At 65.1% G+C, this 57,671-nt stretch carries 45 protein-coding genes, 3 pseudogenes and 1 riboswitch (2 of these 49 only partly in view); of the genes and pseudogenes, 33 read left to right on the top strand and 15 right to left on the bottom strand.

What is annotated here, in order from left to right; genetic code table 11:
* Both BM315_RS04235 and BM315_RS04230 read left to right on the top strand, forming a co-directional pair.
* Nucleotides 1–789 carry the 3' portion of a BaiN/RdsA family NAD(P)/FAD-dependent oxidoreductase gene (locus tag BM315_RS04235; protein ID WP_090498155.1) on the top strand. 396 nt of this gene lie to the left of the window's left edge, so 789 of the gene's 1,185 nt are visible here — the last part of the coding sequence; its start codon lies beyond the left edge, outside the window; its stop codon occupies nucleotides 787–789.
* A 433-nt stretch (nucleotides 790–1,222) separates the two neighbouring features.
* Entirely contained in the window at nucleotides 1,223–3,067 is a 1,845-nt protein-coding gene (locus BM315_RS04230; protein WP_090498153.1) for an SLC13 family permease, read from the top strand.
* A gap of 4 nt (nucleotides 3,068–3,071) precedes the next feature.
* Here the strand turns inward: BM315_RS04230 and BM315_RS04225 are convergent, their stop codons facing one another.
* Complete coding sequence (locus tag BM315_RS04225) at nucleotides 3,072–3,725, bottom strand: dioxygenase family protein (RefSeq protein WP_090498151.1); 654 nt, start codon at nucleotides 3,723–3,725, stop codon at nucleotides 3,072–3,074.
* A gap of 278 nt (nucleotides 3,726–4,003) precedes the next feature.
* Nucleotides 4,004–4,411 (bottom strand): RNA-binding S4 domain-containing protein, encoded by a 408-nt coding sequence (locus BM315_RS04220; protein WP_090498149.1) that lies wholly within the window; start codon nucleotides 4,409–4,411, stop codon nucleotides 4,004–4,006.
* A 156-nt stretch (nucleotides 4,412–4,567) separates the two neighbouring features.
* On the opposite strand from BM315_RS04220, the gene rimB reads away from it, so the two are divergent.
* Nucleotides 4,568–5,035, top strand: coding sequence for a retropepsin-like aspartic endopeptidase RimB (gene rimB / locus BM315_RS04215; protein ID WP_090498147.1), 468 nt, complete (start codon nucleotides 4,568–4,570; stop codon nucleotides 5,033–5,035).
* Complete coding sequence (rimK, locus tag BM315_RS04210) at nucleotides 5,032–5,937, top strand: 30S ribosomal protein S6--L-glutamate ligase (RefSeq protein ID WP_090498145.1); 906 nt, start codon at nucleotides 5,032–5,034, stop codon at nucleotides 5,935–5,937. The genes rimB and rimK overlap by 4 nt, the downstream gene beginning before the upstream one ends.
* 93 nt (nucleotides 5,938–6,030) lie before the next feature.
* Here rimK and BM315_RS04205 read toward each other — a convergent pair whose 3' ends face one another.
* Both BM315_RS04205 and ompR read right to left on the bottom strand, forming a co-directional pair.
* Nucleotides 6,031–7,344 carry an ATP-binding protein gene (locus BM315_RS04205; protein ID WP_090498143.1) on the bottom strand — a complete coding sequence of 438 codons (1,314 nt, stop codon included), beginning with the start codon at nucleotides 7,342–7,344 and terminating at the stop codon, nucleotides 6,031–6,033.
* A 111-nt stretch (nucleotides 7,345–7,455) separates the two neighbouring features.
* Complete coding sequence (ompR, locus tag BM315_RS04200; RefSeq protein WP_090498140.1) at nucleotides 7,456–8,190, bottom strand: osmolarity response regulator transcription factor OmpR; 735 nt, start codon at nucleotides 8,188–8,190, stop codon at nucleotides 7,456–7,458.
* A 281-nt stretch (nucleotides 8,191–8,471) separates the two neighbouring features.
* On the opposite strand from ompR, the gene BM315_RS04195 reads away from it, so the two are divergent.
* From BM315_RS04195 to rmf, 4 genes are all read left to right on the top strand, one after another.
* The gene (locus BM315_RS04195) at nucleotides 8,472–10,802 is read left to right on the top strand and encodes a Tex family protein (protein ID WP_090498137.1); all 2,331 of its coding nucleotides are present in this window, start codon (nucleotides 8,472–8,474) and stop codon (nucleotides 10,800–10,802) included.
* Nucleotides 10,803–10,805: 3 nt separating this feature from the next.
* Entirely contained in the window at nucleotides 10,806–11,192 is a 387-nt protein-coding gene (locus BM315_RS04190; protein ID WP_090498134.1) for a PaaI family thioesterase, read from the top strand.
* A 263-nt stretch (nucleotides 11,193–11,455) separates the two neighbouring features.
* Entirely contained in the window at nucleotides 11,456–13,036 is a 1,581-nt protein-coding gene (gene gshA / locus BM315_RS04185) for a glutamate--cysteine ligase (RefSeq protein ID WP_090498132.1), read from the top strand.
* Nucleotides 13,037–13,147: 111 nt separating this feature from the next.
* Nucleotides 13,148–13,351 carry a ribosome modulation factor gene (gene rmf / locus BM315_RS04180; protein WP_090498130.1) on the top strand — a complete coding sequence of 68 codons (204 nt, stop codon included), beginning with the start codon at nucleotides 13,148–13,150 and terminating at the stop codon, nucleotides 13,349–13,351.
* A 100-nt stretch (nucleotides 13,352–13,451) separates the two neighbouring features.
* Here the strand turns inward: rmf and argA are convergent, their stop codons facing one another.
* The 4 genes from argA to BM315_RS04160 form a co-directional block, all read right to left on the bottom strand.
* A complete protein-coding gene (gene argA / locus BM315_RS04175) occupies nucleotides 13,452–14,750 on the bottom strand; it encodes an amino-acid N-acetyltransferase (protein WP_090498128.1) in 1,299 nt (432 codons plus the stop codon).
* Between the two features lie 101 nt (nucleotides 14,751–14,851).
* A complete protein-coding gene (argE, locus tag BM315_RS04170; RefSeq protein WP_090498126.1) occupies nucleotides 14,852–16,006 on the bottom strand; it encodes an acetylornithine deacetylase in 1,155 nt (384 codons plus the stop codon).
* A 74-nt stretch (nucleotides 16,007–16,080) separates the two neighbouring features.
* On the bottom strand, nucleotides 16,081–17,343 hold the full coding sequence (locus tag BM315_RS04165; RefSeq protein WP_090498124.1) for an inorganic phosphate transporter: 1,263 nt from the start codon (nucleotides 17,341–17,343) through the stop codon (nucleotides 16,081–16,083).
* Nucleotides 17,344–17,382: 39 nt separating this feature from the next.
* Entirely contained in the window at nucleotides 17,383–18,060 is a 678-nt protein-coding gene (locus tag BM315_RS04160) for a TIGR00153 family protein (protein WP_090498121.1), read from the bottom strand.
* A gap of 112 nt (nucleotides 18,061–18,172) precedes the next feature.
* Between BM315_RS04160 and BM315_RS04155 the strand changes: the two genes are divergently transcribed.
* From BM315_RS04155 to tfpB, 8 genes and pseudogenes are all read left to right on the top strand, one after another.
* On the top strand, nucleotides 18,173–19,537 hold the full coding sequence (locus BM315_RS04155; RefSeq protein WP_090498118.1) for a CYTH domain-containing protein: 1,365 nt from the start codon (nucleotides 18,173–18,175) through the stop codon (nucleotides 19,535–19,537).
* Between the two features lie 216 nt (nucleotides 19,538–19,753).
* Nucleotides 19,754–22,045, top strand: a complete 2,292-nt coding sequence (locus tag BM315_RS04150; RefSeq protein WP_090498115.1) for a putative bifunctional diguanylate cyclase/phosphodiesterase — start codon at nucleotides 19,754–19,756, stop codon at nucleotides 22,043–22,045.
* A 60-nt stretch (nucleotides 22,046–22,105) separates the two neighbouring features.
* Nucleotides 22,106–23,119, top strand: a complete 1,014-nt coding sequence (locus tag BM315_RS04145) for a cytochrome-c peroxidase (RefSeq protein ID WP_090498113.1) — start codon at nucleotides 22,106–22,108, stop codon at nucleotides 23,117–23,119.
* Nucleotides 23,116–24,927 carry a DAHL domain-containing protein gene (locus BM315_RS04140; protein WP_090498110.1) on the top strand — a complete coding sequence of 604 codons (1,812 nt, stop codon included), beginning with the start codon at nucleotides 23,116–23,118 and terminating at the stop codon, nucleotides 24,925–24,927. Before BM315_RS04145 ends, BM315_RS04140 begins: the two co-directional genes overlap by 4 nt.
* Before the next feature lie 219 nt (nucleotides 24,928–25,146).
* On the top strand, nucleotides 25,147–26,226 hold the full coding sequence (locus BM315_RS04135) for an FIST N-terminal domain-containing protein (RefSeq protein WP_212632931.1): 1,080 nt from the start codon (nucleotides 25,147–25,149) through the stop codon (nucleotides 26,224–26,226).
* 187 nt (nucleotides 26,227–26,413) lie between these two features.
* Nucleotides 26,414–27,346, top strand: a pseudogene (locus tag BM315_RS04130) (sensor histidine kinase); the annotation flags it as partial.
* A gap of 85 nt (nucleotides 27,347–27,431) precedes the next feature.
* Nucleotides 27,432–28,838 (top strand): ATP-binding protein, encoded by a 1,407-nt coding sequence (locus tag BM315_RS04125; protein ID WP_090498104.1) that lies wholly within the window; start codon nucleotides 27,432–27,434, stop codon nucleotides 28,836–28,838.
* Between the two features lie 149 nt (nucleotides 28,839–28,987).
* A complete protein-coding gene (gene tfpB, locus BM315_RS04120; protein ID WP_090498102.1) occupies nucleotides 28,988–30,772 on the top strand; it encodes a type IV pilus assembly ATPase TfpB in 1,785 nt (594 codons plus the stop codon).
* A 154-nt stretch (nucleotides 30,773–30,926) separates the two neighbouring features.
* On the opposite strand, the gene BM315_RS04115 is transcribed toward tfpB, so the two are convergent.
* Entirely contained in the window at nucleotides 30,927–31,631 is a 705-nt protein-coding gene (locus tag BM315_RS04115) for a murein L,D-transpeptidase catalytic domain family protein (protein ID WP_090498100.1), read from the bottom strand.
* Between the two features lie 92 nt (nucleotides 31,632–31,723).
* Here BM315_RS04115 and BM315_RS04110 point away from each other — a divergent pair, with 92 nt between their 5' ends.
* From BM315_RS04110 to BM315_RS04085, 5 genes are all read left to right on the top strand, one after another.
* The gene (locus tag BM315_RS04110; RefSeq protein ID WP_090498098.1) at nucleotides 31,724–33,307 is read left to right on the top strand and encodes a L,D-transpeptidase family protein; all 1,584 of its coding nucleotides are present in this window, start codon (nucleotides 31,724–31,726) and stop codon (nucleotides 33,305–33,307) included.
* Between the two features lie 92 nt (nucleotides 33,308–33,399).
* On the top strand, nucleotides 33,400–34,323 hold the full coding sequence (locus BM315_RS04105) for an SPFH domain-containing protein (RefSeq protein WP_090498095.1): 924 nt from the start codon (nucleotides 33,400–33,402) through the stop codon (nucleotides 34,321–34,323).
* A gap of 3 nt (nucleotides 34,324–34,326) precedes the next feature.
* Nucleotides 34,327–34,776 (top strand): NfeD family protein, encoded by a 450-nt coding sequence (locus BM315_RS04100; protein WP_090498093.1) that lies wholly within the window; start codon nucleotides 34,327–34,329, stop codon nucleotides 34,774–34,776.
* On the top strand, nucleotides 34,773–35,378 hold the full coding sequence (locus BM315_RS04095) for a GNAT family N-acetyltransferase (RefSeq protein WP_170862159.1): 606 nt from the start codon (nucleotides 34,773–34,775) through the stop codon (nucleotides 35,376–35,378). The genes BM315_RS04100 and BM315_RS04095 overlap by 4 nt, the downstream gene beginning before the upstream one ends.
* Nucleotides 35,379–35,820: 442 nt before the next feature.
* Nucleotides 35,821–36,126: a DUF2388 domain-containing protein gene (locus tag BM315_RS04085; RefSeq protein ID WP_090498087.1), complete on the top strand. Its 306-nt coding sequence runs from the start codon at nucleotides 35,821–35,823 to the stop codon at nucleotides 36,124–36,126.
* Between the two features lie 40 nt (nucleotides 36,127–36,166).
* Here BM315_RS04085 and BM315_RS24215 read toward each other — a convergent pair.
* Nucleotides 36,167–36,277 (bottom strand): annotated as a pseudogene (locus tag BM315_RS24215) (HDOD domain-containing protein); the annotation flags it as partial.
* Nucleotides 36,278–36,377: 100 nt separating this feature from the next.
* On the opposite strand from BM315_RS24215, the gene BM315_RS04080 reads away from it, so the two are divergent.
* From BM315_RS04080 to ilvD, 6 genes are all read left to right on the top strand, one after another.
* The gene (locus BM315_RS04080) at nucleotides 36,378–37,574 is read left to right on the top strand and encodes a class I SAM-dependent rRNA methyltransferase (protein WP_090498085.1); all 1,197 of its coding nucleotides are present in this window, start codon (nucleotides 36,378–36,380) and stop codon (nucleotides 37,572–37,574) included.
* 725 nt (nucleotides 37,575–38,299) lie between these two features.
* Nucleotides 38,300–39,418, top strand: a complete 1,119-nt coding sequence (locus tag BM315_RS04075) for an ABC transporter ATP-binding protein (protein ID WP_090498083.1) — start codon at nucleotides 38,300–38,302, stop codon at nucleotides 39,416–39,418.
* A gap of 30 nt (nucleotides 39,419–39,448) precedes the next feature.
* Nucleotides 39,449–40,522, top strand: coding sequence for an ABC transporter substrate-binding protein (locus BM315_RS04070; protein ID WP_090498081.1), 1,074 nt, complete (start codon nucleotides 39,449–39,451; stop codon nucleotides 40,520–40,522).
* A gap of 112 nt (nucleotides 40,523–40,634) precedes the next feature.
* Entirely contained in the window at nucleotides 40,635–41,867 is a 1,233-nt protein-coding gene (locus tag BM315_RS04065; protein WP_090498078.1) for an ABC transporter permease, read from the top strand.
* 8 nt (nucleotides 41,868–41,875) lie between these two features.
* Nucleotides 41,876–42,730, top strand: coding sequence for an ABC transporter permease (locus tag BM315_RS04060; protein WP_090498076.1), 855 nt, complete (start codon nucleotides 41,876–41,878; stop codon nucleotides 42,728–42,730).
* Between the two features lie 285 nt (nucleotides 42,731–43,015).
* Nucleotides 43,016–44,863, top strand: coding sequence for a dihydroxy-acid dehydratase (gene ilvD, locus BM315_RS04055; protein ID WP_090498074.1), 1,848 nt, complete (start codon nucleotides 43,016–43,018; stop codon nucleotides 44,861–44,863).
* A gap of 138 nt (nucleotides 44,864–45,001) precedes the next feature.
* On the opposite strand, the gene BM315_RS04050 is transcribed toward ilvD, so the two are convergent.
* The 4 genes and pseudogenes from BM315_RS04050 to BM315_RS04040 all read right to left on the bottom strand — a co-directional run bounded on the left by BM315_RS04050 (nucleotide 45,002) and on the right by BM315_RS04040 (nucleotide 48,595).
* A complete protein-coding gene (locus tag BM315_RS04050) occupies nucleotides 45,002–45,451 on the bottom strand; it encodes a c-type cytochrome (protein ID WP_090498072.1) in 450 nt (149 codons plus the stop codon).
* A 102-nt stretch (nucleotides 45,452–45,553) separates the two neighbouring features.
* Nucleotides 45,554–45,668, bottom strand: a pseudogene (locus BM315_RS25380) (MAPEG family protein); the annotation flags it as partial.
* 33 nt (nucleotides 45,669–45,701) lie between these two features.
* Entirely contained in the window at nucleotides 45,702–46,985 is a 1,284-nt protein-coding gene (locus BM315_RS04045) for a Zn-dependent hydrolase (protein WP_090498070.1), read from the bottom strand.
* Nucleotides 46,986–47,107: 122 nt separating this feature from the next.
* Nucleotides 47,108–48,595: an NCS1 family nucleobase:cation symporter-1 gene (locus BM315_RS04040; protein ID WP_090498068.1), complete on the bottom strand. Its 1,488-nt coding sequence runs from the start codon at nucleotides 48,593–48,595 to the stop codon at nucleotides 47,108–47,110.
* Nucleotides 48,596–49,182: 587 nt separating this feature from the next.
* Between BM315_RS04040 and hydA the strand changes: the two genes are divergently transcribed.
* The 3 genes from hydA to preA all read left to right on the top strand — a co-directional run bounded on the left by hydA (nucleotide 49,183) and on the right by preA (nucleotide 53,462).
* Nucleotides 49,183–50,622, top strand: coding sequence for a dihydropyrimidinase (hydA, locus tag BM315_RS04035; RefSeq protein ID WP_090498066.1), 1,440 nt, complete (start codon nucleotides 49,183–49,185; stop codon nucleotides 50,620–50,622).
* 197 nt (nucleotides 50,623–50,819) lie between these two features.
* The gene (locus tag BM315_RS04030; RefSeq protein ID WP_090498064.1) at nucleotides 50,820–52,187 is read left to right on the top strand and encodes an NAD(P)-dependent oxidoreductase; all 1,368 of its coding nucleotides are present in this window, start codon (nucleotides 50,820–50,822) and stop codon (nucleotides 52,185–52,187) included.
* Nucleotides 52,188–53,462, top strand: a complete 1,275-nt coding sequence (preA, locus tag BM315_RS04025; protein WP_090498062.1) for an NAD-dependent dihydropyrimidine dehydrogenase subunit PreA — start codon at nucleotides 52,188–52,190, stop codon at nucleotides 53,460–53,462.
* A 123-nt stretch (nucleotides 53,463–53,585) separates the two neighbouring features.
* Here the strand turns inward: preA and BM315_RS04020 are convergent, their stop codons facing one another.
* On the bottom strand, nucleotides 53,586–54,206 hold the full coding sequence (locus BM315_RS04020; protein WP_090498059.1) for a TetR/AcrR family transcriptional regulator: 621 nt from the start codon (nucleotides 54,204–54,206) through the stop codon (nucleotides 53,586–53,588).
* 139 nt (nucleotides 54,207–54,345) lie between these two features.
* A riboswitch (S-adenosyl-L-homocysteine riboswitch) is annotated at nucleotides 54,346–54,438 on the top strand.
* 22 nt (nucleotides 54,439–54,460) lie between these two features.
* Between BM315_RS04020 and ahcY the strand changes: the two genes are divergently transcribed.
* The 3 genes from ahcY to ppnN form a co-directional block, all read left to right on the top strand.
* A complete protein-coding gene (ahcY, locus tag BM315_RS04015) occupies nucleotides 54,461–55,867 on the top strand; it encodes an adenosylhomocysteinase (RefSeq protein ID WP_090498057.1) in 1,407 nt (468 codons plus the stop codon).
* Between the two features lie 97 nt (nucleotides 55,868–55,964).
* Nucleotides 55,965–56,810 carry a methylenetetrahydrofolate reductase [NAD(P)H] gene (metF, locus tag BM315_RS04010; protein WP_090498055.1) on the top strand — a complete coding sequence of 282 codons (846 nt, stop codon included), beginning with the start codon at nucleotides 55,965–55,967 and terminating at the stop codon, nucleotides 56,808–56,810.
* A 176-nt stretch (nucleotides 56,811–56,986) separates the two neighbouring features.
* Nucleotides 56,987–57,671, top strand: the 5' portion of a protein-coding gene (gene ppnN / locus BM315_RS04005) for a nucleotide 5'-monophosphate nucleosidase PpnN (RefSeq protein WP_090498054.1). 689 nt of this gene lie beyond the right edge of the window; only the first 685 of its 1,374 coding nucleotides appear in the window; it begins with the start codon at nucleotides 56,987–56,989; its stop codon lies off the right edge, out of view.

Genomic DNA, 57,671 nt, shown 5'->3' with positions numbered 1-57,671 from the left:
GAGATCGCCAGGCTGGAGGCCGGTTATCAGTTGCAGACCAGCGCCGGCCTGGTGCGCTGCCAGTCGCTGGTGATCGCCACCGGCGGCCTGTCGATCCCGACCCTCGGCGCCACGGGCTTCGGCTATCAGGTGGCCAAGCAGTTTGGCCATAGGCTGCTGCCGACCCGCGCCGGCCTGGTGCCCTTCACTATTACCGACCCGCAGCTGAAGGCGCTGTGCACCGAGTTGTCCGGCACCTCGGTGGAGGATTGCCTGGTCAGCTGCAACGGCCAGAGCTTTCGCGAGAACATCCTGTTCACCCACCGCGGCCTCAGCGGCCCGGCGATCCTGCAGATTTCCTCGTTCTGGCAGCCGGGCGATACCCTGCATATCGACCTGCTGCCGCATATCGACCTGCCCGAGTGGCTGGCCGAGCAGCAGCGCGAACGGCCGAACAGCGAGCTGAAGACCCTGCTCGCCGAGCTGTTCACCAAGAAGATGGCCGGGCTGCTGGCCGACAGCTGGTTCGTTAACAAGCCGCTGAAGCAGTACACGCCGGGAGAACTCAAGGCGATTGCCGCGCAGCTGGCCGACTGGCAACTGGTACCCGCCGGCACCGAGGGCTACCGCACCGCCGAGGTGACCCTGGGCGGCGTGGATACCCGCGAGGTGTCGTCGAAGACCATGGAGTCGTTGAAAAGCCCGGGGCTGTATTTCATCGGTGAGGTGCTGGATGTCAGCGGCCATCTGGGCGGCTTCAACTTCCAGTGGGCCTGGGCCTCGGGCTATGCTGCGGCGCAATACGTGTAAAGCGCCGCCCTTGTGGCAGGGGGCTTGGCCGCGGGAGAATTTCGCCTTGGTCACGGTTCGCGGCCAAGGCTCCTCATCAAACCCGTACGTCATTGATTTTATGAGTTATGACGTTTTCTGTAGGAGCGGGGGGACGCCTGGTTCCATGCCCGCGAAACCCATCGCGGGCATGGCCCGCTCCTACAGGTGCCCACAAGCCGACAGACACGACTGCCTCCAGTTTGCAGCACGACAGCGCGGCGTCTGGACGACGGGGGATCGCCTACGACGCAGCGGTGCTCTTGCGAGGGAGTACTTGGCCGCGAACATGCGGGCCAGGCGACGGCAATTGAACTGACGGCGTGGCGCAGGCTCTGCTACAAAGCTAGCAAGAGCCAAACATCACCCCCTGCCCCACCGGCGCCCCTATCCCGCTCAAGGAGCGTTCGCCCGCATGACCCAAGACCAAGGCTTGATCTTCGCCGTCCTCGCCGCCACCGTGGCGCTGTTTATCTGGGGCCGCTGGCGCCACGACGTGGTCGCCCTCGCTGCCTTGCTGGCCTGCGTCCTGCTCGGTCTGGTCGCGGAAAAGGATGCATTCAGCGGCTTTGGCCACCCGGCGGTGATCACCGTCGCCTGCGTGCTGGTGTTGAGCCATGGCTTGCAGAGCACTGGCGCGGTGAGAGTCCTGGCCCAGCGCATACTGCCCGGCAACGTCGGGCCGATGCTGGCGATTGCCGCACTGACCAGCCTCGGCGCGTTGCTCTCGGCCTTTATGAACAACGTCGGCGCCCTAGCCCTGCTGATGCCGACCGCCTTGCAGATCGCCGAGAAGCAAGGGCTGCCGCCCGGCCGCGTGCTGATGCCGCTGGCTTTCGGCACCATTCTCGGCGGCATGACCACCCTGATCGGCACGCCACCCAACCTGATCGTTTCCAGCTTCCGCGCGCAAAGCGGGGCCGGCCAGTTCGCCATGTTCGATTTCAGTCCGGTTGGCGTGGCCGTGGCACTCACCGGCGTGCTGTTTATCGCCCTGCTCGGCTGGCGCCTGGTGCCCAGGCGCGAGGTGAGTAACGCCGCCAGCTTCGACACCGGCAGCTACCTCACCGAGGCGCGGGTCAAGGACGGCGCCAAGGTGATCGGTAAAACGCTGCGCGAGGTCGAGCAGCTGCTCGACGAAGTCGACGCCCAGGTGGTCGGCATGGTGCGCAACAAGTTCCGCCTGTCGGCGCCCAATCCGCGCCGCGTGTTGCAGGTCGACGATGTGCTGGTGATCGAGGCCGAGCCCGAGGCCCTCGGTGTGGCACTCGGCAGCCTGGGGCTGAAACTGGAAGCTGACGTGCCGCCACCTGCCGAACCGGAAGAGGAGAAGCAACCCGCCGGCGACGCAGCCAGGCCAGCCACCGAGGAAAAGAACAGCGAGAAGAAAGACCCGGAGGCGGACGTCAGTGTGCTGCAGGAGCTGCTGGCTCTGCCCGAATCCACCCTGATCGGCCGCAGCGCCAGCGGCACGCGGCTGCGCAGCCGCTACTCGATCAACCTGCTGGCGATCTCGCACCAGGGCCAGCGCTCGATCAAACGCCTGCGCTCGACCCTGATCCAGTCCGGCGATGTGCTGCTGATGCAGGGCGCGGCAGACGATATCGCCGAGTTCGCCAGCGACTATGCCTGTGTGCCGCTGGCCGACCGTGCCATCAGTATCCCCAACCCGCGCCAGGCGACGATTGCCCTGAGCGTGATGCTGCTGGCCATTGCCTGCGCGGCGTTCGGTCTGCTCTCAGCGGCGGTGGCATTCGCGCTCGGCGTGCTGCTGTTCATGCTCCTGCGCGTGGTGCCATTGCGCTCGGTCTATGAATCCATCGACTGGCCGGTGATCGTCCTGCTCGGCGCCCTGATCCCGGTGGCCGGGGCCATGGCCAGCAGCGGTGCGGCGGATCTGCTCGCCCGCATGCTGATGGAGACTATCGCCCAGGGACATCCGGTGATCGCGCTGACCCTGTTGCTGGTGGTGACCATGACCCTCTCGGACTTCATGAACAACGCCGCCACCGCCGCGATGATGTGCCCGATCGCACTGAGCTCGGCGCACCAGCTCGGAGTCAATCCCGACTCGCTGTTGATGGCGGTGGCGATTGGCGCCTCCTGTTCGTTCCTCACCCCCATCGGCCACCAGAACAACGCCCTGATCCTCAGCCCCGGCGGCTTCCACTTCGGCGACTACTGGCGCCTGGGCCTGCCGCTGGAAATTCTCGTGGTGCTGGTCAGTGTCCCGCTGCTGCTCGTGGTCTGGCCGCTGTGAAGCCTCAGGACGCCGGAGTCAAGCCGAGGACAATATCGAAACGCGCCACCTGTTCGCCCGCCCGCGCGCCGGCCACCGGCACGAAAGGCACGATCAGGCGTTCGCGCAGGCGCGGGTCGCGGATCGCATTGAGCACGCCATCGCGCTGATTGAGCGGCTCGCCGCGGATGTAGCACTGGGTGACGAAGCGCGGTTGGCCGGGCAGGGTCACGGCGAAATGGATATGCGGGGTGCGCCCCGGGTAGGGCACCGGACGAATGGTGCGGAAACGGTAGCGGCCATCGCTGGCCGTCTCGAAGCGGCCATAGCCCTGGAAATTGGCGTCGCGTCTGGCCCGGTCGCCGCCACGGCTATGCAGGTAGACGCCATTGGCATCGACCTGCCAGATTTCCACCAGGGCGTCCTTCAGCGGGTTGCCGCGGGCATCGAGAATCTGCCCGTGCAGCTGCACCACAATGCCGCGGGCCTGGGCCGACTGCGCGCCGACCAGCAGCAGGTCGTTGTCCCGATCCAGCGGCAGTTGATCGGGATAGAAGGGACCGAGCGTCTGCGCCGGGGTCAGCAGCAGCTCGGCGAAGAGCCCCGGGCTGGCCAGCAGCAAGCCGCCGCCACCGAGCCCGGCCAGCAGCCGGCGACGGCTGATGCGTGTCGCGGTCATGTTTGCCTCCGCAATTCCAGTGCCGATGTGTACAGACTAGCTGAAGGCCAGGTCCCGGTTGCGTGTTGCGCCGGGCCTCGCTCAGCGGCTGCAGAAGATGCAAGACCGGTCGCCTCTGCCACTTGTCGCAAGCCGGGCGCAACACGTAGCCCAATGCAATCCGGGCGCTTTTTCAGGCGCCAGACTTCCCCGGATTTCATCCGGGCTACAAAAGAATACTGCTCACCTGGTTCGAGTGAACCGCCTCGCCAGCGTAGCCGAGGTTTTTTCTCCAGCGCTCAATCCTGGCCGTCGTGGAAGCGGTGGATCTGCCGGCGCTGCTTCTTGCTTGGCCGGCCGTCGGTCTGCACGCCCAGGGCGCCGGCCTTGCGTTGTGCCGCGGCCTGTTCGCGGCGAGCTATGCTCTCGGCGGTTTCGCGGTACAGCGCCTGGGCCTCGGGGGCGCCGCGGCGCACCCCGGAGAGTGCCTGAACCACCACGCTGCGCTCATCGAAACCGATGCGGATCAGCAGTTCGTCGCCGATCCGCGGCTCCTTGCCCGGTTTGCAGCGCTCGCCACGGCAATGCACCTTGCCGCCCTCGATGGCGGCCTTGGCCAGCGCGCGGGTCTTGTAGAACCGTGCGGCCCACAGCCATTTGTCCAGGCGCACCTTGTCGTCGTCTTTGTCGCCTACCTTATTGCTCATCGCACTCTCGATCGAAACAGTCAGGGGTTGTGAAAATATCCAACGCAACGCTGCAGCAGGCGTTTTTTCACAACCTTTGCGCTCAGGTGGATTTTGCCTGATGCAGTTGTCATTAGGCCCAACTAGAATGCCGGGAAATCAGGGGACCTGCCCACTTTGAAGACATTCGACCACCTCAGCGTGATCGGCCTGCGCGAATGGATCAACCTGCCCGAGCTGGGCATGGTCGGCCTGCGCGCGAAGATCGACACCGGGGCCAGCACCTCCTGCCTGCATGCCAGCGATATCCAGCCGTTCCAGCGCGATGGCGAAGACTGGGTGCGCTTCACCGCGCACCTCGGCACCCTGGTGCAGCGCCGTCATCGCTGCGAGGCGCCGCTGGTGACGGTGAAGCGGATCAAGAGCTCCACCGGCCATGTGCAGAGCCGCTATGTGATCCGCACCCACCTGGCCCTGGGCGATCGCCTGTGGCCGGTGGAGTTCACCCTGACCTGCCGCAAGACCATGCGCTACCGCGTGCTGCTCGGTTCCAAGGCCCTGGTCGACGGCCAATTGGTGGTCAATCCGGCACTGACCTACGTTCAAGACAAACCCTCGCTTGCTGACCTTTCTGGTGCCCCATGAAAATCGCCGTGCTGTCGCGCAATCCGCGCCTGTATTCCACTCGTCGCCTGGTCGAAGCCGGCCAGCTGCGCGGCCATGAGATGGTGGTCATCGACACCCTGCGCGCCTATATGAACATCGCCAGCCACAAGCCGCAGATCCATTACCGCGGCAAACCGCTGGAAGGCTTCGATGCGGTGATCCCGCGGATCGGCGCCTCGGTGACCTTCTACGGCTGCGCGGTGCTGCGCCAGTTCGAGATGATGGGGGTGTTCCCGCTCAACGAGTCGGTGGCCATCGCCCGCTCGCGCGACAAGCTGCGCTCGCTGCAGTTGCTCTCCAGGCGCGGCATCGGCCTGCCGGTGACCGGCTTCGCCCACTCCCCCGACGACATTCCCGACCTGATCCAGATGGTCAACGGCGCGCCTTTGGTGATCAAGGTGCTGGAAGGCACCCAGGGCATCGGCGTGGTGCTGTGCGAAACGCAACAGGCCGCCGAGTCGGTGATCGAGGCCTTCATGGGCCTCAAGCAGGACATCATGGTCCAGGAATACATCAAGGAAGCCGGCGGTGCGGACATCCGCTGCTTCGTGGTCGGCGACAAGGTGATCGCCTCGATGAAGCGCCAGGCCAGGCCCGGCGAGTTCCGCTCCAACCTGCACCGCGGAGGCTCAGCCAGCCTGATCAAGATCACCCCGGAGGAGCGCATGACCGCGATCCGCGCCGCCAGGGTGATGGGCCTGTCGGTGGCCGGGGTCGATATCCTGCGCTCCAACCACGGCCCGCTGGTGATGGAAGTGAACTCCTCGCCAGGCCTGGAAGGCATCGAAACCACCACCGGCAAGGATGTCGCCAGCCTGGTGATCCAGTACCTGGAAAAGAACGGCAGCCCCAACCGCACGCGCACCCGGGGCCAGGGCTAGCCGGGATGGGGGATGGGGTCCGATCCGCGAGATCCGCACCACGCCTCATTCCCGCTGCCTCATTCCTCCTTCCCCTCCAAACCAGTTTCCCCGCTAAACCGCGTCGCGCGGCAGCAGCAGCCCCAGCGGCAGACAGACCCTGGCTTCCAGGCCGCCGCCGCTGCGATTGCGCAGCTCGACGCTGCCGCCGTGCAGGGCGGCGATGCGCTTGACGATGGCCAGGCCGAGTCCGGCACCCTGGCCGCCGCGGGCACGGTCGCCGCGGATGAAGGGATTGAAAATGCTGCCCAGCTCGGCTGGATCGAGACCGGCGCCGCGGTCGAGCACGCTGAGCACCACGTAGGGCGCGCTGCAGTCGCCGGATACCGACACGGCGACTTCGACCGCATTGCCGCCATAACGCAGGGCGTTCTCGATCAGGTTGACCAGCAAGCGCTTGATCGATACCCGCCGTAGCGGGAACAGCGGTACCGGCTCCAGGCACAGGCGCACCAGCTCCTGCTGCTGGTTGTAGGGCGCCACCACTTCGCGGATCAACTGGAGCAGGTCGAGCTCTTCCACCGGCTCGTCGCGGCCATCGCGGATAAAGGCGAGGAACTGGTCGAGAATCGCGTCCATGTCCTCGATATCTCGGACCATGTCCTCGGTCAGTTCGGAGTCGTTGTTCAACAGTTCCAGGGACAGGCGCAAGCGGGTCAGTGGCGTGCGCAGGTCGTGGGACACCCCGGCCAGCATCAGCTCGCGCTCGCGGCCGGCCTGTTCGACGTCTTCGGCCATCTGATTGAAGGCGCGATAGACCTCGGTCATCTCGCTCGGCGTATCGCTCACCGGCAGGCGCACGCTGCGCCCCTGGCCAACCTGACGGGCGGCGAACACCAGGCGCTTCAAGGGCGCATTGAGCTGGCGCACGAAGATCCAGGCCGCCGCGGTGGAGAGCACGCCAATGGCGAGGAACCAGCCGAGCACGCTCCAGATCCGCTGGCCGCGCAACGGATGCGGGTACAGCGGCACCCGCAGCCAGTCCTCGCCCAGTGTCGGGGCATGCACCCACAGCGCCGGCGGGCTTTTCGCGCGCACCCGCACCTCGGTGTCGGGACCGAGCTCGGCCTGCATCTGGCGCTGGAAGATCTCGCTGTAGGGCCAGTGCTGTTCGCTGGCCGGCACCTGTTCGCGGGGCGTGCGCCTGAGGCCCGCGGCCTCGGCGATGGTCGCCCGGTCTTCCGGGTCGGCCGCCCAGTAGGCGCGCAGGGTCAGCGCCGCACCGTGGCTGTACTGGCGGTCGACCAGCACATCCTCGTTCATCATCAGATAAACCAGGGTCAGCGCCTTGGAGAACAGCACCACGATCAGTACCAGCCAGAGGGTGCGGGCGAAGAAGCTTTGCGGGAACCACAGCGGGGTTTTCATAGGCCCTTACAAGGATCTGTAGGAGCGGGCCATGCCCGCGATTGGACTGCGGATCGCGGGCATGGGACAAGGTGTCTCCCACCGCTCCTACGGTCGATCATTGCGCCGACGTCATTTATTGCCGTCCGGCACGAACACATAGCCCACGCCCCAGACCGTCTGGATATAGCGCGGCTTGGACGGGTCCGGCTCGATCAGCCGGCGCAGGCGCGAGATCTGCACGTCGATCGAGCGCTCCAGGGCGTCCCACTCGCGGCCGCGGGCCAGGTTCATCAGCTTGTCGCGGGTCAGCGGTTCGCGGGCGTGCTGGACCAGGGCCTTGAGCACGGCGAACTCGCCGGTGGTGAGCATGTGCACCTCGTCGCCCTTCTTCAGCTCGCGGGTGGCCAGGGACAGCTCGTATTCACCGAAGCTCACGCTCTCGTCCTCGCTGCCCGGTGCGCCCGGCACCAGCGGCGCCTGGCGGCGCAGCACGGCCTTGATCCGCGCCAGCAGCTCGCGCGGGTTGAAGGGTTTGGCCAGGTAGTCGTCGGCGCCCAGCTCCAGGCCCTGAATACGGCTGGCTTCGTCGCCCTTGGCGGTGAGCATGATGATCGGCACCTGGTTGTTCGCCGCGCGCAGCCGGCGGCAGGCCGACAAGCCGTCCTCGCCCGGCAGCATCAGGTCGAGTACCACCAGATGGAACAGCTCGCGGGCCAGCAGGCGATCCATCTGCTCGACGTTTTCCACCGTGCGCACGCGGTAGCCCTGCTCCTCGAAGAAGCGCTCGAGCAGGCGCCGCAAGCGGGCATCGTCATCGACAACCAGAATTTTCTCGCCTTCAAGCGGAAGTGCAGTGCTGCTCATAGAAGCTCCTTGACCGGGAATCTGCACCGTCCGTCGGACGTGAACAGTTTCCAATGCCGGCATTATGGCTCAGCCGCCGCGATTACCGGGGTGGCCATTGTTAGCAGATTTTTCGTCGCCGCCTTGGGGCACGGGAATGGGCGTGCAGCGCGGCCCGGATTGCCCTTTCGCCCGGCCGCCCCTCATTCCTCATGGCAGCTCATGGTTATAATGCCGCGCTCTATCGTCTGGCCCGTAGTCTGCGTGGCCGGTTTTTCGTTTCAGTGTGGGTAGCTTTTCATATGCTCAGCATCAACAACCGCATCGCCGAAGAACTGGGCGTGCGCCCGCAACAGGTCGCCGCCGCCGTGGCGCTGCTCGACGAAGGCTCGACCGTGCCGTTTATCGCGCGCTACCGCAAGGAAGTCACCGGCAGCCTGGATGACACCCAGTTGCGTAACCTGGAAGAGCGCCTGCGCTACCTGCGCGAGCTGGACGATCGCCGCGCCAGCATCCTCGCCAGCATCGAGGAACAGGGCAAGCTGACCCCGGAGCTGAGCCGCGAGATCAACCTGGCCGAGACCAAGACCCGCCTCGAGGACCTGTATCTGCCGTACAAACAGAAGCGCCGCACCAAGGGCCAGATCGCCCTGGAAGCCGGCCTCGGCGAACTGGCCGATGCGCTGTTTGGCGACCCAACACTGAATCCGGAAAGCGAAGCCGCGCGCTTCGTCGACGCCGAGAAAGGCTACGCCGACGTCAAGGCGGTGCTCGAAGGCGCCAAGTACATCCTCATGGAGCGCTTCGCCGAGGACGCCACCCTGCTGGCCAACCTGCGCGGCTTCCTCAAGGACAACGCCACCCTCAGCGCCCGCCTGATCGCCGGCAAGGAGCAGGAAGGCGCCAAGTTCCGCGATTACTTCGAGCACGACGAGAAACTCAAGAGTGCCCCCTCGCACCGTGCCCTGGCGATTTTCCGCGGGCGCAACGAAGGTTTCCTCAGCGCCAGCCTGAAGGTCGGCGAAGAGTTGCCCGGCACCCTGCACCCCTGCGAAGGCATGATCGCCGAGCGCTTCGGCATCAGCAACCAGGGCCGCGCCGCCGACAAGTGGCTGGGCGAAGTGGTGCGCTGGACCTGGAAGGTCAAGCTCTACACCCATCTGGAAACCGACCTGCTCGGCGAGCTGCGCGAAGGTGCCGAAGACGAGGCGATCTCGGTATTCGCGCGCAACATGCATGACCTGCTGCTGGCCGCCCCGGCCGGCCCGCGCGCCACCCTCGGCTTCGACCCGGGCCTGCGCACCGGCTGCAAGATCGCGGTGGTGGATGCCACCGGCAAGCTGCTGGACACCGCCACCGTCTACCCGCACGCGCCGCGCAATGACTGGGACGGCACCCTCAACACCCTGGCCAAGCTGTGCGCCAGGCACGGCGTCGACCTGATCGCCATCGGCAACGGCACCGCCAGCCGCGAAAGCGACAAGCTGGCCGCCGAACTGATCAAGAAACACCCGGCGCTGAAGCTGACCAAGGTGATGGTCAGCGAGGCCGGCGCCTCGGTATACTCGGCCTCGGAGCTGGCGGCCAAGGAATTCCCCGACCTCGACGTGTCGATCCGCGGCGCGGTGTCGATCGCCCGCCGCCTGCAGGACCCGCTGGCCGAACTGGTGAAGATCGACCCGAAATCCATCGGTGTCGGCCAGTACCAGCACGACGTGTCCCAGCTCAAGCTGGCGCGCAGCCTGGACGCGGTGGTGGAAGACTGCGTCAACGCCGTCGGCGTCGACGTCAACACCGCCTCGGCCGCCCTGCTGGCGCGGATCTCCGGGCTCAATGCGACCCTGGCGCAGAACATAGTCGCGCACCGCGACGCCCATGGCGCGTTCAGGACCCGCGACGCCCTGAAGAAGGTCTCGCGCCTGGGCGAGAAGACCTTCGAGCAGGCCGCCGGTTTCCTCCGCGTGATGAACGGCGACAACCCGCTGGACGCCTCGGCGGTGCACCCGGAAACCTACCCGCTGGTGCAGCGTATCGCCGCCGATACCGGCCGCGACATCCGCTCGCTGGTCGGCGACGCGACCTTTATCAAGCGCCTCGATCCGAAGCAATTCACCGACGAAAGCTTCGGCCTGGTCACCGTCGGCGACATCCTCCAGGAGCTGGAAAAGCCCGGCCGCGATCCGCGCCCCGAGTTCAAGACCGCCGAGTTCCAGGACGGCGTCGAGACCCTCAAGGATCTCGAACCGGGGATGATCCTCGAAGGCGTGGTGACCAACGTCACCAACTTCGGCGCCTTCGTCGATATCGGCGTGCACCAGGACGGTCTGGTGCATATCTCGGCGCTGTCGGAGAAATTCATCAAGGACCCGCACGAAGCGGTCAAGGCCGGCGACGTGGTCAAGGTCAAGGTGATGGAGGTGGACATCGCGCGTAACCGTATCGCCCTGTCGATGCGCATGAGCGACACCCCCGGGGAGAAAATCGAAGGGCCGCGTGGCGGCCCTTCGCGCGGTGCCGGCGCCCCCCGTGGCAATGCGCCGCGCAACGAGCGGCACAGCCCACAGGACAAGCCCGCCCCGGCCAATGCCGCCATGGCCTCGCTGTTCGCCAACGCCAAGCAACTGAGGAAGTAAGCCATGAGCCAGCCATCCCCGGTCGGCCAGGACAGCGCATTCAGCAAGCTGCTCGGCATGACCATCGAGAAAGCCGAGAACGGCGAGTCCCAGGTGCGCATGAGCATGCAGGACCATCTGCTCAATCTGCACGGACGCATGCACGGCGGCGCGTTGTTCTCGCTGATCGACACCGCGCTCGGCCAGGCCAGCCACAGCCTGTTCGGCGGCGAGGCCGGCAGCATGACCCTGGAATGCAAGGTCAACTACATCCGCGCGGTCAATGAGGGCGAGATAGTCTGCAACGCCCGCGTGCTGAATGCCGGACGCAAGGTGCATGTGCTGGAGGCGCGGGTGCAGCAGGGCGACAAACTGGTCGCCACGGCCCAGGCCACCTTCATCTGCAAGTGAGCCGCCATAGCCGGCGGCGCCGACCGCGACCGCCGGCCCCGGGTGCCCGGAGCCGACGTGCATCCAGGCGACAAACGGGTCGCAAAGGCACAAGCGGCCTTCGCCGGCGTGCAATCGCCGGCGCCCAGACCGGGCTAGGATAACCAGGCCGTGCCGCGCCCGGAGCGGACAGCGGCGGTGCAATTCGCCGTTACCGGCCCCCCCTTGTAGAGCAATCGATTCGCCCCCATATTGGGCCGAACGATGCGTAAAGGAATGCAATCTTGAGCGACCTGTTCTCCCGCCGCCTGGCCCTGCTCGGCGAGCGCGCCAACCTCTCCCTGCTTTCCCAGTGCTTGCACGGCATCGAGCGCGAATGCCTGCGCGTCGACGGCGACGGCCAGTTGGCCCTGACCCCGCACCCGGTCGCACTCGGCTCGGCGCTGACTCACCCGCGGATCACCACGGACTATTCCGAGGCGCTGCTGGAGTTCATCACCCCGGCCGAGCCCGACCCGGCCATCACCCTGGCCGATCTCGAACAGATCCACCGTTTCGTCTACAGCAAGCTCGACGGCGAGTACCTGTGGAGCCCGTCGATGCCCTGCGCCTTGCCGGACGAGGAGACGATTCCAATCGCCGAGTACGGCAGCTCGCATATCGGCCAGCTCAAGTACATCTACCGCAAGGGTCTGGCGCTGCGCTACGGCAAGACCATGCAATGCATCGCCGGCATTCACTACAACTTCTCCCTGCCCGACAGCCTGTGGCCACTGTTGCAGCAGGACGAGGGCAATACCTGCGCCGCGCGCGACTACCAGTCGGCGCGCTACATCGCCCTGATCCGCAATTTCCGCCGCTACAGCTGGCTGCTGATGTACCTGTTCGGCGCCTCGCCAGCCCTGGATGCAGGTTTCTTGCGCGGCCGCCCGCACCAATTGCAGCAACTCGATGGCGATACCCTGTACCTGCCCTACGCCACCAGCCTGCGCATGAGCGACCTGGGCTATCAGAGCAGCGCCCAGGCCGGCCTGACCCCCTGCTACAACGACCTGAACAGCTACACCGACAGTCTGCGCCAGGCGGTCGCCACGCCCTATCCGCCCTATGTCGAAATCGGCAGCAAGAAGGATGGCGAATGGCTGCAACTCAACACCAACATCCTGCAGATCGAGAACGAGTACTACTCGAACATCCGCCCGAAACGCGTGACCCACAGCGGCGAACGACCGATCCAGGCCCTGATGGCGCGTGGCGTGCAATATATCGAGGTGCGCTGCCTGGACATCAACCCCTTCCTGCCGCTGGGCATCGACCTGGTCGAGGCGCGCTTCCTCGACGCCTTCCTGCTGTTCTGCGCCCTGCAGGAAAGCCCGCCACTGGGCGGCGACGAATGCCACGCCTGCACCGACAACTTCCTCAAGGTGGTCAAGGAGGGTCGCCGTCCAAACCTGCACCTGCAGCACCGGGGCCAACCCGTGGCGCTGCAGGCCTGGGCCCACCAACTGCTCGACAGCATCCAGCAAACGGCCAGCCTGCTCGACCAGAGCCATGGCGACCAGGCGCACAGCCATGCCCTGCAACTGCAGCGCGCCAAGATCGACGATGCTAGCCTGACACCTTCGGCCCAGGTGCTGGCGCAGCTGCAGCAGGGCGAAAGCTTCAGCCAGTTCGCCCTGCGCCAGAGCAAGCAGCACGCCGACTATTTCCGCAGCCAAACGTTGAGCGCAGAGCAACAGGCCGACTTCGAAGCGGCGAGCGCACGCTCACTGCGCGAGCAGGCGGAGCTGGAAGCCCGGGAAGAGGGCGACTTCGACAGCTTTGCCGCAGCCTACCAGGCGAGCATCCTGGCCCTGGGGATTTAGTCGACCCGGTCACAAAAACCAGCAACGGAGCAAAAGCCGTGACCGCTAGCCCCGCCAAGGCGGCCAGGCGCAGCTAGCATAGGCACAGAGCGAGCAACCCGAGCGGTGCCCATGGAGTCCGACGCCCACCCCGAGGACGACCGCCACTGGAGCCTGGAAAGCCTGAACAAGGTCTACCAGCAAGGCTATATGGCGGGCCTCACCGGCCAACCCAGCAGCCGCCACGGCCACAGCGCCGAGGTGCTTGCCGCTGCCTGGGAAGCCGGTTGGGACGACGGCCACGAACAACAACTGCGTCAGCAGAAGAGCGCCTGAGCCCGGGCAATGCCCTTGTAGGGTGGATGACGCCTTTTCATCCAGCATCGCTATTGGAGGATGGACAAAGTGTCGTCCATCCTACGCAGCTCTCGTACGCCTACAACGCCTTCTCGAACACCTTGGAATTGCGCTGGAAGTTGTACAGCGAGGCGCGCGCGGCCGGCAGACGGTCGACGCTGCTGGGCACGAAGCCGCGCTCGCGGAACCAGTGGGCGGTGCGGGTGGTGAGGACGAACAGGTGCTTCAGGCCCTGGGCACGGGCGCGCGCCTCGATGCGTTCGAGCAATTCGTCGCCGCGGCCGCCATGGCGATAATCCGGGTTGACCGCCAGGCAGGCCAGCTCGCCGTAGTCCGAGTCGTCGATCCGGTACAGCGCGGCGCAGGCGATGATCAGGCCGTCGCGCTCGACGATGCTGAACTGCTCGATCTCGCGCTCGAGCACCTCGCGCGAACGGCGCACCAGGATGCCCTGCTCCTCCAGCGGGCTGATCAACTCGATCAAGCCACCGACATCGCCGATATTCGCCTCGCGCAATGACTCGAACTGCTCCTGGTCGACCAGGGTGCCGCCGCCATCGCGGGTGAACAGCTCGGTCAGCAGCGAGCCGTCCTCCACATAGCTGACCAGGTGCGCGCGCTTGACCCCGGCACGGCAGGCCTGGGCCGCGGCGTCGAGCAATTCGCCCTGGTAGCTGTTGCCCAGGCGCGCCAGGTGAGTCGGCACCTGCTGCGGACGCAGTTCGCGCACCAGCTTGCCCTCTTCGTCGAGCAGACCGCGCTCGGCACTGAACAGCAGCAGCTTGTCGGCGCCCAGGTCGATGGCCGCACGGGTGGCCACGTCCTCACAGGCCAGGTTGAAGATTTCCCCGGTCGGCGAATAGCCCAGCGGCGACAGCAGCACGATGCTGCGCTCATCGAGCAGGCGGCCGATGCCCTTGCGGTCGACCCGGCGCACCTCGCCGGTGTGGTGATAGTCGACGCCGTCGACCACGCCGATCGGCCGCGCGGTGACGAAGTTGCCGCCGGCCACGCGCAGGCGCGCGCCCTGCATCGGCGAAGCGGCCATGTCCATCGACAGGCGCGCCTCGATGGCGATGCGCAGCTGGCCGACCGCATCGATCACGCACTCCAGGGTCGCCCCGTCGGTGACCCGCAGGTCGCGGTGAAAGTGCGGGGTCAGCCCGCGCGCGGCCAGGCGCGCCTCGATCTGCGAACGCGAACCGTGCACCAGCACCAGGCGCACGCCGAGGCTATGCAGGAGCACCAGGTCGTGGACGATATTGCCGAAATTCGGGTGGGCGACGCCTTCGCCCGGCAGCATCACGACGAAGGTGCAGTCGCGGTGGGCGTTGATATAGGGCGAGGCATGGCGCAGCCAATTGACGTAGTCGTGCATGTGAGAGCCTGTAGAGCAATGACGAAAGTAAAGGTGGAAACAACGCTTCTCGCGCTGAGAGAAGGTAACTAGCGTCGTCGCAGCAGCATCAGGGCTCCCCTTCAGGCTTTCACAGGTTGCAGGCAGTAGTGTTGGATCAACTCACGTAACAGACGCACGGTCGGCTCGAGACGTGACATTTCCAGGTACTCGCCCGGTTGATGGGCACAGTCGATATCGCCGGGGCCGAGCACCAGGGTCTCGCAGCCAAGCTGCTGAAGATAAGGCGCTTCGGTGGCAAACGCCACCGAAGCCGCGCCGTGTCCGGTCAGGCGCTCGGCCAGGCGCACCAGCTCGCTATCGGCGGCCTGCTCGAAGGGCGCCACGCTGGGAAACAGCGGGGCGAAGTCGATCTTGACCTGATGCCGCTCGGCCAGCGGCTGCAGCTTCTGGCGGATCGCCGCACGCAGCAGTTCCGGCTGCATGCCCGGCAGCGGGCGCAGGTCGAACTCCAGCGAGCACTGACCGCAGATACGGTTGGGGTTGTCGCCGCCGTGGATGCAGCCGAGATTCAGGGTCGGCACCGGTACGCCGAACTGCGGGTTGTTGAACTCGCGCTGCCACTGGCCGCGCAGGCCGCGCAGCTCGTTCAGCACGTCCTGCATCGCCTCCAGGGCGCTGTGGCCGAGGCTCGGGTCGGAGGAATGGCCGCTCTGGCCGAGGATGTCGATGCGCTCCATCATGATGCCCTTGTGCAGGCGGATCGGCTTCAGCCCGGTCGGCTCGCCGATCACCGCTGCCCGCCCCAACGGCCGGCCGGCGTCAGCCAGGGCGCGGGCGCCGGACATCGAGCTTTCCTCGTCGCAGGTGGCGAGGATCAGCAACGGCTGACGGAAGCGCTGCGTCAGCAAGGGTTGCAGCGCCTCGATGACCAGGGCGAAGAAGCCCTTCATGTCGCAACTGCCGAGGCCAACCCAGCGGCCATCGACCTCGGTCAGCTTGAGCGGATCGCTCTGCCACAAGGCTGCATCGAAGGGCACGGTGTCGCTGTGCCCGGCCAGCACCAGGCCGCCAGGGCCGCTGCCGTAACTGGCGAGCAGATTGAATTTCCCCGGCCTGATTTCCTGCACCTCGCAGGCGAAACCGAGGTCGCCGAGCCAGCTCGAGAGCAGCTCGATCACCGGCCGATTGGACTGATCCCAGCGCGCCTGGGTGCAGCTCACCGAAGGCGCGGCGATCAGCGCGGCGAATTGCTCTTTGAAGGAAGGCAGGGGCATTGGCGGTCTCCGCTGACGTTGCCGCCATCATAGGGGCAACGCCGACGCAGAGGGAACCGTAATGCGGGACTAACTCAGAGGAAGATGCCGCGCAGGATATAGAAGAATACGATGGCCAGAACCGCACCGACCGGCAGGGTGATCAGCCAGGACATGAAGATCTTGCCGATCACGCCCAGATTCAGCGCGCCGATACCGCGGGCCAGACCGACGCCCAGCACCGCACCGACCAGGGTGTGGGTGGTGGACACCGGCAGACCGATGGCCGAGGCCCCCACCACGGTGGTGGCGGTGGCCAGCTCGGCGGCGAAACCGCGGCTCGGGGTCAGCTCGGTGATTTCCTTGCCGATGGTGGCGATCACCTTGTAGCCATAAGTGGCCAGGCCGATGACGATACCCACGGCGCCGAGCAGCAGCACCCAGGCCGGCAGCGCCGCCTTGGCCCCGACCGCTTCACCGCCGGACTGGATCACCCCGACGATGGCCGCCAGCGGACCGACCGCATTGGCCACGTCGTTGGAGCCATGGGCAAAGGCCATGGAGCAGGCGGTGAAGATCATCAACACGGCGAAGACTTTCTCCACGCTGGCGTAGTGGAAGTCCTTGTCCGCCTCGACGTCGATCTTGATCCGGCTGAGCAGGCCGACACCCAGCAGCATCACCAGTGCGCCGACGCCCAGCGAGAGCAGGAAACCCTCGTTGCTGGAGAGGTTCAGGCCGATATGCTTGAGGCCCTTGGTCAGGGTCATGATGCTGACCATGAAGCCGGTGGCGAACATATACAGCGGCACGAAGCGCTTGGCGTTGAGGAAGGGCTCGTCGGTATCGATGATCAGCCGTTGCACGCTGACGAACAGGCCGAAGGCGACTATCCCGGAGAGCAGCGGCGAGATCACCCAGCTGGCGACGATCGGGCCGACCCCGGCCCAGTTGACCGCGTCCATGGACACGCCGACCGCGGCGAAGCCGATCACCGCACCGACGATCGAATGGGTGGTGGACACCGGCCAGCCGCGAGTCGAGGCGATCAGCAGCCAGGTGCCGGCCGCCAGCAGCGCCGACATCATGCCCAGCACCATCAGGTCCGGGGTGATCATCGAGGCGTCGACGATGCCGCTCTTGATGGTTTCGGTGACCTGGCCACCGGCCAGGTAGGCGCCGGCGAACTCGAAGACCATGGCGATCAGGATCGCCTGCTTGATGGTCAGTGCGCGGGAACCCACCGAGGTACCCATGGCATTGGCCACGTCGTTGGCGCCCACGCCCCAGGCCATGAAAAAGCCGAAGAGGCAGGCGAGCAGCAGCAATACGAGGCCGTAGTCCGCAATCAGAGACATAAATAATTAATCCGTAGATTCCAGAAAGGACACTGGCGCTTAACGCGCCAGCAGTTGTTCCAGTCGATTGCCGACTCGCTCGGCACGGTCGGCGACATCGCCGATCCATTCGATGATCTGGTAGAGGAACATCACGTCGACCGGAGGGAGATCCTTTTCCAGTTTGAACAGGGCACGACGCACTTCGATCTGCATCACATCGGTGTCGCGCTCGATCTGCTCCAGCTCCTCGACCATGGATTCGACCAGGGCGGCTTCGCGCCCGCCAAAGCCGGTTTCCAACAGCTCGTCCAGCTCGTTCATGGCTTTCAGCGCCTGGGCGCTGGCATCCACGGTGCGTTGCACGAAGGCCCGCATCAGTGGCTGCAACGCCTGTGGAACGGCCATTTCGCGCCCCAGCATCAGGCCCGCGATGTCCTTGGCGCGGTTGGCAACTTTGTCCTGTACACTCAGCAGCTCAAGCAGATCCGAACGCGGCACTGGCAGAAACAGGCTCTTGGGCAGGTGCAACCGTACGCTTTTCTTCAGTTTGTCGGCTTCGCCCTCCAGCCGCGCCATGTCCTGTTGCACCTGCTCCACCTTGACCCAATCTTCAGCCATCACGGCGTCGAAAAACGGCACCAGGTGTGCGGCGCACTCATGGGCTTTGGCGAAGTGCTTCTGCATCGGCCCGATGGGCGAGCGACCGAACAGGCTGGCGAATGGATTGAGCGGCATAGGGTGAACCCCGGCTTTAAAGAAGGCGGCAAGTATACGGATCGCTCGAAAAGCTCGCCAGCACGCATCATCAGACAGTCACAATTTCACAGTAGGCGCTTAGCTCACCATCATGGTCAAAGAAACCGAAATCAAATTGCGGGTCAGCCGCGACACCCTGGCAGCCCTGCGCGAGCACCCACTGCTGAAGAAGCGCAACAAGAGCGGCTGGGAACAGCGCGAGCTGTTCAATCAGTATTTCGACACGCCCGCTCGCGACCTGGCCCGGGCCAAGGTCGCCTTGCGCATTCGCCGCGATGGCGATGCCTTTATCCAGACCCTGAAAAGCCGTGGCCAGAGTGTCGCGGGCCTGTCCGAACGCAATGAGTTCGACTGGCATCTGGATCAGGCCGAGCTGGACCTGAGCAAGCTCGACGACAGCTGCTGGCCGGCGGCCCTGGCCGACCTGGACAAGAGCCTGCTGCAACCGCTGTTCAGCACCGACTTCGTCCGCCAGCGTGCCGACATCGCCTGGGGTCGCGGCAAGGCCAAGGTGCAAATCGAGGCCGCGCTGGATCTGGGCAAGGTGATCGCCGGCGAAGGCGAAGAGGAAATCTGCGAGCTGGAACTGGAGCTGCGCCAGGGCGAACCTGCAGCCCTGCTCGAGCTGGCCGCCGAACTCGCCAGCGATCTGCCACTGATGCCGTGCGACATCAGCAAGGCCGAGCGCGGCTACCGCCTGTTCGATGCCAACAGTTACAGCCTCAGCCTGCCGGCCCCCGAACTGAACGCCGAAATGAGCCTGGACGACGGCTTTACCGCCATCGCCTGGCACCTGCTCGGCAGCAGCCAGCGCCTGGCCGAGCAATACCGCTTCAATGGCCACTGGCGCCTGCTGGTCGACTGGCTGGAACAACTGGTCGACCTGCGCGCACTGATCGGCAGCCTCGGCCAGGCGGCACCGCGCAGCAGCAGCAGCGAACTGCGCCAGACCCTCGACGCCCTGCTCCACGACTGGCGCCCACGGGTCCAGGCCGGCCAACTCGACGATGCCGCACGCCAGGCCGCGCCCGCGCAGTTCGCCAGCGAACTGCAGGGCACGCGCTGGGGCCAGTTCTCCCTGATCAGCTCGCGCTGGCTGCTGACCAAGGGCTGGACGACCAGCCGCAACAACCGCGGCAATCGCCAGGGCGCCGCACCGCTGGGTAACTGGCTGCCGACCTTGCTGGCCGAGGAAGGCCATGAGCTGCAGTTGAACCGCTACCAGAAGCAACCGGAAGACCTCGCCGAGCAACTGCCGCGCATCGAGCGCCTGCTGGTCTGGCTGCGCATGGCCCGCAGCGTACTGGAGGTGGCGGAAGTCGACCGTCTGTATGGCGAGCTGAGCAAACTCAGCGAACAGGCCCAGCGTCCCATCGACGCCGAGTCGCTGGCCGCACGCCAAGCCCAGGCCCAAACTGTGGCATCGCTGAAGGCCTGGAGAATGCTGGTGAAGTAAGCGCCACGCAGCAGCGCTGGTCGTCGGAATCCCGGCGGGTGCAAATCACAGAAATGCGAATTAAACCCGTTTGACCGACAGAATCGGCCATAGCGCCTACACTGACCGGGACTTGAACAGCGGAGCACTGGTCATGACGGAGCCATCGAGAGGCAAAGGCGAGCGCAGCGACCCGGCGCCGCCCTTCGCACAGTCCATCTCCCGGAGGCTCCAGCAATGATCAGGCCGCCCTATGCCGGCAACCGGCGCATTCTGCTAATCGACGACAACCCGGCGATCCACCAGGACTTCCGCAAGATTCTCGGCACCGGCCAGGACAGCCAAGCCATGCTGGCCGCCGCCGAGGCGGCCCTGTTCGGCGACGCCCCACCCGTGCAGCACGTCTTCGAACTCGACTCCGCTCATCAGGGCCAGGAAGCCCTGGCCATGCTCACCCGCGCGCTGGCGCAGGGTCGGCCTTATGCCATGGCGTTCATCGACATGCGCATGCCGCCCGGCTGGGATGGGGTCGAGACCGTCGAGCGGCTCTGGCAAGCCGATCCCCAGCTGCAGGTGGCCCTCTGCACCGCCTACTCCGACTATTCCTGGGAGGAAATGGCCGAGCGCCTCGACCTGAGCGACCGCCTGCTGATCCTGAAGAAGCCCTTCGACGCGATCGAGATCCGCCAGTTGGCCAGCGCGCTGACCGTGAAGTGGCAGATGACGCAGGACGCGGCCATGAAGATGAGCGCCCTGGAACAGGCGGTCGAGGAACGAACCAAGGAGCTGTCCGACGCCAACATCATCGTGCGCAACAGCCCGACCATCCTCTACCGCCTGCGCGGCGAGCCAGCCTTTCCCCTGATGTACATCTCGCACAACATCACCAAGTTCGGCCACGATGCCGCCCGCCTGGTCGCCTCGCCGAACTGGGCGCAAGAGCTGGTCCACCCGGACGACCTGCAGATGCTCGACGCGGCGATGGGCCGGGTATTGGAGAAGAGCGCCCAGGGCGCCTCGATCGAATTCCGCCTGCTGACCGGTGCCGGCACTTACCGCTGGGTCGAGAACCGCTATGTCCCGGTGCGCAACGGCGAGGGCCGGCTGATCGAGATCGAAGGCATCATTCTCGACATCACCGAGCGCAAGCTGGCCGAGGAGAAAATCGCCCTGCTCGCCCGCACCGACGGGCTCACCGGCCTGGCCAACCGGGCGACCTTCATCGAGCGCCTGAGCCAGGCCTTCGCCGCGGCCGAGCGCGGCGCCCCCGCGTTCGCGATCTTCTACCTGGACCTCGACCACTTCAAGGAAGTCAACGATACCCTCGGCCACCCGGTCGGCGACCTGCTGCTGCAGGAAGTCGCCGCGCGCATCCAGGACTGTACCCGCGAGAGCGATGTGGTCGCCCGCCTGGGCGGCGACGAGTTTGCGATCCTGCAATTGCACATGGGCGAGCCGGCGAACGCCGGCGCGCTGGCGAAAAATATCCAGACCACCCTGGCGCGCCCCTACTCGCTCAACGGCAACGAGGTGCGCATCTCGGCCAGCATCGGCATCTGCCCCTATGCGCCGGGCAGCGCGGGAGCGGATGCCATGCTGACCCAGGCCGACCTGGCGCTCTACCGCTCCAAGGAAGAGGGCCGCAACCAGTACCACTTTCACTCCGAGGAGCTCGACCAGCAGGTACTGGAGCGGGTAACCCTGGCCAATGACCTGAAAAGAGCAATCGATCAGGACGAGCTGGAGCTGTATTACCAACCCCAGGTCGAGCTGTCATCCGGGAGAATTCTCGGCATGGAGGCGCTGGTACGCTGGAATCACCCCGCCCGCGGCCTGCTCGCCGCCGATGTGTTCATCCACATCGCGGAAAGAACCGGCAGCATAGTGGCGCTCGGCCATTGGGTGCTGGAACAGGCCTGCCGGCAAATGCGCCAGTGGCGCGATGCGGGCATGGCCCCACCGCTGATCGCGATCAACCTCTCGCTGGCCCAGATCAAGAGCGGCCAGGAACTGGTGCGCGATGTCAGCGTAACCATCGCCAAATGGGGACTGGCCCCCGCCGACCTGGAATTCGACGTGACCGAGGCCACCCTGGCCCAGACCAAATGGACCCGCAACGACGTGCTGCCCCAGCTGCGAGAACTAGGCGTGAAGATCGCCATCGACGATTTCGGCGCCGAATACTCCTCGTTCGACTACCTCAAGACCTACCGGGTCAACCACCTGAAGATCGCCCAGTCCTTCATCAACTCGGCCAGCGAGGATCCGGATAGCGCCACGACCATCCGCGCCATCATCAACTTCGCCCGCGAGCTGGGCATCGGCATCATTGCCGGTGGCGTGGAAACCCATGAGCAGCGAGCCCTGCTGATCTCGGCCGGCTCGACAAACCAGGCGCAAGGCTTCTATTTCAGCAAAGCGGTGGACAGCACCTGCGCCAGCGAACTGCTGCGCCAGGGCCGCATCCTGGTGCGGGCTGACGAGGAGGAGCTGGCCCTTGCGCCCAATCCGCCGCAGGGCCGCGCGTGAGCGTAACGGACAGCCTCCCTTCGGGGCCGAAACGCAGGGAATTGCAGGGAGGGCAGGCTAATGGGTCGGGTTACCGCAGCTTTGTTCAGGACAGCATGGCCAGGCCGCAAGCAACTGTCCGCCGCCGGTTTGAGCTGGGTAATCGCCCTGCCATGCGGGCTCGTGGCCCAGATCGGCGCAACGCCGCTCGACGAACCCATCAAACCCATTCCCCTGGTCCAGGATCTGGACCCGGCGCGGACCGAACTGGGTCGCCGGCTGTTTCAGGATGTGCGCCTCTCTGCCAACGACAGCCTGTCGTGCGCCAGCTGCCACCAGCTGGCGAGCGGCGGTGCCGACCAGCGCGCCTTTTCCCTCGGTTTCTCAGGCCAGCGGGCGGCGGTCAACACGCCGAGCGTGCTCAACGCCGGGCTTAACTTCAGGCAGTTCTGGGACGGCCGGGCAGGCTCCCTGGAGGCGCAGATCGACGCCGTGATCCAGAACCCGGTCGAGATGGGTTCGACCTGGCCTGAGGTCATCGGCAAGGTCGCGGCGGACGCCCACTACCGCACGGCCTTTGCCGCCGCCTACCCGGACGGGGTCACCCAGGCGAACATCGCAAATGCCATCGCGACCTTCGAGCGCAGCCTGGCCACGCCCAACTCGCGCTTCGACCAGTACCTGCGCGGCGATGCGGCTGCGCTCTCCGCCGAGGAGAAGGCCGGCTATTTGAAGTTCAAGCAGTACGGCTGCATCACCTGCCACCAGGGGGTGAATATCGGTGGCAACATGTTCCAGAAGTTCGGCGTGATGGGCGACTACTTCCAGGCGCGGGGTAATCCGTCGGCAGCCGACCTGGGACGCTTCCGGGTCACCGGCAACGAGGCCGACAAGCACGTGTTCAAGGTGCCCAGCCTGCGCAATGTCGCCCTCACCGCGCCTTACTTTCACGACGCCACGGCCAAGACCCTCGAGGAAGCGGTGGCTGTCATGTTCAAGTATCAGCTCGGCCGTGTGGCCTCCGAAGCCGATATGCAATCGATCGTCAAGTTTCTCGAAACCCTGACCGGCGAACGCGCAGGGCCGCAGCCATGAGCCTGGTCATACGCCCGAGCTGGCTGTTGATGATGGTAACAGCCGTGGCGCTCGCCTCGACCCTGACGTTTCTGTTCGCCAAGACCGAAGAGCACGACCCCTCGGCGTCTTTCGAGTCTCTGGCCTTGCTGCGGCAGCTCAGGCAGCTGGACGCGCAATGGGAACTCAACGTGTTGAAATCCAAGATCGGCATAAACCAGGACTACGACCCGCTGGTCGAACCCTTGACCGCGCTGAGAGCCCAGTGGGACAGACTGGAGACCCTGGTAAGCCTGCAGGCGTGGAGCGACTCGCCCGATTGGCAGCGCGGGCGCGAGGCCTACCTGCAGGCGCTCGAGGACAAGAGCGAGCTGATCGAGCGTTTCAAGTCGCATAACGCGGTATTGCGCAACTCCCTGGCGTTCCTGCCCATCGCCGAAAACGATATCCACACCCCGCTACGCCAGCTCGGCGGCAGCGGCCGGATCGAACAGACGGCAGTGGTGGCCGACCTGCACGATGCCGTGTTGAGCACCCTGGAATACGCCCAGACAACCTCCACGGACAGAGCCGCCGAGGTCGAGGCGGGCCTGGACCGTCTGGCGGCGGACAAGGCCCTGCTGCCGCCCGACCTGCAGGCGGCGCTGGCGATCCTGATGACGCATGTCCGCACCATCCTGCGCGAGCAGCCGCTGGTCAACGGCCTGGTCGAGCGCATCGGTGCTGTGCCGATGGCGGTGCGTCTCGACGAGCTGCATCGGCTCATCGACCAGGCCCAACTGCAGTCGGCCGAAGAGGACCTGCGCTATCACGAGTACGTGCTGCTCTTCTCCGCGATTCTCGCGGGCCTCCTGTTGTATGTGGGTGGCCGGCTGATCCACAGCTACGCGGTCATCAACCGGGTCAACAAGAAGCTCCAGGAGGCCAACGACGGCCTGGAACAGCGGGTGCAGCAGCGCACCCGCGAACTGCGCGAGACCCAGAGCGAACTGGTGGCCACGGCGCGCCAGGCCGGCATGGCCGAGATCGCGACCAACGTGTTGCATAACGTCGGCAACGTGCTCAATAGCGTGAATGTCTCGGCCGACCTGGTCAGCCGCCGGGTACGCAACTCCAAGTCGCAAGGGCTGGCCAAGGCGGTGCAGCTGATCAACCAGCACGCCGCAGATCTGGGCGATTTCTTCAGCCGCGATGCCAAGGGCAAGCTGCTGCCGGGTTATCTGAGCCAACTGGTCGAAGCGCTCGCTGACGAGCAGCAGGGCATCGCCGAAGAACTCGAACACCTGACCAGAAGCGTCGACCACATCAAGGAGATAGTCGCCACCCAGCAGTCCTATGCCGGTGCCTCGAGCATGCTCGAAGCGGTGCGGGTCACCGAGCTGCTGGAGGATGCCCTGCGCATGAATGCCGGGGCGCTGCAGCGTCACCAGGTCACCGTGATCAGGGAGTTCGCCGAAGTGCCGCCGCTGTTGCTGGACAAGCATCGGCTGCTGCTGATCCTGGTCAACCTGATCAGCAACGCCAAGCAGGCGCTGTCGGCCCAGGACAAGCCTGCACACGCGCTGACCCTGAGCGTGCAGCTGCTGGAGGCGGGCAACCTGCAAATCTGCGTGCGCGACGATGGCGAAGGCATCGCGACGGAAAACCTCACCCGGATCTTTGCCCACGGTTTCACCACGCGCCAGGACGGTCACGGCTTCGGCTTGCACAGTTGCGCATTGGCGGCCATGGAGATGGAGGCGACCCTGACCGCCCATAGCGATGGGCCGGGCCAGGGCGCCGTCTTTGTCCTGGAGCTGCCCGTCCATACCGTGCAGGGCGGGTCATGAGGCAGCCACCGCCAAGCCCGCAGGCATCGCCCACTAACTTTGCCCGCCGGCTGGGCCGTTGCCGCACAAAGATACTCGAACGAAGGCGCGCAGACGCGCCATAATGAGCCGCTCGCGTTTTGCCACAAGGAGTGTCTGATGGAGCAGCTGAGTTGCATACGCCAAGCGCAGTCTTGCGCCACCGACGCGCAACAGGCCGCGCAGGAATTCCATGCCGGAGTGGCGCAGCCCGACATGGCGCTGGTGGTCTTCTTCTGCTCCAGCGAGTACGACCTGGATGTGCTCGCCGGCGAAATCCAGCGCCTGTTCGCCGGGGTGCAAGTCGTCGGCTGCACCACTGCCGGAGAAATCGGACCGGCCGGTTGCCTGGAACACAGCCTGACCGGGGCAAGCTTTGCAGCGAGCCATTTCAGCGTTGCCAGCGGCCATCTCGAACATCTGCAGCAATTCGATGCCGACGCGGGCCAAGCCTTCGCCCAGGAATTGCTGCAAGAGCTGCACGCCCAGACCGCGCACAACGACACGGACAACAGCTTCGCACTGCTGCTGATCGATGGTTTGTCGCGGCGGGAGGAACCGGCAACCCGGGCATTCCAGCGCGCGCTGGGCAAGCTCCCGTTGATCGGCGGTTCAGCGGGCGATTCCATGCAGTTCGTGAAGACCCATGTCTACTGGCAGGGCCGATTCTGTTCCGACAGCGCCATCCTGGTTCTGCTGAGCTCGCGCCTGCCCTTGCGGATATTCAAGACCCAGCATTTCGTGACCACGGAGCAACGCCTGGTTGTCACCGAAGCCGCTGCTTCCTCCCGGGTCGTCCAGGAAATCAATGGCCTGCCGGCAAGCCAGGAATACGCCCGAATGCTCGGCATCGATGCCTGCGATCTCGACTCCGTGCGCCTGGCCGCCTGGCCGCTGGTACTGACGATCGGCGGCACGACCTACGTGCGCGCCGTCCAGAAAGCCAACCCGGATGGCAGCCTGACGTTCTTCTGCGCCATCGAAAACGGACTGGTGCTGCGGCTGGCGCAGGGCGTGGATCTCCTGCACAACCTGGAGCAGACCTTTGCCCGGATACGGGCCGAGATCGGCCCGCCACTGCTGGTCCTCGGGTTTGATTGCATGGGGCGCAAACTGGAAATTGCCCAGAGCCCCGACAAACAGCGGATCGGCGAGGTCCTGCTGCAGAACAACTGCGTCGGCTTCAACACCTACGGCGAACAGTTCCGCGGCGTGCATGTCAATCAGACGCTGGTCGGCATCGCGATAGGCGCGCATACCCCGGAGACCGACGATGCCTGAACCCGCCGAGCAAGCCACGGAACGCGAAATCGTCCGGCTCAACAAGATCATCCGCGCCCTGATGGACCGCGCCGAGCGCAGCGCCAATGCCCAGGGCTCGGACTTCGACCTGTTCCAGACCACCATCATGCTGGAAGAGCAGGTACTCAGCCGCACGGCGGAGCTGCAAGCGGCCCTGGGCGAGAACGAGAAAATCACCCATGAACTGCGCCAGACCCAGAGCGAACTGGTGGCCACGGCGCGCCAGGCCGGCATGGCCGAAATCGCCACCAACGTGCTGCACAATGTCGGCAACGTGCTCAACAGCGTGAACGTCTCCGCCGAGCTGGTCAGCCGCCGGGTGCGCGCCTCCAAGGCCCAGGGGCTGGCCAAGGCGGTCCAGCTGATCAACCAGCACGCCGCCGACCTCGGCGACTTCATCAGCCACGACGCCAAGGGCAAGTTGCTGCCGACCTACCTGAATCAACTGGTCGAGGCCATCGCCGCCGAGCAGCAGGCCATTGTCGAAGAACTCGCAAACCTGGCCAAGAGCGTCGGCCATATCAAGGAGATAGTCGCCACCCAGCAGTCCTATGCCGGCGCGTCGAGCATGGTCGAGCCGGTACGCCTCGCCGACTTGCTCGAAGATGCCCTGCGCATCCACGCCGAGGCGCTCGGCCGCCAGCGGATCAGCGTGCTCAAGGCGTTCGCCGAGACGCCTCCGCTATTGCTCGACAAGCATCGGCTGCTGCTGATCCTGGTCAACCTGATCGGCAACGCCAAGGATGCGCTGTCGGCCCCGGCTAACCAGTCGCGAACCCTGACCCTGAGCGTAAGGCTGCTGGACGAGGGCAACCTGCGAATCTGCGTGCAGGACGATGGCGAAGGCATCGCCGCGCAAAACCTCACCCGGATCTTTGCCCACGGCTTCACCACCCGCAAGAATGGCCACGGTTTCGGCCTGCACAGTTGCGCGCTGGCGGCCATGGAGATGGGCGGCAGCCTGACGGCCCATAGCGAGGGGCCTGAGCGAGGGGCGACCTTCACCCTCGAATTACCCATTAGCAGGCCGTTGAAAAACGTAGGCGAGGCAGGCGAGACAAGGCAAAAATGGCCGAAAAAACGGAGTTTACTGCAGTAAATGAGCATTTTGAGGCCATTTTTAACGCCGTATCGACAACGTAGGTAGTTTTTCAACAGCCTGTTAGAGCCACACTGGATAGCCTATGAGTACGCTGCACAACCGACGCATCCTGCTGATCGACGATACACCCTCGATCCATGAGGACTTCCGCAAGATCCTGCTGCTCGATACCCAGGCGGAGGCCGAACTGGATGCGGTCGAGGCGGCGCTGTTCGGCGAGGAGGTCAAGGCTAGCGCCCCAGCGTTCGAACTCGACTCGGCCTACCAGGGCCAGGAAGGCCTGGCCAAGGTCTGCCAGGCCATGCGTGCAAACCGCCCCTACGCCCTGGCCTTCGTCGACATGCGCATGCCGCTGGGCTGGGACGGCGTCGAGACCATCGAACAACTCTGGCAGGAAGACCCGCGCCTGCAGATAGTGATCTGTACCGCCTACGCCGACTACTCCTGGGAAGAGGTGCTCGACCGCCTCGACAGCCGCGATCGCCTGCTGATCCTGAAGAAGCCCTTCGACAACATCGAGGTCTGCCAACTGGCCAATACGCTGACGGTCAAGTGGGAAATGACCCAGCGGGCGGCCCTGCAGATGAGCGACCTGGAGGCCAAGGTCGTCGAGCGCACCCGCGAGATCAGGCAAGCCAGCGAAGCGCTGCAGGTGGAAATCGTCGAACGCAAACAGCTGCAGAGCCAGCTGCTGCAAGCCGAGAAATTGGCCTCCATCGGCCAACTGGCGGCGGGCGTCGCGCACGAGATCAACAACCCGATCGGCTATATTTCCTCCAATTTCTGCACGCTCGAGGGTTATTACGCAGGGCTGCTGGAGATGCTGAGTGCCTACGAGGCCGTGGAGCAGACCGTGGGTTCACCGGAGGTGGTGGCCAAGCTGCAAGCCCTGCGCGAACGCCTGGAGCTCGACTTCCTCAAGGAGGACATCCCGCAGCTGATGCGCGAATCCAGGCAGGGCATCGCCCGGGTGCGCCAGATCGTACAGGACTTGAAGGACTTCTCGCGGATCGACTCGACCCAGGAATGGCAGTGGGCCAATCTGGAGGAAGGCATCGACTCGACCCTCAACATCGTCGCCAACGAGATCAAGTACAAGGCCGATGTGGTCAAGCAATATGCGGGCATCGGCGAGATCGAATGCCTGCCCGCGCAACTCAACCAGGTCATCCTCAATCTGCTGGTCAACGCCGCCCAGGCGATGGGGCCCGAGCGGGGTACGATCAGCATTCGCACCGGCACGACGGCCGAGCGGGTCTGGATTGAGGTGGCGGATAGCGGCCAGGGCATTGCCGCGCAAGTCCTGCCGCGGATCTTCGAGCCCTTCTTCACCACCAAGCCCATCGGCCAGGGCACCGGGCTGGGTTTGTCACTCTCCTATGGCATCGTGCACAAGCATAACGGCACGCTCAATGTGGACAGCGCAGTGGGCCTGGGCAGCACCTTCCGTCTTGAACTGCCGGTGCGCCAACCCGTGCAGCCTGAATGACTGCATGCGCTCGCGAATGCCGAGCTGGGTAACCGATCACGCTTGGCACTTCGCCCTCGCCAGCAGTTTCGGGCATGCTAGTGCCTCGCATGGAGGAGCAAGTTTCCGACTGTTGCCTGCCGTGCGCCGAGAGTGACCGAGGAGCCCGCATGTCCGCCTTTGCTGCAACCAACCAAGACCGCACCCTCGACCTCGGCGACCTGTTGCGCGAACTGGTCGCCCAGGGCCGGGTCGACCAGGACAGTGCCGAGCAGTGCCTGGCGATCCGCCGCAGCGCGGTGAACAATCAGCAGCATCCGCTGGAATTTCTCGCCGCCCAGCAGGTCGACGACCTCAGCCGTCCGGGCAACAAGCTCGACCTGGAAAGCCTAACCGTCTGGCTGGCACAGTTCGCCGGCCAACCCTACCTGCGCATCGACCCGCTGAAGATCGACGTCGCCGCCGTCACCCCGCTGATGTCCTATGCCTTCGCCCAACGGCACAAGATCCTCGCCGTGGCGGTGGCCCCGGATGCGGTGACCATCGCCAGCGCGCAACCGCTGATGCACAGCTGGGAAGCCAACCTGACCCACGTGCTCAAACGCCCGATCAAGCGGGTGGTGGCCAACCCGGCGGATATCCAGCGCTTTACCGTGGAGTTCTACCGCCTGGCCAAGTCAGTCAGCGGCGCCAGCGCCGGCGACATGAAGATCAGCGGAGTCGGCAACTTCGAGCAGTTGCTCAACCTCGGCGCCCAGGACCAGGAGCCGGACGCCAACGACGCGCATATCGTCAACATCGTCGACTGGCTGTTCCAGTACGCCTTCCAGCAACGCGCCAGCGATATCCATATCGAGCCGCGCCGCGAGCAGGGCAGCGTGCGCTTTCGCATCGACGGCGTGCTGCACACCGTCTACCAGTTCCCGCCGCAGGTGACCATGGCGGTGGTCAGCCGCCTGAAGAGCCTGGGCCGGATGAACGTGGCGGAGAAGCGCAAGCCCCAGGACGGCCGGGTCAAGACCAAGACCCCGGACGGCGGCGAAGTCGAACTGCGCCTGTCGACCCTGCCCACCGCCTTCGGTGAAAAGCTGGTGATGCGCATCTTCGACCCGGAAGTGCTGCTGAAAAGCTTCGACCAGCTGGGCTTCTCGCCGGACGACATGAGGCGCTGGGCCGACATGACCGGCCAGCCCAACGGCATCATTCTGGTCACCGGCCCCACCGGCTCGGGCAAGACCACCACCCTCTACACCACGCTCAAGCAACTGGCGACCTCCGAGGTCAACGTCTGCACCATCGAAGACCCGATCGAGATGATCGAAGGGGCCTTCAACCAGATGCAGGTGCAGCACAACATCGACCTGACCTTCGCCAGCGGCGTGCGCGCGCTGATGCGCCAGGATCCGGACATCATCATGGTCGGCGAGATCCGTGACCTGGAAACCGCCGAGATGGCGATCCAGGCCGCACTCACCGGCCACCTGGTGCTCTCGACCCTGCACACCAACGACGCGCCCAGCGCTATCACCCGCCTGCTCGAACTGGGCGTGCCACATTACCTGCTCAAGGCCACCCTGCTCGGGGTCATGGCCCAGCGCCTAGTGCGTACCCTGTGCCCGCACTGCAAGGCGCCGCACGAGCTCAGCGAAGACGACTGGCACAGCCTGACCAAGCCGTGGAACGCGCCGCTGCCGAGCGGCGCGCACAAGGCCGTGGGTTGCCTGGAGTGCCGCGATACCGGCTACCGCGGGCGCGCCGGGGTCTACGAGATCATGCAGCTGGGCGATGCGATCAAACCGCTGATCAGCGCCGACACCGACCTCACGGCCCTGCGCCGGCATGCCTTCAAGGAGGGCATGCGCAGCCTGCGCCTGTCCGGTGCACAAAAAGTCGCCGCCGGCCTGACCACCATCGAGGAAGTACTGCGGGTCACGCCGCAGAGCGAACAGAAGTAGCGCACGACCGCCGAGGCTTAACCGTAGGATGGGTTAGCCGCTCAAGCGATGGTTGATCGAGCTGCATTCTCTGCGCGGCGTAACCCATCATCGCGGAGCACCTGCTGGCGCCGTGTCGAGTTACGCCCAACCCAAGGTCCGTCGGCTTACCCGCTCAACGCTGGGCGACGACCGCCCCCTTGCGTGGCGGGCAGTTGAGGTAGGCCGAGCGCTGCAGCCAGCCTTGGTCCGGGTACCAGGCGAAGATGAACTGGCCGCCCTTGAGCTGATCGACCACCATCCGTGCCACCTCCGGCCGCACCGCCGGACAACCGAGACTGCGACCGATCCGGCCCTGGGTCTTGGCCAGGCGCGGGTCGACGTAGCTGGCGGCATGGATGACGATGGCGCGCTCGCGGGCAAGGTCGTTCACCCCCGGCTCGAGTCCGTCCATGCGCAACGAATAGCCGTGCTTGCCCCTGTAGCTCTCCGCGGCGCGGAACAGGCCCAGGCTCGACTGATAGCTGCCCTCGGTGTTGGAAAAGCGCGTGGCGAAATTCTCGCCGGAATGGCGCCCGTGGGCGACCAGATCGCTCAACAGCAGGCGTTGCTGCTGCAGATCGAAGATCCACAGGCGCCGCGCCGTCGACGGCTGCGCATAGTCGATCACCGCCAGGCGCTGCGCCGGTTCTGCACCATGCTTGAGTGCACACTGCATGGCCGCCAGCGCATGCTCAAGCACCTGGCGGTCGAGTCCGGGGGCGGCGCGCGTCAGACCGTCGACCAGTGGCGGCGGGGCGGCGGTCGCCGCCAGCCAGGGTGACGCCAGCAGGCACAGTCCGGTCAGAATGACACCGAGCCGACGGAGTGATTTGACCATGTGCAGAAAACTCCTGTGTACACTGCGGCGAACACTTATTTGACTGCCTAGCGCAATCACGAAACTGGCGAATCATGGACTGCAGAGCGCGATTGTACAAAAAAACCGCAGGCTTCCTGAGCGCCGGCTGTCTGCTGGCGCTGACGGTCCAGGCCTACGGCGTCGATGACAGCGCCAGCCGGGCGATCCGCCAGAGCTTCGCCGTGCAACCGAGCGCCTGCGCCCCAGCGCTCACGACCGCCGAGCTGCAGGTGCCTGGCCTGCTCCACGAATTCTATGCCCGTCAGGGATTCACCCCGCTCTGGCAGGAGCCTAGCCGGCGGACGGCGCTGCTGCACGAACTGGAACAACTGGCCGACGACGGACTCGAGCCGAACGAGTATCGGCTCGATCACCTGCGCACCCCACCACCGACGGATCTCCAACAGCGCGCCTGCGCCGACCTGCTGATCAGCCACAGCTACCTGCAAGCCCTGCAGCATCTGGCACGCGGGCGGGTGGCGCAAGAATCGATAGAACCCTTCTGGCGTGCCCCCGACAGTCTCAACCCGACACCACGCCCCAGCGTACTCGAGCTGGCCTGGCAAGGGCTCGACGACCTGCCGGCAGCCTTCGCCACGGCGCGCCCGGCCCTGCGCCAGTACCAGGAGCTGCGTCGCGCCTACGCCGAGCGGCGTCGCCGGCCACTCGCCGAGTGGCCGACGATTCCCGGCGGCCGCCTGCTGCGCCCGGACATGCACGATGCGCGCGTTCCTCTGCTGGCGGCCCGACTGGCCGCGGAAGGCTATATAGATGAGCAACCCGCCAGCGATCATTACGACGCCAGCCTGGTGGCCGCGGTGGAGCGCTTCCAGAGTCACCATGGTCTGCAGGCCGATGGTCTGATCGGCCCGCAAAGCCTGACCGCCCTGAATACCAGTGCCAGGGCACGCCTCGAACAGCTGCGGGTCAACCTCGAGCGCTGGCGCTGGCTGGCCGGCGACCTCGAGGCGCAAACCCTGCTGGTGGATATCGCCGGCGGCCAACTCAGCTATTACCGCGACCACCAGTTGCTGTGGCAGGGCCGCGCCCAGGTTGGCCGGCCGGCACGCCAGACGCCACAGCTCAAGTCGCTGGTCAGCCGCCTGACCCTCAATCCGACCTGGACCGTACCGCCGACCATCATGCGCGAGGACAAGCTGCCGGAGATCCGCCGCGACCTCGGCTATCTGCAGCGTCAGCAGTTGCGCGTGCTCGACCGCGACGGCAAGCCGCTCGACCCGGCAACGGTCGACTGGCAGCAGCCCGGCGCGATCATCCTGCGTCAGGATGCCGGGCCGCAGAATCCCCTCGGGCAGTTGGCCATCCGCTTCGCCAACCCATTCTCGGTGTACCTGCACGACACCCCCAGCCAGCACCTGTTCAACAAGTCGCCGCGTACCTTCAGCTCCGGCTGCGTGCGCATCGAAGGCATCCTGCAACTGCTCGACGCCCTGCTGCCGGTCGCTGACTGTGCCGAGATCGCCCGCCTGCTGGCCAGCGGCAAAACCACGGAGTTCCCGCTGCGTGAGCGCCTGCCGATCGTCCTGGCCTACTGGACCGCCACGGTCGACGCCGACGGTGCGCTGATCCTGCGCAACGACCTCTATGCACGGGATCGAAAATTGCTCGCCGCCCTGCAGCGCAACAACTACTGATTCACAAGTCCGCCTGGCGCCCGGGCAAAACGCCAGCTATAGGCATACAATCGGCCGCCACCCTACAAGCTCTGCGCAAGGAACGACGCCTCATGGAAATCGGCAGCGTGATCTTTCTCTTCGTCGGCCTGGCCGTCGCCGTGGTCTTCATGGGTTTCAAAGTGGTGCCCCAGGGCTCCCAGTGGACGGTCGAGCGCTTCGGTCGCTACACCAACACCCTGAACCCGGGCCTGAACATCATAGTGCCGGTGATGGACCGCATCGGCCACAAGCTCAGCGTGATGGAAACGGTGCTGGATATTCCGCCGCAGGAAGTGATCACCGCCGACAACGCCACCGTGCAGATCGATGCCATTTGCTTCTTCCAGGTGATCAACGCCGCCCAGGCGGCCTACGAAGTGAACAACCTCACCCATGCGATCCGCAACCTGGTGCAGACCAACATCCGTACCGTGCTCGGCTCCATGGAGCTGGACGCCATGCTCAGCCAGCGCGACGCGATCAACGAACGGCTGCTGCGCACCGTCGACGAAGCGACCGCGCCCTGGGGCATCAAGATCACCCGCATCGAGATCAAGGACATCAGCCCGCCCGCCGACCTGATGGCGGCCATGTCCGGACAGATGAAGGCCGAGCGCATCAAACGCGCGCAAATCCTCGAAGCCGAAGGCCTGCGCGCCGCCGCCATCCTCACCGCCGAAGGCAAGAAGCAGGCGCAGATCCTCGAGGCCGAAGGCGAGCGCCAGGCCGCCTTCCTCGAAGCCGAAGCCCGCGAGCGCGCCGCCGGCGCCGAAGCCGAAGCCACCCGGGTGGTGTCCGATGCCATCGCCAGCGGCAACGTGCAGGCGATCAACTACTTCGTCGCGCAGAAATACATCGACGCCCTCGGCCAACTGGCCAGCGCCGACAACAGCAAGGTGATCCTGATGCCGCTGGAGGCCAGCCAGGTGATCGGTGCGGTCAGCGGGATCGGTGAAATCGTCAAAGCCACCTTCGGCGCCGAGAACAAGGGTTAAGCCATGTGGGACAGCCTGCAACACCTGTCGTACTGGAACTGGCTGGCGGTCGGCACCCTGCTGCTGATCCTCGAGGTGTTCGGCGCCGGCGGTTACCTGCTGTGGATCGGCCTGGCTGCCGCCTGCGTCGGCGTGCTGACCTTCCTGTTCCCCGAACTGCCCTGGACCCTGCAGTTCATCCTGTTCGGGGTGCTCTCGGTGCTCACCGCGGTGCTCTGGTGGCGCCGCCAGCGCAGCGCGGCCAAGCCTTCCGACCAGCCGGGGCTGAACCGCCGCGGCAGCGAGCTGGTGGGCCGCCAGTTCGTCCTCTATGAAGCCATCGCCAGCGGCCGTGGCAAGATCAAGGCCGGCGACACCCTGTGGCTGGTCAGCGGCCCGGATCTGCCGGCCGGCAGCCAGGTTCGGGTGATCGGCCAGGACGGCGTACTGCTCAAAGTCGAAGCCAGCGGGTGAGCGCCCCGCTCCTCGCGCCGCTGGCAGCGACGCAGGATGGCGCCGCCCTCGACCTGCTCGACCGGGCCTTTGCCAGCGACCCGACCCTCGGCTGGTACCTGTTCGCCGAGCGTGCGGATTTTGCCCAACGCCGCCGCGCCTATCTGGCGGCGTATCAACGCTTGCACCGCGCCAACGGCATGCCGATCCTCGCCGCCTGGCAGGCCGGACAGCTGGTCGGCGCCGCCTATTTCAGCCTGACCGGGCAACATCCCAGCGCCGGCAGCCTGGAGCACATCGGCCAGGCGATCCGCCAGCAGTGCGGCGCAGACTGCCTGGCCCGCCTCGACCAACTGCTCGAGGCCTTCGAGCAGCAGCCGAGCCACTCCGGCAGCGCGCGCATCGAGTTCATCGCCGTGGCGCCCGACCGGCAAGGCCGGGGCATCGGCAGCAGCCTGCTGAGCCAGACCCTGACCCAACTGCGCCAGCAGGGCTGCCAGCTTGTCGCCCTGGAAACCGGCGAGCCGCGCAACCTGGCGCTGTATCGGCGCCACGGTTTTGCCCAGAGCGGCCACCTGACGCTGGCGGGCCTGCACCAGTACTACCTGCAAGCGAACTGCTAGCGGCGGCGCCTAGGCTGGCAGCGCTGAAGGTCATCGAGATGTCCCTAACGCTTCGCGGCTGAAGCGCAACGCCCTCTTATCAAAAAAACCGTATGTCATTGATTTTATGGGTTATGACGTTCCTTGCGGGAGGGGCTTTAGCCGCGAAAGCTTTCGAAGTCCCCACAAAAAACATCGCGGCTAAAGCGGGACGCCGCCCGGCCCCTCCCACAGCTACCCACAAGCCGACAGACACGCTTGCCTCCAGTTTGTTGCGCGACAGCGCTCCGTCGAAGTCGGCGAGCGAACTTGCGGCAGCCGCCGCGACGATTCCCACGCAGAACGCCATCGAGCCTGCGCAGCTTACCCGCACCAGGCACGCCCGCCCTTGATCGGCCTGGTTGAACCCCTGGCGGCGAGTTGGACTCCTAATACATAAGCAAACCTTGCGGAGGTCACTCATATGCGCCGTTTGAATCCGTTGATTTTCACCGTACTCGTCGCCTTCACGGCCCCGACATTCGCGGACAGCCTGGTGCGCGACATCCTCTCGTCCGGGGCGACCACGGCCTCGACCTACCTGACCTTCAAGGACAAGAAGCTGATCGTGCCGGTGCGTGACGATGCCAGCAGCTATGTCGCCAGCGGCGGGCAGATTCGCGGCCCCTACCTGGAAGCCGCGCTGAACCAATTGCGCGCCGAGCATCCCGATCTGCAGGCCAGCGACATGCAGTTGGCCAGCGCCATCCTCGCCGCGGAACAGCAGTAGCAGGCCACCGAAAATCCGCGCCAGCCCATTGCACGTCAGGGCGGATACTCTCGCGCAGGTGCCCGAAGTCGTAGTCGGACAGACCTACGTACTCCAGCAGCCGCTCGATGCTCTGCCACTCATGGTCCTCGGCCTGGTTGCCCAGCACCCGCGCAAGCGGCCAACAGATCCCGGGCACAGGGAAAATCCCGGGCCTGCGCCTGTCTCTGGCGAAACGGCTATAATCGCGCTCTTTTTCCGGAGAACACCCCATGTCCCTGCCCAGCCTGCGGCTTAAAGCCAACGCCGATCGACGCCTGCGCGCTGGTCATCTGTGGGTCTACAGCAACGAAATCGATGTCGCCGCCACGCCCTTGCACGGCTTTGCCGCGGGCGATCAGGCGATCCTCGAGGCGGCCGGCGGCAAGGCGCTGGGCGTGGTCGCACTGAGTCCGAACAACCTGATCTGCGCCCGTCTGCTGTCGCGCGACGTCAAGCACGTACTGGACAAGTCCCTGCTGGTGCACCGCATCAATGTCGCCCTGTCCTTGCGCCAGCGCCTGTTCGACCAGCCCTGCTACCGCCTGGTATTCGGCGACTCCGACCTGCTACCGGGCCTGGTGGTGGATCGCTTCTTCGACATTCTGGTGGTGCAACTGGCCTCGGCGACCATGGAACGGCACAAGGACGAGGTGCTCGCCGCACTGATTCAGGTGTGCAAGCCCAGCGGCATCCTGCTCAAGAACGACTCCGCGGCGCGCGATGCCGAAGGTCTGCAGCGTTACGTCGAGACCGCCTTCGGCGTGGTGCCGGAATGGGTGGCGCTGGAAGAGAATGGGGTAAGGTTCGAAGCCCCGGTGGTCGAAGGGCAGAAGACCGGCTGGTTCTTCGACCACCGGATGAACCGCGCACGCCTGGCGCCCTACGTCAAAGGCAAGCGCGTACTCGACCTGTTCAGCTATATCGGCGGCTGGGGCGTGCAGGCTGCAGCCTTCGGCGCCACCGAGGTGATGTGCGTGGACGCCTCGGCCTTCGCCCTCGACGGCGTCGAGCGCAACGCCGCGCTCAACGGCCTGTCGGAACAGGTCGCCTGTATCGAAGGCGACGTGTTCGCCGCCCTCAGGGAACTGAAAAGCGCCGAAGAGCGCTTCGACGTGGTGATCGCCGATCCGCCCGCCTTCATCAAGCGCAAGAAGGACCTGAAGAACGGCGAAGCCGCCTACCGCCGCCTCAACGAAGCGGCCATGCGCCTGCTCAACAAGGACGGCATCCTGGTCAGCGCCTCCTGCTCCATGCACCTGCCGGAAGACGACCTGCAGAACATCCTGCTGACCAGCGCCCGCCACCTCGACCGCAATATCCAGCTGCTGGAACGCGGCGCCCAGGGTCCGGATCACCCGGTGCACCCGGCCATCGCCGAGACCCGCTATATCAAGAGCCTGACCTGCCGCCTGCTGCCCAACAGCTAACAGGCCACTGGAAATTCTGGCGGGCGAAGGCAAACCTGGGCCGTATTCGGCTGCTACTGCGCTTCTCGACATGGCAACGCTGCATAGTCGAGCGCAGTGGTTTTTCAAGACTATGCCCCAGTAGTGTGTTGCGTTCAGGCTTCGGCGCTCAAGTGTGACGGATCTGACCCCGTAGGGTGCGCCGTGCGCACCAGCGCTGGCTGCAGACTCTTGGTGCGCACGGCGCACCCTACCTATTGCGACTCTTGCAAGCTCCCCAAACGCCCCATGCTGCAATTCCCTGTAGGAGCGGGCCATGCCCGCGATCCGCGTGCGGCCAGACACTTTCGCGGCCATGGGACTGGGCGTCCCCGCCGCGCCTACAGAGGGCGCGGTTTGCCCCCTCTCCCGCATGTGGGCAAGGGGATAATCTGAGCCGCCGCGCAATCGTGCGCCGCATATCTGGGGCATAGCCTTTTTCATCAGCTTGCCAAGCCCCGCGCACCAGCCGAGTGCGTTTCGGCAGGTACCCCCTCCCCCTGTGCTGTTACCACTTCTCCCACCCAGCTAGCGCAAACCCCAAGCTGAACTAGGCTTAGAAACACGCGTAGCGCAGCCGTGCATGGTTATGGCTGGCTGGCCTGCTTATTGCTTTTGGTTATTTCCATAACAGCTGCTCGTATCGACAAGCGAACGAGACAGTTGACTGAAGCGGTCACTGTTCTGATGGAAAGCTGGGGAGGATTATGGCTGAGCAAGCTGGGGACAAAGCGTTCCTACAATTCACCAATGTGAAGAAGACCTACGACCACAAGACCCTGGTGGTCAAGGATTTCAACCTGGATGTGGCCAAGGGCGAATTCATCACCCTGCTCGGCCCCTCCGGCTCCGGCAAGACCACCTGCCTGATGATGCTCGCCGGCTTCGAGGACGTGACCAGCGGCGAGATCCTGATCAACGGCCGTTCGGTCACCAGCATTGCCCCCTACGCCCGCAACATCGGCATGGTGTTCCAGCAGTACGCCTTGTTTCCGCACATGACCCTGCGCGAAAACCTCGCCTACCCGCTGAAAATCCGCAAGAGACCCAAAGACGAAATCAAGGCCAAGGTCGACGAGTACCTGTCGCTGGTCGAGCTGCTGGATTTCGGCAACCGCTTTCCCGGGCAACTGTCCGGTGGCCAGCGCCAGCGTGTGGCCCTGGCCCGGGCGCTGATCTTCGCCCCGGATATCGTCTTGATGGACGAGCCGCTCGGCGCCCTCGACAAGAAGCTGCGCGAGCAGATGCAGTTCGAGATCAAGCGCCTGCACGAGCAGCTCGGCTTCACCGTGATCTACGTCACCCATGACCAGACCGAAGCCCTGACCATGAGCGACCGCATCGCCGTGTTCAACAACGGCATCGTCCAGCAATGCGCCGCGCCCCACGTACTCTACGAACGCCCGGCCAACCTGTTCGTCGCCGATTTCATCGGCGAGAGCAACAAGCTCAAGGGCACCATCGAGTCGGTCGGCGACGACCGCGTCGGCGTGCGCCTGGAAGACGGCGGCCTGGTCAGCAGCCTGAAGGCCAACTGTTGCGAGATCGGCCTGCCGACCACAGTGTCGATCCGCCCGGAAAAACTCACCTTCACCGACCGTCTCGGCAGCGCCGGCAACCAGGTCAAGGCGCGCTTCGTGACCCGCCACTATGTCGGCGAATACATCCGTTACCACTTCGCCACCGCCGACGGCACCGAACTGGTGGTGAAAAACCTGAACGACAGCTCGGCACCGCAGTTCAGCAACAGTGACGAGGTCGCCCTGGCCTGGCTGCCCCAGGACAGTCAGGCACTGGACCGCCCAGTCGCCGCGTCTACGCTTTAACCACACAACTAAAAGCAATGGAGCACAGCAATGGCTAGATCACTGACTACCCGCTTTTCCACATTCGCTTTGGCTGCAGCGTTAGGCACGGCCACCTTCGCCGCCAGCGCCCAGGACAGCCTGACCGTGGTGTCCTGGGGCGGCGCCTATGGCGCGGCGCAACAGAAACACGTCATCGACCCCTACCAGAAAGACACCGGGGTCAAGGTGCTGTTCGAGGACTACTCCGGCGGCGTGGCCGAGATCAAGGCCCAGGTCGAATCCGGCAATATCCAGTGGGACGTGGTCGACTTCGAGGTGATCGACCTCGAGCGTGCCTGCTCCGAAGGCCTGCTGGAAGTCATCCCGCATGAGACCCTGCCGGCCGGCGTGGACGGCACCCCGGCGGCAGAAGACTTCATTCCCGAGGCCCTGGCCAGCGAATGCGCGGTCGGCAACATCGTCTGGTCGGTGGTATTCGCCTACAACGAGAAGACCATCGGCGGCACCAAGGCGGCGGACATCGACGACTTCTTCGACACGACCAAGATCCCCGGCAAGCGCGCCATGCGCAAGCGCCCGCAGGTCAACATGGAATGGGCCCTGCTGGCCGACGGCGTAGCGCCGGAAGAGGTCTACGAAGTGCTGGCCACCGCCGAAGGCCAACAGCGCGCCTTCGACAAACTGGCCACGATCAAGAACGACATCGTCTGGTTCGACTCCTGGTCGCAGGCCCCGCAACTGCTCAACGACGGCGGCGCGGTGCTGGTGCAATCGGCCAACGGTCGCTTCTACGACGCCATCCGCCAGGAGAACAAGCCCTTCGTCATCGTCTGGGACGGCCACGTCTACGACCTCGACGCCTGGGCCATCGTCAAGGGCTCGCCGAAGAAGGACCTGGCCCTCAAGTTCGTCGCCTACGCCACCGGCTCCAAGCCGCTGGCAGGCATGCCGGACGTGGCGTACGGCCCGACCCGCAAGTCCTCCACGCCGATGATGGACCCGACCGCCGCCCCGCACCTGCCTACCGCACACCTGGATAAAGGCATCCAGGCCAGTTCGGAATTCTGGGCGGATTACGGCGAGTCGCTCGGCGAGAAGTTCAACGAGTGGCTGCTCAAGTAGCGACGTAGGGGTGGGTTGGCCAAAGGCGTAAACCACCCATTCGCTCTTACCCGCAGCATTGCTGGTGGGTTATGCCGTTTAGCGGCTAACCCACCCTACACGGAGTCATGTCTTGTCCGCCCTGACCACTACCGAAGCCGGTCAAGCCGCCAGCGCCCGCAGCAAGAAACGCCTGACCGCCTTTCTGTTCGTGGTGCCGTTGCTCGCCTTCATTCTCCTGACCTTCGTTGCGCCCATCGGCAGCATGCTCTGGCGCAGCGTGCATCACCCGGCCGTGGCCGAACTGATCCCGCTGACCCTGGTGGAGTTGCAACGCTGGGACGGCCACGCAATACCCGATGAAACGACCCTCAACGTATTTGCCCTGGAGCTGCATGGCCTGGCCAAGCAGCGCCTGTCCGGCAAACTGTCCGAGGAGCTCAACCGCGCCTATACCGGCATGTCCAGCGTGGTCAAATCCAGCGCCCGACGAATCGGCCGACTGAAAATAGAACAGCTTGAGAGCCAAGGCGCCGAGACCCTGCTACAGGCGCATCGCAACTGGAGCAAAGCGGAGGTCTGGTACGCGATCAAACGCGCCGGCCAGATCTACACCTACGACTACTACCTGACCGCCCTCGACCTGGAGCTGCACCCGGAGCAGGGCATCCAGGTGCGCGAAGACACGCAGATCTACCTGCAGCTGTACGGCAAGACCCTGAACATGGCGCTGGTCATCACCCTGTTCTGCGCCCTGCTCGGCTACCCGCTGGCCTACTACCTGTCCGGTCTGCCGGAAAACCGCGCCAACCTGCTGCTGGTGCTGGTCCTGCTGCCCTTCTGGACCTCGCTGCTGGTGCGCACCACCGCCTGGATCGCCCTGTTGCAGACCAACGGCGTGATCAATTCATTCCTGCTCAGCAGCGGCCTGATCGGCCAACCGATCGAGATGCTCTACACCTCGTTCGCCACCATCATCGCCATGACCCATATTCTCCTGCCGTTCATGATCCTGCCGCTATACAGCGTGATGCGCGGCATCGACCCCAGCTACCTGCGCGCGGCCATGTCGCTCGGGGCCAAGCCGATTCCGGCGTTCGCCCGGATCTACTTCCCGATGACCCTGCCGGGCCTGAGTGCCGGCGCCCTGCTGGTGTTCATCATCTCCGTGGGCTACTACATCACCCCGGCGCTGGTCGGCGGCACCGACGGGCAGATGATCAGCAACATCATCGCCTTCCATATGCAGCGCTCGAACAACTGGGAACTGGCCGCCGCGCTGGGCTCCTTGCTGCTCGGCCTGATTCTCGTGCTGTACTGGCTGTACGACCGTTTCGTCGGCGCCAGCAATATCAAACTGGGATAGCGCAGACGATGAAAATCCCCAGCTACTTTGGCTTCTGGCACCACCTCGGCGCCTGGCTGTTGAAAACCAGCTCCTGGCTGGTGCTGCTGTTCCTGATCATGCCGATCCTGGTGATCATTCCGCTGTCATTCAACGTCGAGCCGTTCTTCAGCTTCACCGAAGGCATGCTCACCCTGCAGCCGGAAGCCTATTCGCTGCGCTGGTACCGGGAGATCTTCAGCGACGCGAAATGGATCCTGGCGATCCAGAACAGCTTCCTGATCGGCATCTTCGCCACCATCCTCGCCACCGTACTGGGCACCTGCGCCGCGGTCGGCCTGGCCCGCGACGACATGCCCTACCGGCGCTTCATCACCGCCCTGCTGCTGTCGCCGATGATCGTGCCGCTGATCATCACCGCTGCCGGGATGTTCTTCTTCTATTCCGACCTGGGCCTGGCCGGCAGCTACCTGGGGGTGATCCTGGCCCACGCGGCCCTGGGCACGCCCTTCGTGATCATCACCGTGACCGCGACCCTGACCGGTTTCGACTATTCCCTGGCGCGCGCCGCGATCAACCTGGGCGCCACGCCATTGCGGGTGTTCTTCGACATCATCATGCCGCTGATCCGCCCCGGGGTGATCAGCGGCGCGCTGTTCGCCTTCATCACCTCGTTCGACGAGGTGGTGGTCATCCTGTTCATGGCCGGCCCCCAGCAACGCACCATCCCGCGGCAGATGTTCTCGGGCCTGCGCGAGCAGATCAACCCGAGCATCCTGGCCATCGCCACCCTGCTGATCCTGGTGTCCATCGCCCTGCTGGTGACCATCGAGCTGCTGCGCCGGCGTGCCGAGCGCCTGCGCGGCGTCGAACTGATCGAATAACCCGCTCACGCGTTAGTTAACTAAGCGCTCCGCGCTTTCGCCGCCACACCGCCTGGGCTTAGAATCGTCCCTTTGCTGCCGCACCCAGGCGGACGTGTAACAGGCCGAGCCAGCGCAGACCCCGCGCCAACCTCCGCCCCGGCCCTGCAAATGGTCACTTCCGTTTGCCTTGGGCCTGAACCCGGCTCAACATACGCCCCAACAGCCCGTTGCGCGCACGCGGCCTTCGCCCAGGCGATTGCCAGCGAATGCGTGACCTGAACAGCCTTTGCAGGACTTATCGCCATGCCCGATTACCGCTCGAAAACCTCCACCCACGGCCGCAACATGGCCGGCGCCCGCGCCCTATGGCGCGCCACCGGGATGAAGGACGAGGACTTCAAGAAACCGATCATCGCCATCGCCAACTCCTTCACCCAGTTCGTGCCCGGCCACGTGCACCTGAAGGACATGGGCCAGCTGGTCGCCCGCGAAATCGAGAAAGCCGGCGGCGTGGCCAAGGAATTCAACACCATCGCGGTCGACGACGGCATCGCCATGGGCCACGACGGCATGCTCTATTCGCTGCCGAGCCGCGAGATCATCGCCGACTCGGTCGAGTACATGGTCAACGCCCACTGCGCCGACGCCATCGTCTGCATCAGCAACTGCGACAAGATCACCCCCGGCATGCTGATGGCCGCCCTGCGCCTGAACATCCCGGTGATCTTCGTCTCCGGCGGGCCGATGGAAGCCGGCAAGACCAAGCTGGCCAGCCACGGCCTGGACCTGGTCGACGCCATGGTGATCGCCGCCGACGACTCGGCCAGCGACGAGAAGGTCGCCGAGTACGAGCGCAGCGCCTGCCCGACCTGCGGCAGCTGCTCCGGCATGTTCACCGCCAACTCGATGAACTGCCTGATGGAAGCCTTAGGCCTGGCCCTGCCCGGCAACGGCTCGACCCTGGCCACCCACAGCGACCGCGAACAGCTGTTCCTGCAGGCCGGGCGCACCGCGGTGGAGCTGTGCAAACGCTATTACCAGGACAACGATGCCTCGGTGCTGCCGCGCAACGTCGCCAACTTCAAGGCGTTCGAAAACGCCATGAGCCTGGACATCGCCATGGGCGGTTCGACCAACACCATCCTGCACCTGCTGGCCGCCGCCCAGGAAGCCGAGATCGACTTCGACCTGCGCGACATCGATCGCCTGTCGCGCAAGGTGCCGCAGCTGTGCAAGGTCGCGCCGAACATCCAGAAGTACCATATGGAAGACGTGCACCGCGCCGGCGGCATCTTCAGCATCCTCGGTTCCCTGGCTAGAGGCGGCCTGCTGCACACCGACCTGCCGACCGTGCACAGCAAGAGCATGAGCGAAGCCATCGCCAAATGGGACATCACCCAGACCGACGATGAGGCCGTGCACACCTTCTTCCGCGCAGGCCCGGCCGGCATCCCGACCCAGACCGCGTTCAGCCAGAGCACCCGCTGGGATACGGTCGACGACGACCGCGAGAACGGCTGCATCCGCAGCGTCGAGCATGCGTACTCGCAAGAAGGCGGCCTGGCCGTGCTCTACGGCAATATCGCCGTCGACGGCTGCGTGGTGAAGACGGCGGGCGTGGATGAGTCCATCCATATCTTCGAAGGCAACGCGAAGATCTTCGAAAGCCAGGACAGCGCGGTACGCGGCATCCTCAACGACGAAGTGCAGGCAGGCGATATCGTCATCATTCGCTACGAAGGCCCGAAAGGCGGCCCGGGCATGCAGGAAATGCTCTACCCGACCTCGTATCTGAAGTCCAAGGGCCTGGGCAAGGCCTGCGCCCTGCTCACCGACGGTCGCTTCTCCGGCGGCACCTCGGGCCTGTCGATCGGCCACGCCTCGCCGGAAGCGGCCGCGGGCGGTGCCATCGGCCTGGTGCGCGAAGGCGACAAGATCCTGATCAATATCCACGAGCGCACCATCAACCTGCTGGTCAGCGACGAGGAAATCGCCCATCGCCGCCACGAGCAGGACAAGCAGGGCTGGAAGCCGGTAGAACACCGCCCACGCAAGGTCACCACCGCGCTCAAGGCCTACGCCCTGCTCGCCACCAGCGCCGACAAGGGCGCGGTACGCGACAAGGCCCTGCTGGAAAAACTGGTGCCCTGAGCACCGCACAACGCAGAAGCCCGGCCTTGCGCCGGGCTTTTGCGTTTTACCGGTCAAATTCCGTAGGGTGCGCCGCGCGCACCACCCATCCACACCGATACCGCTACCTGGTCCGGGGTTAGGCCGCGAGACAACCCGCTAGAACGCGCGAAACTCCTCGTGGCAGGCCTTGCAGCCGTCCTCGACGCGCTGCACGGGCGCGACCAGCTCGGCGCTTTGCAGCGGGCGGGCGGCGGTCGCGGCGACCAGCGCGGCAGTGCCTGCCTCGAGTTCGCGGGCAAGTTGCTGAAAACGCTCCTGGCGCTGCCAGACTTCATCCTTGGCGCGGCTCTCACCGCCCTCCTCCCGGACCTGGGGAAAGTGCTGCCAGGGCGTGCGGGTCAATCGATCGAGTTCGGCCGCACCGCTGACGAAACCTTCCTCCTTGAAGGCAATCCGCCCACGCAACATGCCGCCGAGGTCTTCGCTGACCTTGAGCATCTGCTTGAAGATGGCCTGGCGCTGGCCCTGCGGTGAGTTCGGGTCGACACCCCCGCAGGCAGTCAGGGTCAGGGCAAGCACAACGAGGAACAGGCTTTTCAGCTTCATAACACCTTCACGGCAAACAGCTTGGGCTAAGGGAACGGCCGACAGTATCGCCATCCATTGCCAGCGGGCCAAGCGTGGTATGTCGCCGCAGCGATCAACGGCTCAAGCCGAGACCACGAACAGGCTGATGATCAGGCCCATGCCGACGAACCATACCAACGCACGCACAGGCGGCCAGGTGGGCGATGATCACCGCCGCGGCGAACGCCGGGGGGACTCAAGCGCAGCAATTCGATGGCAACTCGGCCAATCAGGCCGCCTGTTTTCCCTTGGCCAATGCCGCCGACGCGGCCAGCATCGCCCGCAGCAGCACCGCGCAGCCTGCGGCCAGGTCGGCCGGCGCGGCGTTCTCGATCTCGTTGTGACTGATGCCGCCCTCGCAGGGTACGAAGATCATTCCGGCCGGACCCAGCTCGGCGAGGAAGATCGCGTCATGCCCGGCGCCGCTGACGATGTCCATGTGCGACAGGCCCAGGCGCTGCACCGCGTCGCGTACCGCCTCGACACAGCCCGGGTCGAAATACAGCGGCGGGAAATCCGCGGTGGGAGTCAGCTCGAAGCTCAGGCCGTGCTGGGTGCAGGTCGCCTCGATCACCCCGCACACCTCTTTGATCATCGAATCCAGGCGCGCCGGCTCGAGGTGACGAAAATCCAGGGTCATGCGCACCTCGCCGGGGATCACGTTGCGCGAGCCCGGATAGGCCTGCAGACAACCGACCGTGCCGCAGGCATGCGGTTGATGCTCCAGCGCCACCCGGTTGACCGCGGCGACCACCGCCGCGGCGCCGACCAGGGCGTCCTTGCGCAGGTGCATCGGGGTCGGCCCGGCGTGGGCCTCGACGCCCTTGAGCGTCAGATCGAACCATTTCTGCCCGAGGGCGCCGAGCACCACGCCGATGGTCTTGTCCTGGTCCTCGAGGATCGGCCCCTGCTCGATATGCGCCTCGAAATAGGCGCCTACCGCATGCCCGCTGACCGCGCGGCTGCCGGCATAGCCGATAGCGTTCAATGCCTCGCCGACCGTGACGCCTTCGGCATCGCGCTTGGCCAGGGTTTCTTGCAAAGTGAATTTCTCGGCAAACACCCCCGAGCCCATCATGCAGGGGGCGAATCGCGAGCCCTCCTCGTTGGTCCAGACCACCACCTCCAGCGGCGCCTCGGTCTGCAGCCCCAGGTCATCGAGGGTGCGCAGCACCTCCAGGCCGGCGAGCACGCCGAAGCAGCCGTCGAATTTGCCGCCGGTGGGCTGGGTGTCGATATGGCTGCCGGTCATCACCGGCGGCAGCTCGGGGTTGCGCCCGGGACGGCGGGCGAAGATGTTGCCGACGCCGTCGACGCTCACCGTGCAGCCGGCCTCCTCGCACCAGCGCACGAACAGGTCGCGGGCCTGGCGATCGAGGTCGGTCAGGGCCAGGCGACAGACCCCGCCCTTGGCGGTAGCGCCGAACTTGGCCAGTTCCATCAGCGACTGCCACAGGCGCTCGCCGTCGATATGCGCTTGGCTGGATTGCAGGACGTTTTCTGCCGTGTTCATGCCGATTTCCTCGTTCTGTCATCTGTAACGCGCCCGCCGGAGATGGGCGAGTCTGCTGGACCGCATCGCGGGCATGGCCCGCTCCTACAGGTGCGTGCTGTCATTACTCGCGGCGCCTTGCCTCACACCGACGCCTTGGCCTCCAGCGCTTGCGTCCCACGCAGGCTGGCCAGGGCGAAATAGAGCAGGCCGCCGAGCAAGGAACCGGTGAACCAGCCGTAGTCATAGAACCAGCTGAAGGCATTGCTGCCGAGCGACAGCAGGGTCAGCGCCACCGGTACGGCGAAGGCGACGAAGCCCATCCAGTTCCACGCCGGATAGACGTCGTCGCGGTACAGGCCGGCGAGGTCGAGGCTCTGCTTCTTGATCAGGAAGTAGTCCACCACCATGATCCCGGCGATGGGTCCGAGCAGGCTCGAATAGCCGAGCAGCCAGTTGGAATAGACGCTTTCCAGACTCAGGTCGGAAACCAGCAGGCCGAGTTTCTTCAGCAGCTCATGACCCATCAGGCCGAGACCGATCAGGCCGGTGAGCAGCACCGCCTTGGTCCGATCGATCAGCTTGGGCGCAAGGTTCTGGAAATCGTTGGTCGGCGAGACGATGTTGGCCGCGGTGTTGGTCGACAGGGTCGCGACTATGATCAGCGCCATGGCCAGGGCCACCCAGCCGGGACTCTGGATATGGCCGATCAGGCTGACCGGGTCGGCCACGGTTTCACCAACCAGCGAGGCGGAGGCAGCGGTCATCACCACGCCCAGCGCTGCGAACAGGAACATGGTCAGCGGCAGGCCGAGGATCTGACCGATGATCTGGTCCTTCTGGCTCCTGGCGTAGCGGCTGAAGTCCGGGATGTTCAGCGACAGGGTGGCCCAGAAGCCGACCATGGCGGTCAGCCCGGCAAGGAAGTAGCCGGTGACGCTGGCGCCTTCCGGGCGTTTGGCCGGCTGCGCCAGCAACTCGCTCATCGACACATTGGGCAGCGCCCACACCAGCAGACCGGCACCGACCAGCACCAGCAGCGGCGCGGAGAGGGTTTCCAGCCACTTGATCGACTCGGCGCCGCGCAGCACGATCCACAGGTTGAGGGTCCAGAAGATCATGAAACCGATCACCTCGCCGCTGCCGCCCAGGCTCTTCCAGGGCTCGAAGATCGAGCCGAGCAGCAGGTGGATGGCCAGGCCGCCGAACATGGTCTGGATGCCGAACCAGCCGCAGGCGACCACCGCGCGGATCAGGCAGGGCACGTTGGAGCCGATCACGCCGAAGGAGGAACGCAGCAGCACCGGAAAGGGAATGCCGTACTTGGTGCCGGGGAAGGCGTTCAGGGTCAGCGGGATCAGCACCACGATATTGGCCAGCAGGATCGCCAGCAGCGCCTCGCCCACCGACAGGCCGAAGTAGGCGGTGAGCACGCCGCCGAGGGTGTAGGTGGGCACGCAGATCGACATGCCGACCCAGAGCGCGGTGATGTGCCACTTGTTCCAGGTGCGTTCCTGCACCTTGGTCGGGGCGATGTCGTGGTTGTAGCGCGGGCTGTCGAGTACGTCGCGGCCGGCGGCCAGTTCGTACAAGCCATCGCGCTCGGTCACTTGCGATCTGCTCTGCTGCATGGGGCCTCTCCAGGAATTGTTCTGTTTGTTCGCTCATCGGGATCAGCCGATGGCCGGAGTATGGGTGCCGCTCAGTGCCGGCCAACTCGCTAGCGGCGAGCATGCCGAAAACTGCGCGCGCCCACTCGAAAGCCTCGCCAACACAAGCTAACCAGCTGATATTCAACAGCTTTATAAAAGGGGGCAATCTCCTGCGGCGGTCTCGCCGGCTTGTCGGTGGCCGGCCGGGAAATCCTGCCAGCATAGTCAGGACTCAACCTGGTGCAAACAAGCCCTTTTCCAGCGACTGGCCCGGCTCGGGGTCCGCGTTCAACCGGCTGATTTTCCATAGGGAATCTTGACCATATTTGGTTCTTGTCAAGTGCGTCAAAATGGTGAGACTTTGCACGTTTTTCTTATTTTTATTTTTTTATGTTTATTTTCAATAAGTTATAAACAAAAAATGGCGCTAAAAAATATTCTTGATCAATCACAAAACAGCAACTAGATTCAATTCCTGTCAGGCATGACAGGAATACAAACCGCTTGCCTGGCAGGCCATAACACCAAGAACCGGCACGCACCGGTCAGCCTGAGAGGAATCCGCCATGTCGCTGTTGATCCGTGGTGCCACCCTGGTCACCCATGAGGAAAGCTACCGCGCCGACCTGCTCTGCGCGAACGGTCTGATCCAGGCCATTGGCGCCAACCTCGACGCTCCGCCCGGCTGCCAGCTGCTAGACGGCAGCGGCCAGTACCTGATGCCCGGCGGCATCGACCCGCACACCCACATGCAGCTGCCGTTCATGGGCACAGTGGCCAGCGAGGACTTCTTCAGCGGCACCGCCGCGGGCCTGGCCGGCGGCACCACCTCGATCATCGACTTCGTCATCCCCAACCCGCAGCAGTCGCTGCTCGACGCCTTCCATACCTGGCGCGGCTGGGCGGAGAAATCCGCCACCGACTACGGCTTCCACGTCGCCATCACCTGGTGGAGCGAGCAGGTCGCCGCCGAGATGGGCGAGCTGGTGGGCAAGCACGGGGTCAACAGCTTCAAGCACTTCATGGCCTACAAGAACGCCATCATGGCCGCCGACGACACCCTGGTGGCCAGCTTCGAGCGCTGCCTGCAGCTGGGCGCGGTGCCCACCGTGCATGCGGAAAACGGCGAGCTGGTCTACCACCTGCAGCACAAACTGCTGGCCCAGGGCATGACCGGGCCGGAAGCGCACCCGTTGTCGCGGCCCTCGCAGGTCGAGGGCGAGGCCGCCAGCCGCGCCATCCGCATCGCCGAAACCCTGGGCACACCGTTGTACCTGGTGCATGTCTCGACCCAGGACGCCCTGGACGAAATCAGCTACGCCCGGGCCAAGGGCCAGCCGGTGTACGGCGAAGTACTGGCCGGCCATCTGCTGCTCGACGACAGCGTCTACCGCCACCCGGACTGGCAGACCGCAGCCGGCTACGTGATGAGCCCGCCGTTCCGCCCGCGCGGGCATCAGGACGCACTCTGGCGTGGCCTGCAATCGGGCAACCTGCACACCACCGCCACCGACCACTGCTGCTTCTGCGCCGATCAGAAAGCCGCCGGCCGCGACGACTTCAGCAAGATCCCCAACGGCACGGCAGGAATCGAGGACCGCATGGCGGTGCTCTGGGACGAAGGGGTCAACAGCGGGCGGCTGTCGATGAATGACTTCGTCGCCCTGACCAGCACCAACGCGGCGAAGATCTTCAACCTGTTCCCGCGCAAGGGTGCGCTACGGGTCGGCGCCGATGCCGACCTGGTGCTCTGGGACCCGCAGGGCACGCGAACCATCTCGGCCAAAACCCATCACCAGCAGGTCGACTTCAACATCTTCGAAGGTAAGACCGTGCGCGGCGTGCCCAGCCATACCATCAGCCAGGGCAAGCTGGCCTGGGCCGATGGCGAGCTGCGCGCCGAGCGCGGTGCCGGCCGCTATGTCGAGCGCCCGGCCTATCCGGCGGTGTTCGACCTGCTGAGCAAGCGCGCCGAGCTGAACCGGCCGACGCCGGTCAGTCGCTGACCCTGATCCTTGGCCCCGTGGGAGGGGCTTCAGCCGCGACAGATCCTGAGCTATCGACATTTTTCGCGGCTAAAGCGGAACGCCGCCCGGCCCCTCCCACACAAAATCATTCGCCGCACCGACCCGCCGAGGCCGGACGGCCGCTGATCCACTGTCAACTGCCCGAATAAAAGCCACAAGACCGTGAGGCAATTACCGTGATAGACACCCTCAGCCACCTGCCGCGCCCGCATGCCGGGGCGGTCGAACTGGCCGATCGCTTCGGCGATCTGGCCCCGCCGCTCACTGCCCGCCAGGCCGCCCTGGAAAGCGCGCGCTGCCTGTACTGCTACGACGCGCCCTGCGTCAACGCCTGCCCGAGCGAGATCGACATCCCCTCGTTTATCCGCAGCATCCAGCAGGAGAATGTCCAGGGCGCGGCGCAGACCATCCTCTCGGCCAATATCCTCGGCGGCAGCTGCGCCCGGGTCTGCCCCACCGAGGTCCTCTGCCAGCAGGCCTGCGTGCGCAACAACGCCGAGGAGTGCGCGCCGGTGCTGATCGGCCTGCTGCAGCGCCATGCCATCGACAATGCGCAGTTCGGCGAGCACCCGTTCCAGCGCGCGCCGGCCAGCGGCAAGCGCATCGCCGTGGTCGGTGCCGGCCCGGCCGGCCTGTCCTGCGCCCATCGTCTGGCCCTGTATGGTCATGAGGTGGTGATCTTCGAGGCCCGCGAGAAGGCCGGCGGCCTCAACGAATACGGCATTGCCGCCTACAAATTGGTGGACGACTTCGCCCAGCGCGAGGTGGAGTTCCTCCTGCAGATCGGCGGCATCGAGATCCGCCACGGCCACAGGCTGGGCGTCGAGCTGAGCCTGAGCCTGCTGCGACAGCAGTTCGACGCGGTGTTCCTCGCCATCGGCCTGGCCGCCAGCAAGCGCCTCGGCCTGGCCGACGAGCAGGCGCCAGGACTGCTCGCCGCCACCGACTATATCCGCGAGCTGCGCCAGGCGGACGACCTCAGCCAATTGCCGCTGGCCGAGCGCTGCATCGTCCTCGGTGCCGGCAACACCGCCATCGACATGGCGGTGCAGATGAGCAAGCTCGGCGCCCACGACGTCAACCTGGTCTATCGCCGCGGCTTCGCGGAAATGGGCGCCACCGAGCACGAGCAGGCCATCGCCAAGGCCAACCAGGTGCGCCTGCTGACCTGGGCACAGCCACAAGAGGTGCTGCTCGACGACCAGGGCCGGGTGCGCGGCATGCGCTTCGCCCGCACCCAGCAGGTCGACGGCCGCCTGCAGTCAACCGGCGAGAGCTTCGAGCTGACCGCCGACGCCATCTTCAGCGCCATCGGCCAGGCCTTCGACGCCAGTGCCCTGGTCGACCCGCTGGCCCGTGAACTCAAGCGCGAGGGCGAGCGCATCTGGGTCGACGCGACTCTGCGCACCAGCCTGCCCGGCGTCTACGCCGGCGGCGACTGCACGGCGCTGGGCCAGGACCTCACCGTACAGGCCGTGCAGCACGGCAAGCTGGCCGCCGAGGCCATCCACTCCCACCTCATGTCCAACGTGGAGGCCGCATAAATGGCCGATCTCTCCATCGAATTCGCCGGAATCAAGGCACCCAACCCGTTCTGGCTGGCCAGCGCGCCGCCCACCGACAAGGCCTACAACGTGGTCCGCGCCTTCGAGGCCGGCTGGGGCGGGGTGGTCTGGAAGACCCTCGGCGAGGACCCGGCGGCGGTCAACGTGTCGTCGCGCTACTCGGCGCACTTCGGCGCCAACCGCGAGGTGCTCGGCTTCAACAATATCGAACTGATCACCGACCGCTCGCTGGAAATCAACCTGCGCGAGATCACCCAGGTGAAGCAGGCCTGGCCGGACCGCGCGCTTATCGTCTCCTTGATGGTGCCCTGCGTCGAGGAGTCCTGGAAAACCATACTGCCGCTGGTGGCCGCCACCGGTTGCGACGGCATCGAGCTGAACTTCGGCTGCCCCCACGGCATGCCCGAACGCGGCATGGGCGCGGCGGTCGGCCAGGTGCCGGAATACGTCGAGCGGGTCACCCGCTGGTGCAAGACCTACAGCTCGCTGCCGGTGATCGTCAAACTCACGCCGAACATCACCGACATCCGCACCGCCGCCCGCGCCGCCTATCGCGGCGGCGCCGATGCGGTGTCGCTGATCAACACCATCAACTCGATCACCAGCGTCGACCTCGAGCGCATGGTCGCCAACCCCATCGTCGGCAGCCAGAGCACCCACGGCGGCTACTGCGGCTCGGCGGTCAAGCCGATCGCCCTGAACATGGTCGCCGAGATCGCCCGCGACCCCGAGACCCGCGGCCTGCCGATCTGCGGCATCGGCGGCATCGGCAGCTGGCGCGACGCCGCCGAGTTCGTGGCGCTGGGCTGCGGCGCAGTGCAGGTATGCACCGCCGCCATGCTGCACGGCTTTCGCATCGTCGAGCAGATGCAGGACGGCCTGTCGCGCTGGATGGACAGCCAGGGCTACCAGCGCCTGGCGGACTTCTCCGGCAAGGCGGTGGGCAACACCACCGACTGGAAGTACCTGGACATCAACTACCAGGTGATCGCCCGGATCGACCAGGACGCCTGCATCGGTTGCGGCCGCTGCCACATCGCCTGCGAAGACACCTCGCACCAGGCCATCGCCAGCCTGGCCCAGGCCGACGGCACGCACAGGTACGAGGTAATCGACGAAGAATGCGTGGGCTGCAACCTGTGCCAGATCACCTGCCCGGTGCAGGACTGCATCGAGATGCTGGCGCAGGACAACGGCAAGCCGTTCCTCGACTGGCAGCACGATCCGCGCAACCCCTACCGCATAGCGGGTTAATGCGACGCCGGTCGGCCGCCCTACCGTAGGGCGCGCTGTGCGCACCAGGATTCTTGCGGGCATCCTGGTGCGCACAGCCTAGGCGGCCCCGCGCACCCTACATTCAAACCGCAGCCAAGGTGTTTAAGGCTCCAGCCCGATCCCGCGCAAGATCACGCCGGTCACCGTCTGTAACGCCCGCTCGAACTGCATATCCGACAGCGCCTGGTGATCATTGAGGATCGCCACCTGGTGGCTGAAGTCTGCGTAGTGCTGGGTCGAGGCCCAGATCATATAGAGCAATGCGGACGGCTCCACTGCCAGGATGCGCTTGTCGTCCACCCACTGGCGGATCTTCGCTTCCTTCATCTTCGCCCAGTTGTACAGGCTGTCATCCAGGCTCGCGCCGAGCATGGGCGCACCGTGGATGATCTCGTCGGCCCAGACCTTGGAACCATGGGCGCGGCTGCGCGAGTGGTTCATCTTGGCGCGGATGTAGCTGCTCAGCACCACCCGCGGATCGTCGTACATCTCGAAGCACAGCGCGTCCTGCTTCCACACCTCGAGCAGGCCGAGCAGCACCGCGCGGTAGAGGTCGTCCTTGGTGTTGAAGTAATAGTGCAGGTTGGAACGCGGCAGCCCGGCCTGTTCGGCGATATCGGCCATGGCGGTGCCGGCATAGCCCTTCTCGGCGAAGACCTGCTCGGCGGCCAGAAGGATTTTGTCGACGTTGCGCCGACGAATCTCGCTCTTGTGATTGCCCATGTTCGGTCCATTGCGGCGGAATGAGCCAAGGCTACCACCCACGTCCATCGCGGGCGACGGAAAGCCTTGGGCTTGGCGCCCGGCATCGCTATAATCGCCGGGTTTCACTCGACCGGCACGGCCCGGTCGCTCCCGCCACCTGTCCGAGGGGCGCTGCAGCAAACCCTGCCCACAGGGTTTTGTCAGGCTCGGATGGGGCGTTAACCATACGCATCAACGGCGCCCATTCGACGCAAACGAATGGAGAACTCATTATGAGCGCTGTACTGACGCCTGCCGGTTTCAATGACTTCAAGGTCGCCGACATTTCCCTGGCCGCCTGGGGCCGCCGCGAGATCATCATCGCCGAATCGGAAATGCCCGCCCTGATGGGCATGCGCCGCAAGTATGCCGCCGAGCAACCGCTCAAGGGCGCGAAGATCATCGGCTGCATCCACATGACCATCCAGACCGCCGTGCTGATCGAGACCCTGATCGCCCTGGGCGCCGAAGTGCGCTGGTCGAGCTGCAACATCTTCTCCACCCAGGACCAGGCCGCCGCCGCCATCGCCGCCGCCGGCATCCCGGTATTCGCCTGGAAGGGCGAGACCGAAGCCGAGTACGAGTGGTGCATCGAGCAGACCATCCTGACCGGCGGCCAGCCGTGGGACGCCAACATGATCCTCGACGACGGCGGCGACCTGACCCAGATCATCCACGAGCGCTACCCGGCGATGCTCGACAAGATCCACGGTATCACCGAGGAAACCACTACCGGCGTGCACCGCCTGCTCGACATGCTCAAGGCCGGCACCCTGAAAGTCCCGGCGATCAACGTCAACGACTCGGTGACCAAGAGCAAGAACGACAACAAATACGGCTGCCGTCACAGCCTCAACGACGCGATCAAGCGCGGCACCGACCACCTGCTGTCCGGCAAGCAGGCGCTGGTGATCGGCTACGGCGACGTGGGCAAGGGCTCGGCACAATCGCTGCGCCAGGAAGGCATGATCGTCAAGGTCAGCGAAGTCGACCCGATCTGCGCCATGCAGGCCTGCATGGACGGTTTCGAGCTGGTCTCGCCGTTCAAGGACGGCGTGAACGACGGCACCGAGGCCAGCGTCGACGCGGCCCTGCTGGGCAGGATCGACCTGATCGTGACCACTACCGGCAACGTCAACGTCTGTGACGCGAACATGCTCAAGGCGCTGAAGAAGCGCGCCGTGGTGTGCAACATCGGCCACTTCGACAATGAAATCGACACCGCCTTCATGCGCAAGCACTGGGCCTGGGAAGAGGTCAAGCCGCAGGTGCACAAGATCCACCGCACCGGTAAGGATCTCGATCCGCTTAACGACGACTACCTGATCCTGCTGGCCGAAGGCCGCCTGGTCAACCTGGGCAACGCCACCGGCCACCCGAGCCGGATCATGGACGGCTCCTTCGCCAACCAGGTGCTGGCGCAGATCTTCCTGTTCGGCCAGAAGTTCGCCGAGCTGCCCGCCGCGCAGAAGGCCGCACGCCTGTGCGTGGAAGTGCTGCCGAAGAAGCTCGACGAGGAAGTGGCGCTGGAAATGGTCAAGGGCTTCGGCGGCGTGGTCACCCAGTTGACCAAGCAGCAGGCCGAGTACATCGGCGTCACCCAGGAAGGCCCGTTCAAGCCGGACGCCTATCGTTACTAAATAGACAGCAGGGTGGGTCGGGCCGCGCAGAAACCTTAGTGAGCCTTGGCTCAATGGCTTGCGGCGCTAACCCACCCTACGAATGTGGAAACTCTTTATGAGCCAAGAACACCGTTACAGCTTCGAGTTCTTCCCTGCCAAGACCGAAGCCGGGCATGAAAAACTGTTGAACACCGCACGCCAGCTGGCCGCCTACCAGCCGGACTTCTTCTCCTGCACCTACGGCGCCGGCGGTTCGACCCGCGACCGCACCCTGAATACCGTGCTGCAGCTGAACAACGAGGTAGGCGTGAGCACCGCGCCGCACCTGTCCTGCGTCGGCGACTCCAAGGCCGAATTGCGCGAGCTGCTGAACATCTACAAGGATGCCGGAATCCAGCGCATCGTCGCCCTGCGCGGCGACCTGCCGTCCGGCATGGGCATGGCCAGCGGCGAGCTGCGCTACGCCAACGAACTGGTCAGCTTTATCCGCGCAGAGACCGGCGATCACTTCCACATCGAAATCGCCGCCTACCCGGAGATGCATCCGCAGGCGCGCAACTTCGAGGACGACATCGCCAATTTCGTGCGCAAGGCCAAGGCCGGCGCCAGCAGCGCGATCACCCAGTACTTCTTCAACGCCGACAGCTACTTCTACTTCGTCGAACGGATACGCAAGCTGGGCGTGGATATCCCGGTGGTGCCGGGCATCATGCCGATCACCAACTACAGCAAGCTGGCGCGCTTCTCCGACGCCTGCGGCGCCGAGATCCCGCGCTGGGTACGCAAGCAGCTGGAAGCTTACGGCGACGACAGCGACAGCATCCGCGCCTACGGCGAACAGGTGATCAGCGAGATGTGCGAACGCCTGCTGCAAGGCGGCGCACCGGGTCTGCACTTCTACAGCATGAACCTGGCGGAACCGAGCCTGGCGATCTGGAACAACCTCAAGCTACCCCGCTAGCAGCTGCCGCGCGATGCCCGAGGCCGCGCCCGCCACCGGCGGGTAGCGGCCCTGGCCGATCCGCAGCGGTCACCGGATGCCGGAAACTGCACCCTTTCGGGCAGCCCAACGCCTCGACTCGACCGCACAATCGGCCAGGCCCGGCTTGCGCGGCCACACAACCATGGAGCGCCGCAATGGTCGCAAGAAAAACCACCAACGCCACCGTCACCCCCAAAGGCAGCCTGGAGACCCTGTCGCAGCGCGAAGTCCAGCAACTGCGCGAGACCGGCTCCGGCAGCGTCTACGCACTGTTCCGCCAGTGCGCCCTGGCAATTCTGAACACCGGCTCGCACAGCGACAACGCCAAGACCATCCTGGAGGCCTACCCGGATTTCGAGATCCGCATCCTGCAACAGGATCGCGGCATTCGCCTGGAGCTGTTCAACGCCCCCGCCGATGCCTTTGTCGACGGCGAGATGATTGCCAGCACCCGGGAAATGCTGTTCAGCGCGCTGCGCGATATCGTCTACACGCAGAGCGAGCTGGAAAACAAGCGGGTGGATTTCAACAGTTCCAAGGGCATCACCGACTACGTCTTTCACCTGCTGCGCAACGCCCGCACCCTGCGCGCCGGCGTCGAGCCGAAAATCGTGGTGTGCTGGGGCGGCCACTCGATCAGCACCGAAGAGTACAAATACACCAAGGTGGTCGGCCATGAACTGGGCCTGCGCGGCCTGGATATCTGCACCGGCTGCGGTCCCGGCGTGATGAAGGGGCCGATGAAGGGCGCGACCATCTCCCACGCCAAGCAGCGCAATGTCGGCGGACGCTACCTGGGCCTGACCGAACCGGGCATCATCGCCGCCGAAGCGCCCAACC

Source organism: Pseudomonas borbori, assembly GCF_900115555.1.
GTDB lineage: Bacteria > Pseudomonadota > Gammaproteobacteria > Pseudomonadales > Pseudomonadaceae > Aquipseudomonas > Aquipseudomonas borbori.
The sequence above is the reverse complement of the archived record's forward strand: the minus strand, read 5'-3'. Positions and strand labels throughout refer to the sequence as shown.

Excerpts from the sequence above, each read along its gene's own strand:
- BM315_RS04230 (WP_090498153.1), top strand. The coding sequence starts at position 1,223 with ATGACCCAAGACCAAGGCTTGATCTTCGCCGTCCTCGCCGCCACCGTG.
- BM315_RS04225 (WP_090498151.1), bottom strand. The coding sequence starts at position 3,725 with ATGACCGCGACACGCATCAGCCGTCGCCGGCTGCTGGCCGGGCTCGGT.
- BM315_RS04220 (WP_090498149.1), bottom strand. The coding sequence starts at position 4,411 with ATGAGCAATAAGGTAGGCGACAAAGACGACGACAAGGTGCGCCTGGAC.
- rimK (WP_090498145.1), top strand. The coding sequence starts at position 5,032 with ATGAAAATCGCCGTGCTGTCGCGCAATCCGCGCCTGTATTCCACTCGT.
- BM315_RS04205 (WP_090498143.1), bottom strand. The coding sequence starts at position 7,344 with ATGAAAACCCCGCTGTGGTTCCCGCAAAGCTTCTTCGCCCGCACCCTC.
- ompR (WP_090498140.1), bottom strand. The coding sequence starts at position 8,190 with ATGAGCAGCACTGCACTTCCGCTTGAAGGCGAGAAAATTCTGGTTGTC.
- BM315_RS04195 (WP_090498137.1), top strand. The coding sequence starts at position 8,472 with ATGCTCAGCATCAACAACCGCATCGCCGAAGAACTGGGCGTGCGCCCG.
- BM315_RS04190 (WP_090498134.1), top strand. The coding sequence starts at position 10,806 with ATGAGCCAGCCATCCCCGGTCGGCCAGGACAGCGCATTCAGCAAGCTG.
- rmf (WP_090498130.1), top strand. The coding sequence starts at position 13,148 with ATGGAGTCCGACGCCCACCCCGAGGACGACCGCCACTGGAGCCTGGAA.
- argA (WP_090498128.1), bottom strand. The coding sequence starts at position 14,750 with ATGCACGACTACGTCAATTGGCTGCGCCATGCCTCGCCCTATATCAAC.
- argE (WP_090498126.1), bottom strand. The coding sequence starts at position 16,006 with ATGCCCCTGCCTTCCTTCAAAGAGCAATTCGCCGCGCTGATCGCCGCG.
- BM315_RS04165 (WP_090498124.1), bottom strand. The coding sequence starts at position 17,343 with ATGTCTCTGATTGCGGACTACGGCCTCGTATTGCTGCTGCTCGCCTGC.
- BM315_RS04160 (WP_090498121.1), bottom strand. The coding sequence starts at position 18,060 with ATGCCGCTCAATCCATTCGCCAGCCTGTTCGGTCGCTCGCCCATCGGG.
- BM315_RS04155 (WP_090498118.1), top strand. The coding sequence starts at position 18,173 with ATGGTCAAAGAAACCGAAATCAAATTGCGGGTCAGCCGCGACACCCTG.
- BM315_RS04150 (WP_090498115.1), top strand. The coding sequence starts at position 19,754 with ATGATCAGGCCGCCCTATGCCGGCAACCGGCGCATTCTGCTAATCGAC.
- BM315_RS04145 (WP_090498113.1), top strand. The coding sequence starts at position 22,106 with ATGGGTCGGGTTACCGCAGCTTTGTTCAGGACAGCATGGCCAGGCCGC.
- BM315_RS04140 (WP_090498110.1), top strand. The coding sequence starts at position 23,116 with ATGAGCCTGGTCATACGCCCGAGCTGGCTGTTGATGATGGTAACAGCC.
- BM315_RS04125 (WP_090498104.1), top strand. The coding sequence starts at position 27,432 with ATGAGTACGCTGCACAACCGACGCATCCTGCTGATCGACGATACACCC.
- tfpB (WP_090498102.1), top strand. The coding sequence starts at position 28,988 with ATGTCCGCCTTTGCTGCAACCAACCAAGACCGCACCCTCGACCTCGGC.
- BM315_RS04115 (WP_090498100.1), bottom strand. The coding sequence starts at position 31,631 with ATGGTCAAATCACTCCGTCGGCTCGGTGTCATTCTGACCGGACTGTGC.
- BM315_RS04105 (WP_090498095.1), top strand. The coding sequence starts at position 33,400 with ATGGAAATCGGCAGCGTGATCTTTCTCTTCGTCGGCCTGGCCGTCGCC.
- BM315_RS04100 (WP_090498093.1), top strand. The coding sequence starts at position 34,327 with ATGTGGGACAGCCTGCAACACCTGTCGTACTGGAACTGGCTGGCGGTC.
- BM315_RS04085 (WP_090498087.1), top strand. The coding sequence starts at position 35,821 with ATGCGCCGTTTGAATCCGTTGATTTTCACCGTACTCGTCGCCTTCACG.
- BM315_RS04080 (WP_090498085.1), top strand. The coding sequence starts at position 36,378 with ATGTCCCTGCCCAGCCTGCGGCTTAAAGCCAACGCCGATCGACGCCTG.
- BM315_RS04075 (WP_090498083.1), top strand. The coding sequence starts at position 38,300 with ATGGCTGAGCAAGCTGGGGACAAAGCGTTCCTACAATTCACCAATGTG.
- BM315_RS04070 (WP_090498081.1), top strand. The coding sequence starts at position 39,449 with ATGGCTAGATCACTGACTACCCGCTTTTCCACATTCGCTTTGGCTGCA.
- BM315_RS04060 (WP_090498076.1), top strand. The coding sequence starts at position 41,876 with ATGAAAATCCCCAGCTACTTTGGCTTCTGGCACCACCTCGGCGCCTGG.
- ilvD (WP_090498074.1), top strand. The coding sequence starts at position 43,016 with ATGCCCGATTACCGCTCGAAAACCTCCACCCACGGCCGCAACATGGCC.
- BM315_RS04050 (WP_090498072.1), bottom strand. The coding sequence starts at position 45,451 with ATGAAGCTGAAAAGCCTGTTCCTCGTTGTGCTTGCCCTGACCCTGACT.
- BM315_RS04045 (WP_090498070.1), bottom strand. The coding sequence starts at position 46,985 with ATGAACACGGCAGAAAACGTCCTGCAATCCAGCCAAGCGCATATCGAC.
- BM315_RS04040 (WP_090498068.1), bottom strand. The coding sequence starts at position 48,595 with ATGCAGCAGAGCAGATCGCAAGTGACCGAGCGCGATGGCTTGTACGAA.
- hydA (WP_090498066.1), top strand. The coding sequence starts at position 49,183 with ATGTCGCTGTTGATCCGTGGTGCCACCCTGGTCACCCATGAGGAAAGC.
- preA (WP_090498062.1), top strand. The coding sequence starts at position 52,188 with ATGGCCGATCTCTCCATCGAATTCGCCGGAATCAAGGCACCCAACCCG.
- BM315_RS04020 (WP_090498059.1), bottom strand. The coding sequence starts at position 54,206 with ATGGGCAATCACAAGAGCGAGATTCGTCGGCGCAACGTCGACAAAATC.
- ahcY (WP_090498057.1), top strand. The coding sequence starts at position 54,461 with ATGAGCGCTGTACTGACGCCTGCCGGTTTCAATGACTTCAAGGTCGCC.
- metF (WP_090498055.1), top strand. The coding sequence starts at position 55,965 with ATGAGCCAAGAACACCGTTACAGCTTCGAGTTCTTCCCTGCCAAGACC.